Origin of the sequence: Streptococcus infantis (assembly GCF_047463275.1) — a bacterium.
Lineage (GTDB): Bacteria > Bacillota > Bacilli > Lactobacillales > Streptococcaceae > Streptococcus > Streptococcus infantis_AF.
Genome location: NZ_JASHEE010000002.1, coordinates 115,344 through 173,014, shown reverse-complemented (window position 1 = coordinate 173,014; position 57,671 = coordinate 115,344). Strand labels below are relative to the sequence as shown.

Sequence of the window (57,671 nt, the reverse complement as noted above, 5' to 3'; positions counted from 1 at the left end):
CTTGTCGTTTGCTCTATCAAAACAAGGATTTGTTGGTAAAATTCTGTCAAGGATTTCTCAATAAAGCACGAGAAAACTACCAGTCAAAAGGCGAAGAGTGGGATAAAGTGAGAGATGGACTTGCACAAGAGTTGGGACTCGAATTTCAGCCAGAGAAACTGCAAGAGTTAGCCTTCAATTTTTATCATTCAGCGATAAGAACCCCGCTATTCACTTGTAAATATGGTCATGCTGAGAATGAATATGTCTGCGATTTTGTTTTATCAGATATTGTCGGCTTGTGGGTTTCAGAGCTGGTAGGATTGACTGCAGAAGAAATTGAAGCTTTTGCTAGTATTTAAATGTAAAGAACTAGAATTTATTCCACTTAAAGTATTTCATGTTTTAATGTTAACAGAGATATTTTAAGGAGTTTTTATGAGTTCTTCAGCATTTTTACATCTGACCCATGATAGTTTTTTACCAAAACTTGTAGCTAAGAAGTTGGCTCGTCCAAGCGAATTGGTTTTACTTGAAGGTATTCTTGATTTTGAAATTGCAAATATTCTTCGTCATTGGGGAATTACTTTTGTTGTTAACTTAATAGGTGGTGGTTTCTTGATTGGATTACCATATGCCTTTTTAAATAAAAATGAAGAGACTTATGTAGATTAAAATTTATCAATAGAAGTGGGGAGAAATGCTAGGTTTCTCTCTTTTTATTTTAGTTAAAAAATATTAATTATAATAAATAGCTCTAGAATTTCAGGAATTGTTTTAGAGATATTTGAAGTGTAAAACATTAATACTACAAGGGTGTAAACGATTCCTATATTTTTAAAAAATATTAGTGATTGATTTAGGAAAGCCTTCCCATTATATCGATTTTATGTTATAATATTCACAAATAAAAGTTTTAGGAGTTTATATGGTCTCATCAGAATTTATTTCAAAAATCGAATTTGCTTGTAAGAAAAAGGAAAGTCTTTACAGTCAAAGTAAATTCAAGTATGCTATCCGTTCCATGTTTGCTGGTGCATTCTTAACATTTAGTACAGCAGCTGGTGCAGTTGGAGCTGACTTGATTAATAAGATTGCTCCTGGTAGTGGACGTTTCCTCTTCCCATTTGTTTTCGCTTGGGGACTAGCTTATAATGTCTTCTTGAATGCTGAGTTGGTAACATCAAACATGATGTTCTTAACAGCGGGTAGTTTTTTGAAAAAAATTAGCTGGAGAAAAACAGCTGAAATTCTTCTATATTGTACTTTCTTTAACTTAATTGGTGCGCTTATCGCTGGTTGGGGATTTGCTCATTCAGCAGCTTATGCTAATCTAACACATGATAGCTTTATTTCTGGAGTTGTAGAAATGAAGTTGGGACGCTCTAATGAACTAGTTTTACTTGAAGGTATTCTAGCGAATATCTTTGTAAACATCGCCATTCTTTCATTTGTTTTAGTTAAGGATGGTGGAGCAAAACTTTGGTTGGTTCTATCAGCCATTTACATGTTTGTATTCTTAACAAATGAGCACATCGCCGCAAACTTTGCTTCATTTGCTATTGTGAAGTTCAGTGTTGCTGCTGATTCAATCGCGAACTTCGGTATTGGAAATATTCTTCGTCACTGGGGTGTAACCTTTATTGGTAACTTTATCGGCGGTGGTCTACTGATGGGATTGCCTTATGCCTTCTTAAACAAAAACGAAGATACATACGTAGATTAAAAGTTGGATTATTCCAACTTTTTCTTTTTGTTTTTCCATGCTATAATGAATGTAGTAATGTTAAATACAGAGGAAAATCATGAACGAAATTAAATGTCCAAATTGTGGGGAAGTTTTTACAGTTAATGAAAGCCAATATGCAGAGCTGATTTCTCAAGTTCGAACTGTAGAGTTTGATAAGGAATTGCATGAACGCATGAAGCAAGAGCTGGCCTTGGCTGAGCAAAAAGCCATGAATGAACAGCAGACAAAACTAGCGCAAAAAGACCAAGAAATTGCCCAGCTTCAAAGTCAGATTCAGAACTTTGATACCGAAAAAGAATTGGCTAAAAAAGAGGTGGAGCAAAGTGCTAGTCAAAGTCTGCTAGAGAAAGAAAAAGAAGTTCAACAACTTGAGAACCAGCTGGCTACCTTACGTTTAGAGCATGAGAATCAACTGCAAAAGACACTGTCCGATCTAGAGAAAGAAAGAGACCAGATCAAAAATCAGCTCCTTTTACAAGAAAAAGAAAACGAGCTTTCTCTGACTTCAGTTAGGCAAAACTATGAAGCGCAACTTAAGGCAGCAAATGAGCAAGTTGAGTTCTACAAGAATTTCAAAGCCCAACAGTCAACCAAGGCTATTGGAGAAAGTTTGGAGCAGTATGCGGAGAGTGAGTTTAACAAGGTTCGTAGCTTTGCCTTCCCTAATGCCTATTTCGAAAAGGACAACAAGGTTTCTGCTCGTGGATCTAAAGGTGATTTTATCTTCCGTGACTTTGATGAAAATGGGCTAGAATTCATTTCCATCATGTTTGAGATGAAAAATGAAGCTGATGGGACAGAGAAAAAGCATAAGAATGCAGATTTCTACAAGGAGTTGGACAAGGATCGTCGTGAGAAGAACTGTGAGTATGCCGTATTAGTGACTATGCTTGAGGCTGATAATGACTACTTCAATACTGGAATTGTTGATGTCAGCCACGAGTATGAGAAGATGTATGTCGTGCGTCCTCAGTTCTTTATCCAGTTGATTGGTCTTTTACGCAATGCAGCTCTTAACTCTCTTAAATACAAGCAAGAATTAGCACTTATCCGAGAACAAAATATTGATATTACCCATTTCGAGGAAGACCTAGATGCTTTCAAAGTGGCCTTTGCCAAGAACTACAATTCAGCATCTGTTAACTTCGGTAAGGCTATTGACGAAATCGACAAGGCCATCAAACGCATGGAAGAGGTCAAGAAATTCTTGACCACATCAGAAAACCAACTCCGCCTCGCCAATAATAAGCTGGATGATGTTTCTGTTAAAAAATTGACTCGTAAAAATCCGACCATGAAAGCAAAGTTTGATGCTTTGAAGGGGGAAAGACCTTGACTATCAAAAAGACTCTAAAATTTACGGATGTATATATTGCCTATTTACCATTGGTTGTATTTTTGCTTAATTTTTTATACGGCTTTTTGAACTTAGAAGGCTCAACAGTTTCTAACGAAAGATCTAGATATGACTTGCTTTTTGGAGTAGTTGGGCTTCTACCAACTATTTTTGGCTATATTTTTAGCTTTCTTGCCAATCTTATTGTAGGTATAACTTATGTGATAAAGGCAAAAAATCGAACGAAGTGTCTGATTGCATTCCTATTGATTGGCAATGTTTTTTTAGCAATATTTCTCATGTTTTTATTAAAGTTTAAGATGATAGTTTCCTTTGACTTTATAAAAGATCTGGATCTTTGGAGTTTCATTTTTTCTTTATTTTTATTTCCGTATATAGATTGGATTTATCAAAAGTATGAGTACGATCAAAAAGTGAGTAGAATGGTACTCATTATAATTTTAGCGGGAATTTTTTCTCCATTTCTAGGTAGTGAAATTCAAACTTACTTGAGAAATAATGCCAAAGTACAACAATTACAAGAGTTTTATCATTCTAGGGGCTTGAACTACGAATTAATACTTCAGTCCACATACTATGATAGTAATATTTCCGATGTTGGCGTCTTTAATGTTTTAGATAATGGAGTTACCATAAAAGTGGGTGCTAAGTACACGCGTCAAAAATTAAAATATGTTACTTTCATTGATCAAGACTACGGTCTAAAGGAATTTATAAAAAATGCTGTTACAAGTGATGAAGCTCAAATAGTTCTAAAAGATTTTAGGACTGTAGTAGAAGATGCTATTAAAAAGAAAGGCTATGATTTATCTGTATTTGATGCTGAGGAACAGCCATTGGCTAGCCCAGGTTTTCAAATATCACGTTCATTTAGAGTCACTTCTTTTATTAAAGAAAAAGCAGTTCAAAATCAAAAGTCATCTAGTCCAGAAAAACAAGCATTTGGAGGATATGCAGCAATTTCTCTTAAAGATTATATGAAAGAGGGAGCCATTCGTTTATGTTTAAGACTTAGTGAAAGTGACAAACTGAAGTTAGAAGACATTGATTTTTCAAGACTTTCCGACGGACACTACAAGATCAATAATGACTATTTTATCGTTAACAACGGAATGTATACAATAGTTGAAGATAAAGATGATTTTGAAAATTTTTTACTTAGAGAATCTAGTAAACCATTTTATTTGGAGGATTTTTATAAAATTGAAAAGCTTGATTAAATTATTAGCAAGTAAAGATGAAACATTTGTTTATAATATTTGTATTCGATTATCTTCATATTTAGTAGTTGTTGCACTTTATATAGCAATTTTGGGTTTGTTTTTATTGTATAAACAAAATATTATTGCAGTACGTTATCTGTTATTTTTGTCGGTATTATTTATAGTTATTGGCATCTTTTTAAGTTTATTGACTTGGGAAGTTTTACTATATTGGAAAGTGGTTTTGATTGATTTTAAGAAATATCAATCTTACTTTGTATACAATGTTAGTCATTCCAATAAGTTTAATAAGAAATTTAATGAAGTAAGTTTTGAATTAATCACAGGAGAATTATCTTACCTCAGAGGAGATTTTTTATTATCACTTAGTCAATATTCAAATATCAATCTTTCTAATGTTTCTAAAAAAATAGAAGAATATTTGAATTGAAGAAATTATATTATGAATTTCTATCTTCTATTCATCTTAAAGATACGCAAAATATTGATTTCTTTGAGGAACAGTTGTCCAAGGCGCCAGATTCGAAAGATGGTAAGGCTAAATTCGTTGCTCAAGCCCAAGCCATAAAAGATATTGTGTTCAATCAAGAAGTGAACGACTACTTCGATACCACTGAACCAGAAAATAATCTAGCTCGAATCATGTTTTCTTATTACTGCGCTCTCAATGCTCAGCTAAAAGGAGACGAAGATCGTGCTCGTAGTTTGTTTGAGAGCATATCCCATGAAAATCCAGAGCTTTTCTATGTACAGGAAGCGCAGAAATATTTAGGAAGTAATAATGTTTCCTAGTACCTTTCGTTTAAATTTAATATAAGAGAGTAGCCAGGTCAAACAAGTCTACGAAACAGTTAAGACGACCACTGAAACAGGGGCGAGAAGGGTGGATCATCTCACTCAAACTTTTAATACAACTGGTGAGGTAGTTGGTAGTGCTTTTAATTGGGTTGTAGAGCATCCAGTTGAATCGATTGGGCTTTCTATTGTGACAGTTGGGACGATTCTTGCTTTTTCTACTGAGATTGGTGAGGTAGCTACTGCAGTAGTTGCATTATTTGTAGGAATTACTGCGTTTTTTAATAGCTAGGTATGGAGTGTTATATGAAAAGAGCTATAGAAATTATTAGAACATGGTCAGCTGATAAAATAGAATTAATTTTTCTTAAAATTATATTTAAATATTTGCTGTATTTTTTAGTGTTTTCAACAGTAATTGTGTATATATATTTTTTTAACCATTCATCGACCACTTACACAAAGGTATTAACAATACTTCTTGTCCTTCTTATATTGTTTATTCTTCTATCTAAAATATTACTAGATAAGACTTTAATTGATATTTTATTTGAAGATATCAATTTAACAAAGTATCAGGATATAGTTGCTAAAGCTGATGCAAATTCTTTAAATAGAAATGTTCAAGTTCTTCCAAAATATTTGGCAAATGCAAGATTATCCTTTTATAGAGGACACTTCCAAGATAGTTTAGAATTGCTGAATAAAATTAAAAATAGTAATCTAAAAAAATCCAAAAATCTGTACTATGTATTTAATATCAAGTATTATAGCATCCTAAACTCGGTTCATTTGAATGATTGTTTAGAATTGAGAGAATTGATGATAGAAATTGAAGTACTAACAAGCAATGTTCAATCGCAAATTTTAAAATATCAGGAAGAAATTTTGAGTTTAAAGGCTATTGTTGATATCTATTGTAATAAAATATCAAACGACTACTTCGACACTGCTGAACCAGAAAATAAGCTAACTCGAATCATGTTCTCTTATTACTGCGCTCTCAATGCTAAGCTAAAAGGAGATGAAGCTCGTGCTCGTAGTTTGTTTGAAAGCATCGTCCATGAAAATCCAGAACTCTTTTATGTTCAGGAAGCGAAGAAATATTTAGAAGGAGAAAACTGATGTCAAAACGTATGGCTCTACCTATGTAAAAGAACATAATCAGGTAAAACAAGACAACGCGACAGTTAAAACAACCACTGAAACAGGTGTAAGAACGGTGAATCATGGAGAACAGGTACTGAAAGCGGGGAAAGTAGTAGTTGCTACTGTTTTTGATATGGGTGCTTTAATTTATGGTGTTGCAGTTAGTGCATCTACATTTGGCTTTGGAGTCTCGATAGCGATTCCAGTAATAACAAGCGCTTTCTTATATTTCAGTTCTACGATTGAGGATGATGATGAAAAGAATAGTCAATAATTATATTTTAAAAATTTCTAAATTTGAAATTCCTAAGTTATATAAACATACCAAAAAAGTTTACGGTTACTTAATTCCTATAGTTTGTTTATCATTTATAGGCATGCTTCTAGAATTATTTAAGGGTGGAGATCTGGACTTTATAAAATTCCTTTTCTGGACCATTATATGTTTTACTTTTGAAACATTAATCTTACTAAATAATAAATTAGTTCAAAAAGCTGTAGCTAATTTCATCTTAAACGATATTAACTTTGAGAAATATGTAAATTATTATAAATATATCGCTGATCGCTCTTTAAAGGGACAACAACTGTTTAATAATGCAAATTATTTACTAGCTATTGCACAATCGTTATACTACCAAGGAAAATTTGAAGAAACACTTGATAATTTGGAACGAATAAATTTTGAGGATAAAAATTTTAATAAGCAATTTGAGATTCAATTATCCACAACTTACTTTAAGATTCCTTCTCTAATCCATGCTGATAAAACAGAAGAAATTTCGAACCAAATCGATATGTTAGCTACATTAAAAGTTCGAACAAATTCTCAGGTTACTAGGCAGACGAAGGCAATAAACATAATACAAGCTATAGAGGATATTGTTTTAAATAAAATTTCAAACGACTATTTCGACACCACTGAACCAGAAAATAAGCTAACTCAAATCATGTTCTCTTATTATGGAGCACTCAATGCTCAGCTAAAAGGAGACGAAGATCGTGCTCGTAGTTTGTTTGAGAGCATATCCCATGAAAATCCAGAGCTTTTCTATGTACAGGAAGCGCAGAAATATTTAGGAGTCGAGAAATAAGAGAGTAACATATGAAATTAGTAAAAAAAATAGTAAGTCGGGCGACAGAAAACACTCTGTTACAAATAGAGACTGTTATTCTAATTAGTTCAGTTGTAGCAATAGCTATTGGAGCAATAGGAGTTTTTTTAGTATACCAACCTGATACCAAAATTTTTGGGGTGATATTTGCTTCACTGATGTGGATTCTAATCATCTGGATCTTATACCTACGTTTTGTCCTAAACAAGGTTATTTATCTAATGTTAAACGATGCTATTAATCTTAAGCTCTATGTAGACATGTTCAGAGTACAATCAGAAAAATCTATTAAGCCTTTTAGGGCAACATATCGTGAGTATTACCAATTTATCCAAGGTCAAGTAGCTTATCTAAAAGGAGATTTTCAATCTGCCAAGGAAAATATGTCCAAGTATAATTTGAAAAAAATTTGGGGTAGATTAAGAGACTATACATTTTTAATATCAACCTATGAACTATTAAAAGTTTCCATCCATCTTCAAGATGAGCGAGACATTGCTTTCTTTGAGGAACAATTGTCCAAGGCGCCAGATTCGAAAGATGGGAAAGCTAAACTAATCGCCCAAACTCAAGCCATAAAAGATATTGTGTTCAATAAAGAAGTGAACGACTACTTTGACACTGCTGAACCAGAAAATAAGCTGGCTCGAATCATGTTCTCTTATTACGGAGCCCTCAATGCTCAGTTAAAAGGATACGAAGATCGTGCCCGTAGTTTGTTTGAGAGCATATCCCATGAAAATCCAGAGCTTTTCTATGTACAGGAAGCGCAGAAATATTTAGGAGTCGAGTAATAAGAGAGTAACATATGAAATTAGTAAAAAAAATAGTAAGTCGGGCGACAGAAAACACTCTGTTACAAATAGAGACTATTAGTCAACTTACTTCAATTATAGGATTAGTTTTAGGAGTGTTAGCATTATGCTTAAATACTAAAAATGATACAAAAATGTGGGCGATAATATTTATATCATTAATGTGGGTTGCTCTTATTTTAGTCTTATATTTACGATTTATTTCCAATAGAGTAATCTATTTAATGTTACATGAAGCTATCAATCTTGAACTGTATGAGACTATGTTCCAGGTTGAAGCAGAGAAATCTATCAAACCCTATAAAGCAACGTACCAAGAAAATTTCCATTTTGTTAAGGGTCAAGTCAGTTTCCTAAAAGGAGATTTTCAGTCAGCAAAAGAAAATCTAGCAAAGATTAATTTTAAAAAAATTTGGAAGAGATTCAGGGGGGACTTATTTCTAAGAACAAGCTCCAATCAATTGCTAGTTTCCATCCATCTTCAAGATGCGCAAGATATTGCTTTCTTTGAGGAACAGTTGTCCAAGGCACCGGATTCGAAAGGTGGTAAGGCTAAACTCGTTGCTCAAGCCCAAGCCATAAAAGATATTGTATTTAATCAAGAAGTGAACGACTACTTCGACACCACTGAACCCGAAAATAAATTAGCTCGAATCATGTTCTCATATTACGGCGCTCTCAATGCCCAATTAAAAGAAGACGAAGCTCGTGCTCGTAGTTTGTTTGAAAGCATAGCCCATGAAAATCCAGAGCTTTTCTATGTACAGGAAGCGAAGAAATATTTAGAAGGAAAAAGTTTAGGGGAGTAATATATGAAATTAGTTGAAAAAATAGTAAGTAGGGAGACAGAAAACACTCTTCTACAACTTGATAGGGCTATTCTAATTTGCTTATTTTTAGTCTTGGTTGTTGATGTGATGGCAGTGTGTTTAGTATTGCAAAGTAATATGGAAATATTGGGACTCATATTATTAGTTATTGCCTTTTTAACTCTCGTCTTTGTATTTTATTTAAGATTTGTATCTAGCAAAGTTATTTATCTAATGTTAAACGATGCTATTAATCTTAAGCTCTATGTGGACATGTTCAGAGTTCAATCAGAAAAATCGATTAAGATTTATAGAGCAACGTACCAAGAAAATTTCCATTTTGTTAAGGGTCAAGTCAGTTTCCTAAAAGGAGATTTCCAATCTGCGAAAGAAAATTTTGAAAAAATTAATTTAAAAAAAGTTTGGAAGAGATTTACTACATACATATTCCTAAGGTTAACTTATGGTCAATTGCTAGTTTCCATCTATCTTCAAGATGCGCAAGATATTGCTTTCTTTGAGGAACAATTGTCCAAGGCGCCAGATTTTAAAGGAGACAAAGCTAAACTAGTCGCCCAAACTCAAGCCATAAAAGATATTGTATTTAATCAAGAAGTGAACGACTACTTCGATACCACAGAACCAGAAAATAAGCTAGCCCGAATCATGTTCTCTTATTACGGAGCCCTCAACGCTCAATTAAAAGGAGATGAAGCTCGTGCCCTTAGTTTGTTTGAAAGCATAGCTCATGAAAATCCAGAACTCTTTTATGTTCAGGAAGCTCAGAAATATTTAGAAGGAGAAAAGTGATGTCAGAACGTACTGCTTTACCGATTGGGAGTGTTGTTCGAGTGAGAGAAGGTGTGGAACCTGTCATGATTGTTAATCATTGTCCAGTTACTGAAAAAGCAGAGGAAAAAATGAAACTAGGACCATTTGGATTAGGCTTATCAATAGGGTGGTAAAACATGGAAATACAATTACAATTACGTGGAAACTCAGAAGGATTTATCCTTGAGTCAAAATTACCTGATGATGAACTTTGGACTGAAAGAATTGAAATCGTTCAAGAAGATGAAGGTTATCGTCTCTATGCAAAAGATGTAGAAATTCTTGTCTTGAAAGAATCAGAATATATTTCTAAAAGAAAAAGAATAGTCGCAAGAGGGTTAAATAAGGATTTGATTTATTATGAGGAAAAAAGATTTGAACATTTATGGGAACAAGCATACTGGCATGGAGTTTTTCAATTTAATTTAAATAACTATGAAATGAAGTGTGTAGGTTCAGGTAGTAAAGGAGATATTTCACCTGTCACAAAAGATGGCATTCCGATTGCCGTTTATGCTGAAAGTAATATTGCAATTGCTGGAAAGAGAAACTTTTCTCTCTATACTGAAAATATTGACGAAATTGACAATTTACTGATGTTTTACGTAATTGATTATATTAGGGGATATGACTTTTTAGATATTGATTCTTTATCTGCAAGATATCGTTTCTTTTATCAATTCACTAATCGCTCAGCTCTAACGAAGGAACATTTAGATATGCTTCCAGAGGCTAGAAGACCATCTAAGTTAGAGGCGTTTATCATTTATTTTTTATCAGCCTTCTTTGTTGTGGGTATCAGTTTGGTATCATTACGCCCTTTGTTCGCATTTTTAGTAGCAATACTGATACATTTTATTTATACTATCATAAAGAATTGGAGAGATAGAGGTGAATAGTAGATTATTTACCTATTGATTTATTATTGTTACTACATTAAAAGAAATATTAAAAAGATGCTAACACCCTAATTAAAGGCATGAGAGGATGGTTTAAATGATACTGGAACGCATTAAAAAACTGTATTATTCACATGATGAGAAAGCGAAATTAGAAAGCAAAAAATGAACGGTATTATAAACTTAAAAAAAGAAGCAGGGATGACCTCGCATGATGCGGTTTTTAAATTGCGTAAGATTTTAGGGACTAAGAAGATTGGTCATGGTGGGACCTTGGATCCTGATGTGGTGGGTGTTTTACCCATTGCTGTAGGGAAGGCGACTCGCATGGTTGAGTTCATGCAGGATGAGGGCAAGGTCTACGAGGGGGAAATCACTCTGGGATATTCAACAACGACCGAGGATGCTAGTGGGGAACTTGTCGCAGAGACTCCTGTTTTGTCTCCACTGGATGAAAAGCTTGTCGATGAAGCCATTGCTAGTCTGACTGGACCTATCATTCAGATACCACCTATGTATTCGGCTGTCAAGGTCAATGGTCGCAAGCTCTATGAGTATGCGCGTGCTGGTCAGGAAGTCGAGCGTCCAGAACGTCAGGTAACCATTTATAGTTTTGAAAGAACCAGTCCGATTTGCTACGAGGATAAACTTGCGCATTTTACCTTCCGAGTAAAATGTAGCAAGGGAACTTATATCCGTACCTTATCAGTTGACTTGGGAGAAAAACTTGGTTATGCGGCTCATATGTCGCATTTGATGCGGACTAGTGCTGCAGGTTTAATGCTAGAAGATTCCTTGACCTTGGAAGAAATTGCAGAAAAAGTAGAGGCTGGACAACTGGACTTTCTCCATCCACTCGAGATTGGGACAGGGAATTTAGTTAAGGTTTATCTTACTCCGGAACAGGCAGAGGAAGTCCGATTTGGCCGCTTTATTGAGTTAGAGCATACAGTAAAAGAAGTAGCTGCTTTTGAAGGGGAACGACTTCTTGCTATTCTCGAAAAACGTGAACATCTCTACAAACCAAGAAAGGTTTTCTCTTAAAATTTTACTGATTACACGATTTTTTTTTTTAGTAGAAAGATGAGATGTTCTCATCTTTTTAAAATAGTAGCCGATAAATAGTTTTTACATTTTATGTCTTAAAAAACCTTTGAAAATACAGTGTTATTTGACAGTTTTGATTACTTATGATAAGATTAAATTTAAGAAAAGCTAGAGAAAAATAGAGGATATTATGAGTATTGAAATGACTGTCAGTGAGATTGCTGAGGTCTTGGGACTATCCCGACAAGCAATCAATAATCGTGTCAAAGAATTACCAGAAGAAGATATTACAAAAAACGACAAGGGTGTTACTGTTGTTACTCGCAGTGGATTGATCAAACTTGAAGAAATCTACAAAAAGACTATCTTTGAAGATGAACCAGTTAGTGATGAAGTTAAGCAACGAGAGCTCATGGAAATTCTTGTTGATGAAAAGAACGCTGAAATTATCCGTCTTTATGAGCAATTGAAAGCTAAAGATAAGCAACTGTCTGAAAAAGATGAACAGATACGTGTAAAAGACCGTCAAATCGCTGAAAAAGATAAGCAATTGGATCAACAACAACAGTTAACCCTTCAAGCTATGAAGGATCAAGAAACACTTCAGTTGGAGTTGGATCAAGCTAAGCAAGAAGTTCAGGCATCGAAGAAAGGCTTCTTTGCTCGCTTATTTGGAAAATAAGAAAAAACTGCTTGGTTTCTAGGACTAGACCAGGTAGTTTCTTTTTACAAATCAATAAGGATTGATAAGATGGAAACATTAAGAGAATATATTTCATTTGATTTAGAATTCAATAAACACCAGGATAAGACTCATTTGATTCAAGTATCAGCAGTGCATTTTAAAGAAGGTGAAGAAGTAGGGACATTCGACTCTTATGTCTACACTGATGTTCCTTTGAAGAGTTTTATTAATGGTTTGACGGGGATTACTTCAGAGACATTGAAAGGCGCACCAAAGGTAGAAGAAGTCCTGCAAAATTTTCAAGATTTTGTTGGTGATTTACCCCTTGTTGGTTATAATGCAGCAAAAAGTGATTTACCAATTCTACTAGAGCATGGATTTGACTATAGTCAGCAATATCTAGTTGATGTCTATAATGAATCACTGGAGCGACGTAGTTCTGATCTTCATGGAATTGCTAATCTAAAATTACAAACTGTGGCTAATTTTCTAGGTTTTAAAGGACAATCTCATAATAGTTTAGAGGATGCTCGTATGACTGCTCGAGTGTATGAAGCTTTTCTGGAGTCAGATGAGAGTAGACTCTTACTCAATTCTCAAACTAGTCTCAATTCGAATCCATTTGGTGCTTTGGATTTATCACAACTTTTTGATTAGGAGTTTTTATGAAACCTGAAAAACCGAAAAAATTGGGTTTTAAAAAGATTTACCTTAATCTAGATAAAATCCTCTTTCTATTCTTTCTAATCTTTATGTTGGTTGACTATATCTGGTTGCCACTAAACTCAGTGATAGCTGGATTTTTACTAAGTCAGACTGGATATTTGTTTATTTCCTACAACAATATTTTTGAGATAATAAAAAATGCTCCCATTGTCAGTCTTGGCTTCGTAATCTTAATAGCCATCAATCTACTAGTAGCCTATTTTCAACTTAGTATTCTCTTTATTGGAGCTCGCCACCTCCTATATCACGAAAAAAGGACTCTTATAGAATATAGTCGAAAAGTATTTCGTGAAAGCCTTGCTTTTATGAAAAAGATGACTATTTCAAAAGCTTTGTTTATCTTTTTATTTGTAGCAATGCTATTTCCTTTTATCAGGAAGATATTTAAGATTTATTATTTCAATAAAATCGTTATACCAGAGTTTATTCAAACCTACATGGAAGATAAGTACTGGATGTGGTGGATAGCCATTATTATCTTATCACTCTTATTCTTCTATGTTTCTGTTCGCTTGATGTTCACTCTACCTAAGGTCTTTTATGAAAAGATGACGGTCAAGGAAGCGATCATTTATAGTTTGGATAAAACTAGAAATTATTTTTGGTTTTATGCCTGGCATTTATTCTTAATTATTGTAAAAACCAATCTATTCTTCTATCTTCCTCTCATCCCTTTACTATCAATCCAGTATATAGTGGATAGCCTTACTCAGAGAGAGTCTTTACTCCTTGCTATTTGCAATTTTGTTCTTATCAAAAATTTCCACTATATGGCACTGACCTATTTCCTTGTCAAATTCACATCTTTCTTAACGGGAGAAGAACTTGATATTATGCCAAGACTTGAGAAGGACCATATCATGAGATGGGGGGTCATGGTGTGTGCAAGTATTTTCTTTGCGATTGAAGGATATAATTATCTAGAAGCTCCTGTAGTCAATCCACCGCTTGTGATTTCACACCGTGGTGTATCAAATGGTAATGGTGTACAAAATACCATTCAATCCCTAGAAAAAACATCTCAATTAAAACCAGATTTAATCGAGATGGATATTCAGGAGACTAAAGATGGTCAATTTGTTATGATGCATGATGCTAATCTTAAAGGCCTAGCTGGTATTAATAAAACACCACAGGATTTGACCTTAGAAGAGTTAAAGAAGATTGACATTCATGAGAATGGTTATGAGACAAAGATTTCAAGTTTCGATGATTATCTGACTCGTGCAAATGAATTACATCAGAAACTTCTCATTGAAATTAAGACCAGCCACAAAGATAGCCCGCAGATGATGGAACATTTTCTAGACAAATACGGTGCAAAAATTAAGGTTTATGGTCATCAAATGCAATCATTAGATTATAAGGTTGTTGAAAAAGTGAGAGAGTATGACAAGGATATTCCTGTCTACTTTATTCTTCCCTATAATTCTGTTTTTCCTAGAACGGTTGCTACAGGCTACACAATGGAGTATTCTACTTTAGATGAATACTTTGTGACGAAACTATGGAATACTGAGCAAAAACTCTATGTATGGACAATCAATAGTTCGGAATCATTTAATAAGTCTTTTCACCTAGGTGTTGACGGAATGATTACGGACGACTTGGAAAACATAAAAGAAGAACTAGTAACGGCTCAGGAAGACCCAGAATATAGTGACTTATTGCTAAATAAAGCAACTGAGTTCTTTGCTTATTAACATAATTTAAAAGAGGCTGTAAACCAGCCTCTTTTTGAGAATATAATTAAAATGGTAACTTACCAGCAAATGCTCCAAGTTTCTTTTTAGTAGTTTCATCAATTTGTTCAAGAGCAGCATTGAGTGCTTGGACAGTCATATCTGAAAGTGTTTCAATATCCTCGGCATCTACAACTGCAGGATCAAAATCAATTTTTACAACTTTTTTATCACCTGTCAAGGTAGCAGTTACAAGGTTTTGAGCAGAAGTCCCAACAAATTCTGTAGCAGCTAGTTCAGCTTGGCTTTGCTCCATTTGTTTTTGAAGTTTTTGAGCTTGACGCATCATGTTTTGCATATTCATCATGGCGGTAGTTAGCTTCCTTTTCTTTTATTTTCCATTTTATTTTAACAATTTTAACTAGAAAAGTCTAATTTAAATCTCAGGATAGATATGTCAACAGTTTAAGGTTTCTTTAAGCTTTCTATATTATTCTGAAGAACTCTATATTAACCGAGAGTTAAGAATACAAGGATTCATTTCTTAAATACTCTAAGCATAAAGTGCTCGCATCATTAGTTTTTAACTAGAGAGAACTAGTATTTGCTTCATGATAGTGCAAGATTATGATATAATGGTAGAGAATGAGTTTTTAGAATAAACCAAAGGAGTATCAAAATGATTTACGCTGGAATTTTAGCAGGTGGAACCGGCACGCGCATGGGTATTAGTAACTTACCCAAACAATTTCTTGAGTTGGGAGACCGCCCAATCCTAATCCATACAATTGAAAAATTTGTCTTAGAGCCAACTATTGAAAAGATTGTAGTTGGAGTTCACGGAGACTGGGTGACACACGCAGAGGATTTAGTTGAAAAATTCCTTCCGCTCCATAAGGAGCGTATCATTATCACAAAAGGTGGTGCTGATCGAAATTCTAGTATTGAAAAGATCATCGAAGCTATTGATGCATACCGTCCAATCACAGAAGATGATATCGTGGTCACTCATGACTCAGTTCGTCCCTTTATCACACTTCGAATGATTCAAGACAATATCGCTCTTGCACAAAATCATGATGCTGTTGATACTGTAGTTGAAGCTGTGGATACCATTGTTGAAAGTACAAATGGTCAGTTTATCACAGACATTCCAAATCGTGCGCATCTCTATCAAGGCCAAACTCCACAAACCTTCCGTTGTAAGGACTTTATTGACCTCTATGGTTCTTTATCAGCAGAAGAAAAAGAAATTTTGACAGATGCATGTAAAATCTTTGTCATTAAGGGTAAAGATGTAGCATTAGCAAAAGGTGAATACTCAAACCTTAAAATTACAACAGTTACAGACTTGAAGATTGCTAAAAGCATGATTGAGAAAGACTAGAGACATGATTAATCAAATTTATCAACTGACAAAACCAAAATTTATTAATATTAAATATCAGGAAGAAGAAATTGATCAAGAGAATCATATCCTCATCCGACCAAATTACATGGCAGTTTGTCACGCGGATCAACGTTACTACCAAGGTAAACGCGATCCAAAAATTTTAGCGAAAAAACTACCAATGGCTATGATTCACGAGTCTTGTGGTACGGTCATTTCTGATCCAACAGGTACCTACAAAATTGGTCAGAAAGTTGTTATGATTCCAAATCAACCACCTATGCAAAGTGATGAGGAATTCTATGAAAATTACATGACTGGAACATATTTCCTTTCAAGTGGTTATGATGGATTCATGCGAGAATTCGTTTCTCTGCCTAAGGATCGTGTGGTCGCTTACGAAGATATCGAAGATACAGTTGCTGCCATTACAGAGTTTGTCAGTGTTGGCATGCATGCTATGAATCGTTTCATGACGGTATCTCACAGCAGACGTCAACGCATCGCTGTCATTGGTGATGGAAGTTTAGCTTTTGTCATGGCCAATATTATCAATTACACTTTGCCTGAAGCAGAGATTATTGTTATCGGACGTCACTGGGAGAAATTAGAACTCTTTTCGTTTGCTAAAGAGCTATACATTACTGATAATATTCCAGAGGATCTTAGTTTTGACCATGGTTTCGAATGCTGTGGTGGTGATGGATGTGGACCTGCTATTAATGACTTGATTCGCTATATTAAACCACAAGGTATCATTATGATGATGGGTGTTAGTGAGTATAAGGTCAATATCAACACTCGTGATTCATTGGAAAAAGGCTTGTTATTAGTTGGATCTTCTCGTTCTGGAAGAGTTGACTTTGAAAATGCTATCCAAATGATGGAGATTAAGAAGTTTGCCAATCGTTTGAAAAATATTATTTATCTAGAAGAACCAGTAAGAGAGATTAAAGATATTCATCGAGTTTTTGCAACAGACCTTAATACTGCCTTCAAGACAGTATTTAAGTGGGAAGTCTAATGAGGGGAAGATTATGAAGGAAATCGTTAAAGAAAAGATTGCCTCTATATTATCAGGTGATGAAGAAATTCAGAGCGTTGAACAGTTGGGTGGAATGACCAATCAAAACTACTTGGTTCAAACATCCTCAAATCGATATATCGTTAAGTTTTTCGGTAAAGGTACAGAAAAATTAATCGACCGCAAGAATGAAAAGTTCAATCTTGAATTGTTGAAAGATTTGAAATTAGATGTAGAGAATTATCTTTTTGATATTGAAGCTGGTATCAAAGTTAATCAATACATTGAAAATGCTGAGACACTTGATTCAGCTACCATTAAAACCAAATTTGAAAAGATTGCTCCCATTCTACAAACGATCCATGCTTCTGGTAAAGAATTAAAAGGAGAGTTTGCTCCTTTTGATGAAATCAAAAAATATGAATCCTTGATTCAAGGAGAGATTTACTATCCAAACTATGAAGCTGTCAGAAAATCAGTATTTTCTCTGAAAGAAGAGCTTGAACAAATCGGAATTGAGAAGAAATCATGTCATATTGATTTGGTTCCTGAAAATTTTATTGAAGCACCAGATGGGCATCTTTATCTGATTGATTGGGAATATTCTTCCATGAACGACCCAATGTGGGACCTTGCAGCTCTCTTTTTAGAGTCTGAATTTACTCCAGAGGAAGAGGAAGACTTCCTAGCTCATTACGAGAGTGAAAAGACGCCTGTTTCTCGTGAGAAGATCCGTATTTATAAAATATTGCAAGATATTATTTGGAGTCTCTGGACTATCTACAAAGAAGAAAATGGTGCAGATTTTGGAGATTATGGAATCACTCGTTATAATAGAGCTGTAAAAGAATTGCAGTCTCAGGGAGGTATTGATGAAGACTAAAAATGGAGTTTCCTTTGGACTTATATCAGGTATTTTTTGGGGATTAGGGCTAACCATTAGTGCTTATATCTTCTCTATATTTACTGACTTGTCACCTTTTGTAGTAGCAGCAGCGCACGACTTTCTTAGTATTTTTATCTTGCTAGGATATCTTCTAGTTAAAGAAGGGAAGGTACGTTTTTCAATCTTCTTGAACATTCGAAATGTCAGTGTTATTATCGGAGCACTATTGGCTGGGCCAATTGGAATGCAAGCCAATCTCTATGCGGTCAAGTATATTGGTAGTTCTTTGGCCTCCTCGGTTTCAGCTATTTATCCTGCGGTTTCTGTCCTTCTTGCCTTCTTTATTCTTAAGCATAAGGTTTCGAAGAATACAGTATTTGGAATTTTATTAATCATTGCAGGAATTATTGCTCAGACCTACAAGGTTGAACAGGTCAATTCATTCTATATTGGTATCCTCTGTGCCTTGATCTGTGCCCTTGCTTGGGGAAGTGAAAGTGTTCTCAGCTCATTTGCTATGGAAAGTGAACTCAGTGAACTCGAAGCACTCTTGATACGACAAGTCACATCTTTCTTGTCCTATCTTGTTATTGTTCTCTTCTCGCATCATTCATTTGCGGAAGTGGCAAATGGACAATTATTTGGACTTTTGATTATCTTTGCAGCATGTAACATGATTTCTTACCTTGCCTACTACATTGCTATCAATCGATTGCAGCCAGCAAAAGCAACAGGTTTAAATGTGAGTTATGTAGTATGGACTGTTTTATTTGCAGCAATTTTCTTGGGTTCGCCCCTTAATTTGCTGACCATCATTACTTCCCTTATCGTAATGGCTGGTGTTTATATTATTATTAAAGAATAAAGGAGAAAACGCGTGAAAGCGATTATCTTAGCAGCGGGATTGGGAACTCGTTTGAGACCCATGACAGAAAATACTCCCAAAGCCTTGGTCAAGGTTAATGAAAAACCTTTGGTTGAATATCAAATTGAATTTTTAAAGGAACGTGGAATTGATGACATTATCATCGTTGTAGGTTATTTAAAAGAACAATTCGACTACCTTAAAGAAAAATACGGTGTTCGTTTGGTCTTCAACGATAAGTTTGCTGATTACAATAACTTCTATTCTCTTTACTTGGTAAAAGAAGAATTGGCTAACAGCTACGTTATTGATGCGGATAACTATCTTTTCAAAAATATGTTCCGTAATGATATCGAACGTTCAACTTATTTCAGTGTTTATCGTGAAGATTGTGATAATGAGTGGTTCCTAGTTTACGGAGATGATTACAAAGTTCAAGATATTATTGTCGATAGCAAAAATGGACGCATCTTGAGTGGTGTATCATTCTGGGATGCTCCCACAGCTGACAAAATTGTTGGATTTATTGACAAGGCATATGCAAGTGGCGAGTTTGTTGACCTCTATTGGGACAACATGGTCAAAGATAACATCAAAGAATTGGATGTTTACGTAGAGGAATTGGAAGAAAATTCTATCTATGAAATTGACAGTGTTAAAGATTATCAAAAATTAGAAAAGATTCTTTCTTCACAAAAATAAGCAACTTTTATGAACTGATACCTTACCTATTTTTACTTGACTTTTTAGGTTTGATACAGTATACTAGTAAAAATTTAACCTTTAAGGGTAGTCCAGAGAGACTCACAAGGTGTCAGAGAAAAGAAGCTACAATGGAAACAAGTAAGCAAGTGCTTATTTGCTACTTTTGTGTAAATATCTTAACTGAAACCTTGCAAGCGCAAGGTTTTTCTTTATCTGATCCCCTTAAAATTTAAGGAGGAAAAGTTATGAATCCAAATTGTAAAAAACGAATGGGTGCCATTCGCTTGGAAGTTATGAGAGTAGTATCTCAGGAGGAAATCGCGCCAGCAATCTTTGAGTTAGTACTTGAAGGAGAGATGGTCGAAGCTATGAAAGCGGGCCAATTTCTTCATTTGCGTGTACCTGATGATGCCCATCTCTTACGTCGTCCAATTTCGATTTCATCAATTGATAAGGCGACTAAGCAATGCAGACTTATCTATCGAGTTGAAGGAGCAGGGACAGCAATCTTTTCAAGCTTAAAAACAGGTGATAACTTAGATGTTATGGGACCTCAAGGAAATGGCTTTGATTTATCTAATTTAGACAAGCAGAATCGTGTTCTTATAGTTGGTGGTGGAATAGGAGTGCCGCCCTTACTCGAAGTAGCTAAACAACTACATGAGAGAGGTGTTGAAATAATAACTGTTTTAGGATTCGCTACTAAAGATGCTGTTATTTTGGAAGATGAATTATCCAGATTTAGTCAGGTCTTTGTAACGACTGATGATGGATCTTATGGTATTAAAGGAAACGTATCGGTAGTGATTAACGAATTTGACACTGAATTTGATGCCATCTACTCTTGCGGTGCACCTGGTATGATGAAATATATCAATCAAACCTTCCATGACCATCCAAGAGCTTATCTATCTCTAGAATCTCGTATGGCCTGTGGCATGGGGGCTTGCTACGCTTGCGTATTGAAAGTACCAGATAGTGAAACAGTTAGTCAACGTGTGTGTGAAGATGGGCCTGTATTTAAAACAGGAACTGTTGTTTTATAAGGAGAGTGTCATGACTACAAATCGATTACAAGTCTCTCTACCAGGCTTAGAACTAAAGAATCCTATCATTCCTGCTTCAGGCTGTTTTGGTTTCGGACAAGAGTATGCCAAATACTATGATTTGGACCTTTTAGGATCTATCATGATTAAGGCTACAACCCTCGAACCACGTTTTGGTAATCCTACTCCACGAGTGGCAGAAACACCTGCAGGCATGCTCAATGCCATTGGTCTACAAAATCCAGGACTAGATGCCGTTCTCTCTGAAAAATTACCTTGGTTGCAAAGGGAATATCCCAATCTTCCAATAATCGCAAATGTTGCTGGATTTTCAAAGCAAGAATACGCAGCCGTTTCTAGTGGTATTTCCAAGGCACCTAACGTGAAAGCCATTGAGCTCAATATTTCTTGTCCAAACGTCGATCATGGGAATCACGGACTTTTGATTGGGCAAGACCCAGATTTGGCTTATGATGTGGTAAAAGCAGCCGTAGAGGCTTCATCAGTGCCAGTTTACGTTAAATTGACACCAAGTGTAACTGATATCGTGACCATTGCAAAAGCAGTAGAGGATGCAGGTGCTAGTGGTCTCACTATGATCAACACCCTTGTTGGTATGCGCTTTGATCTCAAAACTAGAAAACCAATCATCGCCAATGGTACTGGTGGAATGTCTGGGCCTGCAGTCTTTCCGGTAGCTCTTAAACTAATCCGTCAAGTAGCTCAAACAACTAATCTTCCAATCATTGGTATGGGAGGAGTTGATTCAGCTGAAGCTGCAATTGAAATGTATTTGGCGGGTGCCTCAGCAATAGGAGTCGGTACAGCAAACTTTACCAATCCTTATGCCTGTCCTGATATCATTGATAACCTACCAAAAGTCATGGACAAATATAATATCGAAACTCTGGAGCAATTGAGAAAAGAAGTAAAAAGTAGCTTATAGTTTTTTAAATTCGTAATATTTTGAATGCCTTCTTCTTTCTGGTATAATATGACTATGATTGTAACAATACCTATAAAAACTGAAAAAGACATTGCAACACCAGGTCCAACCGTCCTTGTATTAGGATATTTTGATGGTATTCATCTAGGACATCAAAAATTATTTAGTATTGCTGGTGAAATTGCTGCTAAGAAGAGATTAAGCGTTGCTTTAATTACCTTTCATGAATCACCAAAATTAACCTTAAAACCCTATTCACCAGAAAATTTACTTCATATCCTGAATGCAGAAGAACGTGAACGTAAGTTTAAACGTGCTGGTGTTGAAAATCTTTATTTAATGGACTTCTCAAGTCGTATCGCTAATATGACTGCCCAAGAGTTCGTAGATACTTTTGTCAAAGAAGTTAAAGCAGATACCATTGTAGTTGGATTTGACTATAGTTTAGGTTCAGATAGAAAATCAGCAGAAGATTTAAAAGAAATCTTTGATGGAGAAGTAGTTGTAGTTCCTGCTGTAGAAGATGAAAAAGGAAAGATTAGCTCTACTCGTATTCGACAAGCGATCCTTGAAGGGAATGTGAAAGAAGCAGGTCAGCTGCTTGGAAGTCCACTTCCCACAAGAGGAATAGTCGTACATGGTAATGCTCGTGGTCGAACAATCGGTTATCCAACTGCCAATCTCGTGCTCTTGGATCGTACTTATATGCCGGCAGATGGTGTCTATACCGTTGATATCGAAATCAAGAGAAAACTCTATCGAGGAATGGCCAGTGTCGGGAAGAACGTTACTTTTGATGGAGAGGAAGAGCGTTTTGAAGTGAATATCTTTGATTTTGATGAAGATATTTATGGTGAAACAGTGACCGTCTATTGGTTAGATCGTATCCGAGATATGGTAAAATTTGATAGTGTTGAACAACTGGTTGACCAACTTGAAAGTGATGAGAAAATAGCTAGAAAATAAAGTTTATAGAAGTTTGGGATTTATCTCAAACTTTTTTATTACCGACGCTTGAATTAAAAAATATACATAGTGCTATAGTTATAATGATTTTAGAGTGAAAGTTGAAAAAATACTTTTTGTTTGATATAATTTAAATATCAAACAAAAGGAGACGATTATGTTTAGGGAAAAACGAAATAAGGGTTTTGTTTCTGGACTTGTTCTTTCACTAGTATTTTTTATAGTAGCTGGTGTAATGGGCTTCATGTGGTATCTTCATCAACATCCAATGAATTCATTTGGAGAGGATACTCGTTCAGGTAAAGAAGCAAAGATGACTATCTATGATATGTATCCAGAAGTTGTAGGTGATGTAGATGGTGGAAGTGTCATTTACCTGGTACAATATAGCAAGGAGGGAGACGGACAGTTTGCTGTTGTTGAGGCTAAAGAAGATGATGAAGCTATTAAAAAAATCATTGATCAAGCCAAAGCAGGTACTCTGGAAGAGAACCCAGGAACCCTCATTGGTACTCAGTTGCAACCTCTTGGTACAAATGTTAATAAATCACGTAATAATAGAATTGTAGACTTATCTGCTTTTATTGATTCTATTTTGGATCATAATTCTACTGTGTATCTTAACATGAATACAAGTATATATCTTAGCTTGACTGAACATTCACGTGATGGTTGGTATTATATCATTGGAGCAGCAATTTTTGGAGGAATTGGCTTAGTCACATTAGTGAGTGCCTTTCTTCTTCGTAAAAAATCTATCGCAGCTTTTGAAGAGCTTTATCAAGCCTATCCTGAATTGCAAGGAAATGTTGAAAATCTAGCTGGTTTGGCAGAATTTTATGATGAGAGTCTAAAGGTAATCCTTTATAAAAATCATCTCATCACTTATTTTAAAGGGACTCAAGCAATCAATCTAAATAATGTTCAACAGCTTTATCTGGTCTCAACAACATACCAACGTAATCTCATCAGAAATAAAATTTATCAATTGTGCTATATTGTCAAGGATAGCAAAAAGAAACATTACTTAACTATTAAAACTACTAAGACAGTTCAAGAACAATTGGATGAACTCTGGGATCTTATCATTGAGAAATTCCCAGATATTCATATCGGAGTTTAAAACCAAGCATCGTTTATCGATGCTTTTTTTTGGAAAAAAGTAAAAATCAGATTTATCAGTTGACATCTTAAATTTAAGGTGGTAGAATGTTTACTAGTTAATTAAATGGTTAAATACTAGTTAAGGAGTTCTAGTGAAAAAGAAAATACTAATATGTTTGCTATCTTCTATATTTATTTTATTTTTGGGAGCTTGTAGTCAAGATAAGCAAAAAGATGTCAATGAATCTCATGGAATGAAGATTGTGACTAGTTTTTATCCTGTCTATGCCATGGTCAAAGAAATTTCGGGTGACCTAAATGATGTTCGGATGATTCAGTCGAGTTCTGGTATTCATTCCTTTGAACCTTCGGCAAATGATATTGCAGCCATCTATGATGCGGATGTATTTGTTTATCATTCTCATACCTTAGAGTCTTGGGCGGGTAGTCTAGATGCAAGCCTGCAAAAGTCTAAGGTAAAGGTCTTAGAAGCATCAGAAGGTATGACCTTGGAGCGCGTGCCTGGCTTAGAAGATATGCAGGCAGGAGATGGGATTGATGAGAAAACCTTGTATGATCCTCACACTTGGTTGGATCCTGAAAAAGTTGCCGAAGAAGCACAGATTATCGCTGATAAGTTATCCGAACTGGACAGTGCTAACAAAGACACCTATCAGAAAAATGCACAGAATTTTAGTGCCAAGGCTCACGATTTGACTAAGAAATACCAACCCATCTTTGAAAAGGCTAATCAAAAGACATTTGTGACCCAACACACAGCCTTTTCATATTTGGCAAAACGATTTGGACTAAATCAGCTTGGGATTGCAGGAATATCTCCTGATCAAGAACCAAGCCCAAGACAACTGACTGAAATCCAAGAATTTGTTAAGACCTATAAAGTTAAAACTATTTTTACAGAGAGCAATGCTTCGTCTAAAGTAGCTGAAACGCTTATCAAGTCAACAGGTGTGAGTCTTAAAACTCTCAATCCTTTAGAGGCAGACCCACAAAATGATAAGTCTTATTTAGATAATTTAGAAGAGGATATTGCAATACTAGCAGAAGAATTGAAATGAGGAAATTATGAATAAAACAAAGAAATACTTAGCTGGATCAGCAGTAGTTATTGCGCTTAGTGTTTGTGCTTATGTTTTAAATCAGCACCAAGAAGCAGAGAAGAAGGAAGATAATCGTGTATCTTATGTTGATGGGAAAGAGTCTGATGCTAAAAAGAATGAAAATCTGACACCTGATCAAGTTAACCAAAAAGAAGGAATAGAAGCTGAACAGATTGTTACTAAGATTACAGATCAAGGCTATGTGACTTCCCACGGTGACCATTTCCATTTCTACAATGGTAAGGTGCCTTTTGATGCCATCTTTAGTGAAGAATTGGTCATGAAGGATCCAAACTATAAACTAAGTGATGGAGATATTGTCAATGAGATTAAAGGTGGCTATATCATCAAGGTGGATGGTAAATATTATGTCTATCTGAAGGATGCTAGTCACGCAGATAATATTCGTACCAAAGACCAAATCGAGAAACAAAAACAAGAACACACATCAGATAGTAGCAGTACAAGTAATGAAGTTATTGCTGCCAGAGCACAAGGTCGATATACAACTGATGACGGTTACGTCTTTAATGCTGCAGATATTATTGAAGATACAGGTGATGCTTATATCGTTCCTCATGGTGGCCATTATCATTACGTTCCTAAGAGTGCCTTATCCTCAACTGAACTGGCTGCTGCTCAAGCTTATCTTGCTGGAAGAGGAAGTCAACAAAGTTCAACAGACTACAAACCGATTCCAAGTGTTGAACCAAGTCATCAAGTAGAGAAACCAGCTACAAGCAATCCAGTACAAGAAGAAAATAATCTTCAAAAACTTCTAGACCAACTTTACGCTTTACCAGTTAGTCAACGCTATAAAGAATCTGATGGTTTGGTATTTGACCCGGCTAAAATTACCAGTCGTACGCCTAATGGAGTTGCTATCCCTCATGGAAATCATTACCATTTCATCCCTTATACTAGTTTATCTGCTTTGGAGCAAAAGATTGCACGCTTGATACCACTTTCAGGTCTAGTAACACCATCAAATCCTATAGAAACTCCAAGTAAACCAAACGAAGACCATGACAACGACCATGGCCACGAAGATGTTGATCATCATCACGAAGAAGACCATGACCACGATCATGCTAATCATCATCACGATGAAGAAGAGCATGACCATGACTTCGCAGCTGATCGAGTGATTAGTGAGGACGACCAAGGTTTTGTAGTTTCACATGGAGACCACAATCATTATTTTTACAAGAAAGATTTGACGGCTCAACAGATTAGAGAAGCTCAGGAACACTTGAAAGGTAAAACCGAAGTTAAACCTAATCCATCAGATGAACACCATGATGAAGATGGGCATGATCAACACCATGGTGAAGACCACGATCACGGATTCGATGCTGACCGAGTGATAAGTGAAGATGAGCAAGGTTTTGTAGTTTCTCATGGGGATCACAATCATTATTTTTACAAGAAAGATTTGACGGCTCAACAGATTAAAGAAGCTCAGGAACACTTGAAAGGTAAAACTGAAGTTAAACCTAATCCATCAGATGATCACCATGATGAAGACGGGCATGATCACCACCATGGTGAAGACCACGATCACGGATTCGATGCTGACCGAGTGATAAGTGAAGATGAGCAAGGTTTTGTAGTTTCTCATGGAGACCATGCCCATTATTTCTTTAAGAAAGATTTGTCAGCAGAGCAGATTAAGGCAGCACAAGACCATCTTCATGGCCAACAGCAAACAGAACCTGTTAAACCTCTTGCCAAGACAGTTGAAAGTTTCTCTCGAGATGCCAGCGATGAAGAAAAAATAGCTTATATTTCTAAAACATATGGCGTTCCTATTGAGGCTATCAGAATTTCAAATGGATTCTTTGTATTTGGTAATCCAGACCAAGCTTATGATCCAACTCACATTCACCCTTACGCCGTTCGTAAGGAACACGTTCGTATTCCGCTTCAAACTAGAGATGCAGAGCTTGATTTCCTAAACGAACTCTATACAACTGCTCTACGTGATGGTGTCTCTCCTTATAGCTTGCAGGTTGAAAATGGTAGCTTTGTTATCCCTCATGGTGACCATAACCACTACATCAAGGTTCAAACTAAAGGTTATGAAGTCGCTTTGAAAAACAAAATTCCTGCATTACAGTCAACTTACCAACCTGGTGCTTTTGATGAAAAAGCAGTCCAGTATAAGATTGATCAACTTTTGGCAGAGAGTCGTGAAGTCTATAAAGATAAACCAATTTTACAAAGACAGATTGAACTTGCTTTGGGGCAATTTTCTGAGAATATGAAGAAGCTATCAACCAACTCTACTGCAGGTTATTTGGCAGCTTTGGATTTGTTTGATAAGCAGTATATTCACATTGACTCAAGTGTCAAACCAACAGAAATCAGTCCTTTAGACAAGAAATATCAAGCTTTAGTAGATAAGATTAATACCTTAGACACAGATGCTTATGGACTTCCTAAGAAGGATTTATTGACTCAACTTCAAGAAAATAAACTTGCCCAAGATGAAGCAGGTTTAGATGCAGTTGAAGCTAAGTTACTAGCTTTGCAAGATTTTAATGACCGTACTGGAGTTACAACAGTAGAATACATCAAGTATTTCTACCAACATCTATCTGACGGTCGCTTAAATGACACTCTTAGAAATAAAGTTGCCAACCTAACTTGGACACTTTATCAGTCACAATCCTTCCTTAAGGCAACTGACTTGAACAAACTCTTCCCAGAAATCTACCAAACAAAACTGGAAGTAGAAGAAGCACTGAAAAATGAGCCAGTTGCAAGCAAGACTTCTGAAACAATCTTAGATACAGAAAAAGTGGATGGTCATAGTGCTAAAACTGCAGTCTATGAGTTTTTGAAAGGTTTGTATGATGATCTCAAACCTGAGGAACAAAGTAATCATGTCTTAAAAGGACAGGTAGAAGGTCTTGTAGCAAAAGCTGATGAATTGGTAGCTCAAGTCAAAGAAGAAGGAGTGAAAGCTTCACTTGCTGACGAAGTGAAAAATCTAAATGCAGCATTGGAGAAAGAAGACGCGGACCTTGATGAATTAAATACACAGGTTCAAGATCTTTTGAAACGTATTTCACTAACAATCCAAAATGAACGTGATAATTCGAAACAAGACCCAGAGGTTTTAGTTCTTTACCAAAAACTCTATAACGGTATCATTGCTCTCCATACTTATTTGGAAATGAATAATGGTTCTGATGCGGACTTTGATAAAGTAGATGCCCTGTTTGATAAACTAAGTGCAGCAAGCAAAGATAAGCAAGCTCTTCTAGCTCTTGCGCAAGAAATTGTTTTATTAAACCAAGAGTTTCAATCTAAGGTCAAGCCTGCCGAAACTAGCACTGAACAAACAAGTGAAGAATCAAGTTCACATTCAACAACTACAAGTCCTGAAACAAGTGACAAAGAAGTAAATTAAAAAGAAGTAGCATTGCTACTTCTTTTTTAGTCTTTGTAAGATACGATACCAATGATGGTATCAACTGCACGTTCCATGGTTTGAAGGCTGACATATTCAAAACGGCCATGCATATTTTCACCACCAGCGAAGATATTCGGCGTTGGAATTCCCATAAAGGAAATCTTAGAACCATCTGTTCCTCCACGGATAGGCTCGATAATAGGTGTGATATCAAGGTCTTCCATAACCGCTTTGGCAATGGTTACTGGTGTCATATCCTTTTCGATGACTTCTTTCATGTTGTAGTACTGGTCAGTCAATGTTAAAGTGACACGATCGCTACCAAGTTCTTGGTTCATCTTATCAGCGATAGCTTGCATAGCAGCTTTACGCGCTTCAAAGTTTTCTTTTTTGAAGTCACGAATGATATAGCTAGCACGCGCTTCCTCAACAGTGCCAAATACATCCATGAGATGGAAGAACCCTTGGTAACCCTCAGTCAATTCAGGTCGGTCACCAGCTGGAAGTTGGTTGTGGAAGTCAATTGCCAACTGAAGAGCGTTAACCATTTGTCCCTTAGCAGTTCCAGGGTGTACATTACGACCTTGGAAGTGAAGTTCGGCACCTGCCGCGGAGAAGGTTTCGTATTGAAGTTCACCAAGAGGACCACCGTCAACTGTATAAGCAAAGTCGACATCGAAATCTTCTGCATCAAATTTATTGGCACCAACACCAATCTCTTCATCAGGTCCAAAGCCGACACGAATTTCGCAGTGCTTAATTTCAGGATGAGCAGTCAAGTATTCGATAGCTGTCATAATCTCAGCGATACCAGATTTGTCATCAGCACCTAGAAGGGTAGTCCCATCAGTTGTAACCAAGGTTTGCCCTAGATATTTCTCTAAGCTCTTGAAATCCGCTGGATCAAGCTTGAAACCAGAGTTCCCAAGCTCGATAACTCCGCCATTATAGTTTTCAATAACTTGCGGGTTAACACCTTCAGCATTAAAATCTGCTGTATCCATGTGTGAGATAAAACCAATCTTACGAGTCAAACTAGGATCGTTAGCTGGAAGAGTACCGATAGCAAAACCGTTTGGCAAATAATAGACATTTTGCAAACCGACACGTTTCATTTCTGGGATGATGATGTTAGTCGCAAAGTCTACTTGACTCTGAGTGCTTGGTGTAGTAGTAGAATTTTCGTCTGAACGTGTGTTAACCTTAACATAAGTTAAAAAACGCTCTAGTAATGTTGGATATTTCATCATAACACCTTTTTTCCTTCTTTTAAAACCATTGTATCATAGAAAGAAGAGAAAAACAAAAGTCGGAAGGGAGATAAAATCCTTATGTTAGCGTTTACTTATGGCTTCTTTAGTGATACAATAAGAAAGATAAAAATATCACAAGGATGCAGAGATGAAAAAAGCAATTTTAATGATGACATTTGGTTCACCAGAAGAGATTACCTTTGAAGGAGTAGCCGACTTTTTTACCAACATTCGTCGAGGAGTAAGACCTCAAGACCACGAAATTCAAACCCTTTATGATAATTATGTTCGAATTGGAGGAACTCCACTTCAAAAAATTACCCGTGAAGAAGTCGCCTTGGTTGAAGCTAGGTTAGGAAATGAATATAGTGTCTATTTTGCCAATAAATTTTCAACCCCTTTTATTACAGATGTAATTCGGCAAATGGAAGCAGATGGAATTGAAAAGTGTATTTGCTTGATTTTGGAGCCACACTATTCCTTTTACTCTGTCATGGGGTACGAAAAGTTTCTGGAAAGCAAACAAATTCAGTTTTTAGTTATTAAGGACTGGTATCAAGAAGAAGCACTATTAAACTATTGGACAGCTGAAATTGCTAAAATTTTAAAAGAAAAGGTGAAACAGGATAGCTTTAAAGTCATCTTTTCTGCCCACAGTGTGCCCATTTTTGCCTTGGATTTTGGTGATCCCTATATCGATCAGATTTTCGAAAATAGCAAGTTAATTGCTGAGAAATTAGGCTTGAAACCAGAGCAATATACCAACACTTGGCAGAGCGAAAGTGATATTGGTATTCCTTGGATAAAACCAGATGTATTGGAGTATCTTAGAGAACAGGAACAACATCCAAAGCATTATATTTTTGTGCCTATTAGTTTTATCAGTGAGCATATTGAAGTCTTGTTTGACAACGATGTGGAATGTCATGACTTGTGTCAGGAATTGGAAGTGAACTACCATCGTCCACCAATGCCAAATACAGATTCTCGTTTGATTGATGCCTTGGTCAATATTATCCGAGCTAATGAATATAAAGAATTTAGAGAATTCCTCCCAGAAGAAGAAACCTTTGATGAATTAGTCCCTTCGGAGGAAACTAAGAATATTTTAGATGAATCACAAGACTTACAAATGCCAGAATTTGTTAAAAAATTAATTGAGAAAAAAGGTCGTGAAAATGTCAAGATGCCTTATTTAATCAAAAAAATGCTTGAAAAAGCTGGCAAATTACCTAAAGACTAAGTGAAAATAGAAAAGAACTGGTAATACTCTTCGAAAATCAAATTCAAACTGCGTCAACGTCGCCTTGGCGTACTCAAGTACAGCCTGCGGCTAGTTTCCTAGTTTGCTCTTTAATTTTCATTGAGTATAAGGTTTGTTTCAGATTTCTGCTAAGGCAGGATATAACTTAGAAGGTGAAAGAAAAGGCGGTGGGACAGAAATCGATAGACAAAGTCTTGATTTCGTAGTCTCAGCCCCGCGAGGATGATTAGGAGCTTTTTGGAGTCTAAAAGACGAACAAAAAGTTCAATCAGCTACCGCGTCAAATTATGATTGATAATAAAAAGTGAGGTCGGGCTCTTTTTGTCCCAACCTCTTTTTAGGTGACTAGCGTTTTTTGGCCTAGTTTTTATGTTATTTACCCAGACAGAATTGACTAAACAACTGTGTAATGAGTTCATCAGGAGCGGCATCACCAGTTATCTCGCCAAGAATTTCCCAGGTACGTGTCAAATCAACTTGAAGCAAATCAACAGGCATTCCTAGTTCGAGGCCTTCGTTAACAGCTTGTAGGCTTTCAACTGCCTTTTCAATTAATGAAATATGACGGGCGTTGGATAGATAAGTAGCATCTTGTTCGACCAAGCCAGCATTTTCAAAGAATAGATTATTGATTCGATCTTCAATCTTATCAATGTTTTGATTTTTGAGAACCGAAATGCGGATGATATCTTCAGGAAGTTCCTTTGTTTCAATAGCTTCTGGCAGGTCAGTTTTGTTGAGAAGAATGATTCGATTAGTATCTTGACTAATTTCAAGAAGTTGTCGGTCTTGGGTAGTTAAGGGTTCGCTAGCGTTTAGGACTAGTAGAACTAAGTCAGCTTCCTTGAGAGCTTTCTTGGAGCGTTCAACCCCGATCTGTTCCACGACATCATCTGTTTCACGAATACCAGCAGTATCAATCAACTTCAGTGGAACACCGTTGATATTGACGTATTCTTCAATGACATCTCGAGTAGTCCCTGCAATATCTGTTACAATGGCCTTATCTTCACGCAGGAGGTTATTAAGAAGGCTAGACTTCCCAACGTTGGGACGACCAATGATAGCCGTTGAAATACCTTCACGGAGAATCTTCCCACGACGTGCCGTTTTTAAGAGAATGGTTAATAATTGTTCAAATTCTAAAGTTTTTTCACGGACAACAGCAGTAGTAGCTTCTTCCACATCGTCATACTCAGGGTAGTCGATATTGACTTCGACTTGTGCCAGAGTATTGAGAATCTCTTGGCGCGTATTGTTAATGAGGTCTGATAGTGAACCATCTAGTTGTTTAACTGCAATGTTCATGGCTTTATCAGTCTTGGCGCGAATAATATCCATGACAGCTTCAGCCTGAGTTAAGTCCACACGACCGTTAAGGAAGGCACGCTTGGTAAATTCACCAGGCTCTGCCATGCGAGCACCTTCACGGATAGCTAGCTGGAGAATTTCATTAGTTACGGCGATTCCACCGTGGGTATTAATTTCAATAATATCCTCCCTAGTGAAGGTCTTTGGAGACTTCATAGCCCCAACCATGACCTCGTCCATAACCTTACCAGTCAAAGGGTCAATAATGTGGCCGTAGTTCAGTGTGTGGCTAGCAACCTTACTCAAGTCTTTGCCTTTAAAAATCTTTTGCACAATGGCAAAACTGTCTGTTCCGCTCAAGCGGACAATACCAATGGCTCCTTCACCAAGCGGTGTCGAGATTGCTGCAATGGTATCAAATTCACGTGTAATCATGTTAATTCCTTTTTAAAAATTGAAGCTTTTTATTTACTAATATCTCTTAAAATTGTAACAAAATAAAGTTTTTTATTCAACGAATGCCACTTATAAAGAAAAGCCTAAGCGTATTGCTTAAGCTCTCTTACTTAGTGCGCATTTCCCCTTGCGGGAAGTAAGTTCCTTCAGGCATATCGTTGATGATGACATGAACAGCAGATTGTGGTGCACCAGTGTTACGAACCACAGCTTCAGTTACTTCCTTTGCTAGGGCTTTCTTTTGCTCGAGCGTGCGCCCTTCAAATAAATCGATGCGTACAAATGGCATAATAGCTTCCTCCACTAGTTTTTGATTTCTTCTATTTTACCACATTTTGCCGTTTAAAGCTTTTGGAAAATATGATATACTAGAATGTAGCAGAAAATTAGAAATGGACGTGAAATAGAAACATGGCACAGTTGTATTATCGTTATGGGACCATGAATTCAGGAAAGACCATCGAGATTCTCAAGGTAGCCTATAACTATGAGGAGCAAGGAAAGGGAGTTGTTATCATGACTTCGGCTCTGGATACAAGAGACGGTATAGGCTATGTGTCGAGTCGGATTGGCATGAAGCGACCAGCCATTGCTATCGATGATACTACGGATATTTTTGGGTTTATTCGAGACTTACCTGAAAAGCCCTACTGTGTTCTTGTCGATGAGGCCCAGTTTCTGAAGCGTCATCATGTTTATGATTTAGCTCGTGTCGTCGATGAGTTGGATATACCCGTTATGGCCTTTGGTTTGAAGAATGACTTTCGCAATGAGCTGTTCGAAGGATCTAAACATCTATTGTTATTAGCAGATAAAATTGATGAGATCAAAACCATTTGTCAGTATTGTAAGAAAAAGGCGACCATGGTGTTGCGCACGCAGGACGGACTGCCTGTTTATGATGGTGAGCAAATCCAGATAGGTGGTAATGAAACCTATATCTCGGTATGTCGTAAACATTATTTTGCCCCTGAAATCAATAAGGAGAATCAATAAAAATGAATATCTATGATCAACTACAAGCTGTAGAAGACCGTTATGAAGAATTAGGAGAATTGCTCAGTGACCCTGATGTGGTCTCTGACACCAAGCGTTTCATGGAGCTTTCAAAAGAGGAAGCTTCTACTCGTGATACGGTAACTGCCTACCGTGAATACAAACAAGTCCTTCAAAATATTATCGATGCCGAAGAGATGATTAAAGAATCAGGCGGAGATGCTGACTTGGAAGAAATGGCTAAGCAAGAACTCAAAGATGCTAAGGCTGAAAAAGAAGAGTACGAAGAAAAATTGAAAATCTTGCTCCTTCCTAAAGATCCAAACGATGACAAGAATATCATCCTTGAAATCCGTGGAGCTGCTGGTGGAGATGAGGCAGCACTTTTTGCTGGTGACCTTCTAACAATGTACCAGAAGTATGCTGAAGCCCAAGGTTGGCGCTTTGAAGTTATGGAAGCTTCTATGAACGGTGTCGGTGGTTTCAAAGAAGTGGTTGCCATGGTTTCTGGTCAGTCAGTTTATTCTAAACTCAAGTATGAGTCTGGTGCTCACCGTGTGCAACGTGTCCCTGTGACAGAAAGTCAAGGCCGTGTTCATACCTCAACAGCAACAGTTCTTGTCATGCCTGAGGTAGAAGAAGTAGAATACGATATTGATCCAAAAGACCTTCGTGTGGATATCTACCATGCATCTGGTGCTGGTGGACAGAACGTCAACAAGGTTGCGACTGCCGTTCGTATCGTTCACTTGCCAACCAATATCAAGGTGGAGATGCAGGAAGAACGTACCCAGCAGAAAAACCGTGAGAAGGCTATGAAGATCATTCGTGCGCGTGTGGCTGACCACTTTGCTCAGATTGCTCAAGATGAGCAAGATGCTGAGCGTAAGTCTACAATCGGTACTGGTGATCGTTCAGAGCGTATCCGTACTTATAACTTCCCACAAAACCGTGTAACAGACCATCGTATCGGGTTGACTCTACAAAAACTTGATACAATTCTAGCTGGTAAATTGGATGAAGTTGTAGATGCCTTGGTTCTTTATGACCAAACACAAAAATTGGAAGAATTAAACAAATAATGAAATTAGCTCAAATTTTTAAAGATTTTGAGGAAAAGTTGATAGCACAAGGAGAGGAAGCAGAAAGCCTCTCCTTTGTCTATCGTAGCCTAAAAAATCTATCTTTTACAGATTTCGTCTTTGCCCTCCAGCAAAAAGTAACAGAGGAAGAAGAAGAGTTTGTAGAGGAAATTTACACGAAACTGGCAAATCATATACCTGCCCAGTACATTATCGGTCATGCTGAATTCTTTGGGTTGCAGTTAAAGGTAGATGAGCGGGTCTTAATTCCTCGCCCAGAGACAGAAGAGCTAGTAGACCTCATCTTGACTGAAAATCCTGAGAAAAATCTCAAAGTTCTGGATATTGGGACAGGAAGCGGAGCCATTGCCCTTGCTTTAGCTAAAAATAGACTAGATTGGTTGGTCACAGCTGCGGATATTTCACAGGATGCTTTAGACTTATCGTTGGAGAATGCTAGCGTTCAAAATCTAAATCTCTCTTTTATCAAATCTGACTGTTTCTCTGAAATTTCTTCAAAATATGATATAATTGTATCCAATCCACCATACATTTCTCGTGAAGATCAAGAAGAAGTTGACTTGAATGTTTTGCATTCAGAACCACATTTGGCACTCTTTGCTGACGAGGATGGCCTAGCTATCTATCGTAGAATCGCGGAAGGCTCTAAGGACTATCTAAATGATGGTGGTAAGATTTATCTTGAAATTGGCTACAAACAAGGTCAAAGCGTACCGGATCTCTTCAGAAAAAATTTTCCCGGGAAGCAAGTTAGAACGCTCAAAGACCAATTTGGCCAAGATAGGATGGTAGTCATTGATGATGGAGAAAATTAAGCAAGAGTTGGAAAAAGGTGGAGCTGTAGTTTTGCCGACCGAAACAGTTTATGGTCTCTTTGCAAAAGCATTGGATAAAAAGGCTGTTGACCATGTCTACCAGCTTAAACGTCGTCCAAGAGATAAGGCTCTCAATCTCAATGTTGCTAGTTTAGATGATATCTTGAACTTTTCAAAGAATCAGCCACTTTATTTACAAAAACTTGTTGATTGTTTTCTTCCTGGTCCATTGACCATTATCCTAGAAGCTAATGACAAGGTCCCTTACTGGGTCAATTCAGACTTAACGACTGTTGGATTTCGGATGCCGAGTCATCCCGTCACTCTAGAATTGATTCGTGAGTTTGGTCCCTTAATCGGCCCGTCTGCAAATATTTCAGGACATACAAGCGGTGTTAGCTTTAAAGAGATTCTAAAAGACTTGGACAAAAAGGTTCTTGGTTTAGAAGATGATGCTTTTTTAACAGGACAAGATTCGACTATTTTAGACTTATCTAGCGACAAGGTTAAGATTCTACGCCAAGGTTCGATAACTCGAGAAGATATCCTTGCCAAGATGCCTGAAATTCCTTTTGAGGAGGTATGATATGCTACGTGATTTGAAAGCAACAGATGTTGCATCGATTCATGAGATTAACAAAGATGCTTTAGGTTATGATTTCAGCCCTGAGGAAACGGCTAGTCAACTAGCAAAATTATCCCAAGACTCACATCATTTCCTACTGGGGTTTGAGGAACCGACCAGCCATGACATACTTGGGTATGTACATGCTGAGGTTTATGAATCCCTTTATTCTAATGCCGGATTTAATATTTTGGCTTTAGCAGTGGTACCCCAAATGCAAGGTAAGGGCATCGGGAAAGTTTTGCTCCAAGGATTGGAACAGGAAGCAGAAAAACGTGGCTATAACTTTATCCGCTTAAACTCTGCAGATCATCGTATAGGTGCGCATGCTTTTTACGAAAAAGTTGGTTATACCTGTGATAAAATGCAGAAACGGTTTATTAAATTACTAAAAGGAGAAGACCTATGATTTTTGACAAAGATGATTTTAAAACATATGATGCTGATCTTTGGAATGCCATTGCCAAAGAAGAGGAACGTCAACAAAACAATATTGAATTAATCGCTTCAGAGAACGTTGTATCTAAGGCTGTTATGGCAGCTCAAGGGTCAATCTTAACCAATAAATATGCTGAAGGATATCCTGGACGTCGTTACTACGGTGGGACAGATGTTGTAGACGTCGTTGAAAGCTTGGCGATTGAACGAGCAAAGGAAATCTTTGGTGCTAAATTTGCCAATGTCCAACCTCACTCAGGAAGTCAAGCTAACTGTGCAGCATACATGGCTTTGATCGAACCAGGTGATACGGTTATGGGGATGGATTTAGCTGCAGGTGGGCACTTGACTCACGGAGCTCCTGTTAGCTTCTCAGGTCAAACCTATAACTTCGTTTCATATAGCGTTGATCCGGAGACAGAGCTATTGGACTTTGACGCCATCTTGAAACAAGCTCAAGAAGTGCAACCAAAACTTATCGTTGCTGGTGCCTCAGCCTATTCTCACATTATTGATTTCTCTAAATTCCGTGAAATTGCGGATGCTGTAGGCGCAAAACTCATGGTCGACATGGCCCACATTGCTGGCTTGGTTGCAGCTGGTCTTCACCCAAATCCAGTTCCATACGCACATATCACAACGACAACGACTCACAAAACTCTTCGTGGGCCACGTGGTGGGTTGATTTTGACTAACGACGAAGACCTTGCTAAGAAAATTAATTCCGCTATTTTCCCAGGTATCCAAGGTGGACCATTAGAGCATGTTGTTGCTGCTAAGGCTGTAGCCTTTAAAGAAGTATTGGATCCGGCCTTTAAAGAATATGCTGCTAATGTCATCAAGAACAGCAAGGCTATGGCTGAAGTATTCCTGCAAGATCCTGATTTCCGCATTATCTCTGGCGGTACTGAAAACCACCTCTTCTTAGTGGATGTCACAAAGGTTGTAGAAAGTGGAAAAGTAGCCCAAAACTTATTGGATGAGGTCAACATTACCCTTAACAAAAACTCAATCCCTTACGAAACATTGTCACCATTCAAGACAAGTGGTATTCGTATCGGAGCGGCAGCAATTACTGCTCGTGGTTTTGGTGAAAAAGAAAGCCGTCAAGTTGCTGAACTTATTATTAAAGCCCTTAAGAATGCAGAAAACGAAGCTGTCTTAGAAGAAGTGAGAAGTGCAGTCAAATCCTTGACAGATGCCTTCCCATTATACGAGGACTAATATTTTATGGATATTTATATCAAGAAAGCTATCATCCATCAGTTCAGTCCTGATGACACAGAGTTGTTCTTGGCGGATAAGTTTCTCAATATCACTCCTAAAATCGAGGAATACTTACGTAAAAAAGTGGAGCGTGTGTATTCGGATGATGCCAAAACTGGTATTTTTGAAGAGGATAATCCATTTTTCAATCACATCACAGAAGATTTAATGGAAACATCTGTTACAATTGCTAATCTCTGGAAAGAGGAATTCTCTGTATCTGAAAACCAAAAGACTAATGACTTGGTTTTTGTCCAGTTTTCAAAAGAGGGAGTAGACCACTTTGCCTTTCTACGAATTGCATTGCGTGAAACCTTGACACACTTGGGTGGCGAGGTTGACAATCCAATCAAACTAACTCAAAATAACTTACCTGGGTTTGGAACTGGAGCAGATGAAGCCCTGGTTGTTAATCTTCAAAGTCGCAAGTATCACTTGATTGAAAAACGCATCAAGTATAATGGAGCCTTTTTAAACTATTTTTCTGAGAATCTTATTCAAGCACAACCAAAGATTTCACCTAAGAAATCCATTAAGGAACTAGAAAAAACGGCGCAAAAGATTGCCGAAACCTTTAACACAGATGATTTTCAATTTCAATCCAAGGTAAAATCAGCAATTTTCAATAATCTTGAAGAGAATAATGAGCTCTCTCCAGAAAAATTAGCCAATGATCTTTTTGACAATAATCTTACTGCTCGACTTAGCTTCATTGACCAGGTCAAAGAAGCAGTACCAGAGCCAGTACAGTTTGATGAGATTGATGCCAGTCGTCAGTTAAAGAGATTTGAGAATCAGAAACTTTCCTTGTCAAACGGAATTGAACTCATCGTACCAAACAATGTCTATCAAGATGCGGAATCAGTTGAGTTTATTCAAAACGATAATGGAACCTATTCTATCTTAATCAAAAACATCGAGGATATACAAAATAAATAATGTTTAAACTTATACGAAGAATGCTGGTACTAGCAGTCTTCCTTTTCGCTGGATATAAAGCTTATCTGATTCGTCAGGATGTCAAACAGGTCATGACCTACCAACCCATGGTTCGCGAAATCTTGAATGAAAGAGATACCCCAGCAAACGAAGAGCTTGTGCTCGCCATGATTTATACAGAAACTAAGGGTAAAGAAGGAGACGTGATGCAGTCAAGTGAATCTGCTAGTGGCTCTACTGATACCATAAACGATAATGCAAGTAGTATCCGTCAAGGTGTTCAAACCTTGACAGAAAATCTCTATCTAGCTCAAGAAAAAGGAGTGGATGTCTGGACAGCCATTCAAGCTTATAATTTTGGACCTGCTTATATCGATTTTATCGCCCAGAATGGGAAAAAGAATACTCTTGTACTAGCTAAGCAATACTCCAGAGATACAGTTGCGCCTATATTAGGAAATACAACAGGGAAAACCTATCGCTACATCAATCCCATTTCTATTTTTCAAGGTGGAGAACTTTATGTGGATGGGGGAAACTATTATTACTCTAGACAAGTTCAGCTAAATCTCTATATTATGAAAATTTTTAATCTATTTTAAGAGGCTGGGATAAAAGTCCTAGCCTCTCAATTGTCTTTGGATTATCGAGCAAGACGCAGTGGTTGAGTGGGCTCTACTACGCTGATTTCATCAGCTTTTACAGCCCTACTCAACTGTGCGGAGGTGGGACGACGAAATCGAATTCTAACGAATTACCGATTTCTGTCCCACTCTCTTTTATAAGTTTTCTTTAAGGATACTTTAATATGCTAGAGTAGAAAAGGAGGAACGTCTCATGCGAAAGAAATTCTTTCTGACTAGCGCTGCAGTACTTTTAGCAGTTGCAACACTGCAAAGCGCCCAGGCAGCTACTGATGTTCAAAAAGTCATTGATGAAACCTATGTTCAACCTGAGTACGTCTTAGGTTCTTCATTAACGGAAGATCAAAAAAATCAAACACTTAAAAAACTTGGCTATGATGCCTCAAAAGATACTAAAGATTTGAAGACTATGACACCAGATGTCTACTCAAAAATTATGAATGTCGCAAACGATTCAAGTCTTCAACTTTATTCATCAGCAAAAATTCAAAAATTAGGAGAAAAATCTCCACTTGAGGTCAAGATTGAAACACCTGAAAACATTACCAAAGTGACGCAAGATATGTACCGTAATGCGGCTGTTACCTTGGGTGTGGAGCACGCGCGTATCACCGTTGCGGCACCAATTCCAGTTACTGGTGAAAGTGCCCTAGCAGGTATTTACTATTCCCTTGAGTCAAATGGTGTAAAATTACCTCAGGAAAATAAAGACTTGGCTCAGGAAGAGCTCAAGGCCTTGTCAGATATTAACGATGAAAACAAGGACAAATCAGGCTTTGATGCCAATAAACTGAACGTAGCCCTTGCCGATATCAAGGCTGCAGTCGCTAAAGCTAAAGAGTCTAAAGGTGAGCTCACAGAGGATGATGTTCGTAAGATTGTCGAAGACACATTAAAAAATTATAAACTAGATCAGGTTATAACAGGAAATCAGATCAATGTCATCATTAACTTTGCCTTCAATCTTTCAAAGAGCGATATTCTTAATAACGAAGACTTTACTAAGACGCTAAAAGATCTGAAACAAAGTATCGTTGCACAAGCAGGTGATAGTTTCAACAATATCGACCTAAACTTTGATGCCAACAAAGCTATACAAGACGGTGGAAACATCCTTAGCTCAATTTGGCAAGCTATCCTTGATTTCTTCAAGAGTTTTGGTGCTTAGGTCAATTCATGGTATAATAGATGGTAACAGAATTGTTGCCGTCTTTTTTTGTCGGCTTATAGAAAGTGAAAATTATGTTAAAGAAAAATGATATTGTAGAAGTTGAGATTGTCGATTTGACTCATGAAGGAGCAGGTGTTGCCAAGGTAGATGGCTTGGTCTTTTTTGTAGAGAATGCTCTACCGACTGAAAAAATCCTTATGCGAGTCCTTAAAGTCAACAAGAAGATTGGCTTTGGTAAAGTCGAGGAATATCTTACACAATCTCCACATCGTAATCAAGACTTAGATTTGGCTTACCTGCGTTCAGGCATTGCCGACTTGGGACACCTAGCTTATCCGGAGCAACTCAAGTTTAAAACCAAGCAAGTTAAAGACAGCCTTTATAAGATTGCTGGAATCACGGATGTAGAGGTTGCAGATACTATTGGCATGGAAAATCCTGTCAAGTATCGTAACAAGGCTCAGGTTCCTGTTCGTCGCGTTAATGGTGTTCTAGAGACTGGTTTCTTCCGTAAAAATTCTCATGACCTTATGCCATTGGAAGATTTTTATATTCAGGATCCAGTCATTGACCAAGTTATCCTTGCATTACGTGATTTACTTCGTCGTTATGACTTAAAACCCTATGATGAGAAGGAACAATCTGGCTTGATTCGTAACCTTGTTGTTCGTCGTGGCCATCATTCAGGTCAAATCATGGTTATTTTGGTGACCACTCGTCCTAAAATTTTCCGTGTGGAACAGTTGATTGAACAAGTCATCAAGCAGTTCCCAGAGATTGTGTCTGTCATGCAAAATATCAATGACCAGAATACCAATGCTATTTTTGGGAAAGAATGGCGAGTTCTCTATGGTCAAAATTACATTACGGACCAAATGTTGGGGAATAGCTTCCAAATCTCTGGACCAGCCTTTTACCAGGTCAATACTGAAATGGCAGAGAAGCTTTATCAGACAGCTATTGATTTTGCGGAGTTAAGTGAAGATGATGTGGTAATTGATGCCTACTCAGGAATCGGAACTATTGGATTATCTGTCGCTAAGCATGTTAAGGAAGTTTATGGTGTCGAAGTCATCCCAGAAGCAGTAGAAAATAGCCAGAAGAATGCAAGCTTAAATGGTATCGCCAATGCCCACTATGTCTGTGACACAGCTGAAAATGCTATGAAGAATTGGCTCAAGGAAGGGATCCAACCAACCACTATCCTTGTCGACCCACCCCGCAAGGGCTTGACTGACAGCTTCATCAAAGCAAGCGCGCAAACAGGGGCTGACCGCATTGTCTATATCTCATGTAACGTCGCAACCATGGCGCGTGATATCAAACTCTATCAAGAGTTGGGATACGAATTGAAGAAAGTCCAGCCAGTGGATCTTTTTCCTCAAACGCACCACGTTGAGTGTGTGGCATTGCTTGTGAAAGCGTAAAAACCTTGTAACGAAAAGGGATAAGAAAAGCCTTGATTGTAAGGCTTTTTCTCGTTTAGAGGGGAAGTATTAAAGTAAGCTCTCAGATTTTTTACTAGGTTTGATAACTTATTTGAGATGGTTTCTATTTCCATAAACACTGTAGGGATGTTTTTGTTACCAAAGATAAGAAGTTAATGGGAATAAATGTATCCCCCTATCACTAGTTTAATAAAATGGATCAGATAATGTGGACTAAAAGAATACATTATTTAACAGAAGTAAGTGAACATCTGATTCTAAGTGAAAAATCATTATTTTTCTGTCGATGGAAAAAGTCACTTGAAGTAATTTTTTTAAAATGATAATGTCAATAGAATGTAGTTACTTTATCTACTATATAGAAAACTAAAATCAAAAAAATTAATAATTTTTACAACTCAAAAAGGCGTAATAAAATTGACGCCTTTTTTGAATTGTGTTATTATAGATAAAGCAGAGAGGAGGTAATAAATATGGAAAGAGAATTTGAATTTAGAGAATGGTTAGCAAAAGAAAAAAAATATAGTCCTAGAGTTATTAAGGATATTGTATGTCGTTTTAAGAGAGCTGATAAAATTCTAAGTTATGATAATAAAAAACAAGATTATCTATTTAATTTAGATAGAGAACTTAATTTAAAAAAATTAAAGCCTAATGTGATATCTCAGCTCAAACATTCTATTAAATTATATAAAAGTTTTTTAGATATTGAAACGGTGAGTAATAAAGAATATTCTCCAAAACTTAAAGTAGCATCTATGTTTTCTAATATTGGTGTTGCTGAAGCTAATTTAGGAACAATTGGAGTTGATGTAGTTGTTGCTAATGAATTAGAAGAAAGAAGAGCAAAACTTTACTCTGCTATTTATCCAAATACTGATATGATTGTAGGTGATATTACTGATGAAAAAATCTTCAAGATTTTTTTAGATAAAGCATTACGTACAAATGTGGATGTGATAATGGCAACCCCTCCTTGTCAGGGAATGAGTACTGCTGGGAAAAAGGATGAAGCAGATGAAAGGAATCTGTTAATTCTACCTGTAATTAAAGCAGTTAAACTAATTGAGCCTCGATTTGTTTTTATTGAAAATGTTACTAGTCTTCTATCGACGAGTATTGAAGTAGATAAAAAAAAGTTTGAGATTATTAATTTAATAACTAGTGAACTTAGTTTTAAATATCATATTGAAGTAAATTCTATAGATGTAAGCGATTATGGTGTTCCACAGTCTCGTGAAAGAGCTATTATTCTTTTAACTCGTAAGGATTCTAATTTTATTTGGAGATTACCAGAAAAGAATAAGGAAAAAGTTACAATGAGAGATGCAATTGGTCACTTACCAATAGTTGATCCCTTTGTAAAAGATATTTCTAATGAAGAAAGAAAAATCATGTTTCCATTGTATGAAGAGAGAAGAAAAAAAGCTCTATCAATATCAAAATGGCATACCCCACCTCATCATATAAAGAGACAAATTATTGCGATGCAGCATACTGAGACTGGAAAATCAGCATTTGATAATTTAGTTTACTATCCTAAAAAGTCTGATGGAAAACCTGTTCGTGGTTATAGAAATACATATAAAAGGCAACATTGGGATAGACCAGCTTATACAGTTACTATGGATAATAGGAAAATATCGTCACAAAATAATGTACATCCTGGAAGACCATATACTGAGAATGGGGAGTTACTTTACTCAGACGCTAGAGCTTTAACACTATATGAAATAATGATAATTATGTCTCTACCTCAAAATTGGAATTTGCCTTCAAATGCTTCAGAAGCTTTTGTTAGAAGAATAATAGGAGAAGGTATACCACCGCTTTTCGTTGAAAAAGTATTTAAGAATTTGTTGTATGAAATGGAAGATAATAGAGATGGAAATGCTTAGAGGAACTTCGTTATTTTCAAATGTAGGTGTTGCGGAAGCCTATTTTAAAGATATTGGTATTAAAATCAAAGTTGCAAATGAAATTGATGAAAAACGAGCAGCTTTCTATTCACACTTGTATCCGGAAACTCATATGATTTGTGGAGATATAACTGATAATGAAATTAGAAGTAAGATTGTTGATTGTTCTATTGAGCATAAAGTAGATTTTATAATTGCTACTCCACCTTGTCAAGGAATGAGTGAAGCTGGATTAAGAAAAGAATTTGACGAACGGAATCAACTTATATTCTATGCCATAGATATAATAAAACGGGTAAATCCTAAATATGTTCTTTTAGAGAATGTACCAAAACAGTTAACTACTAAAATAGAGCATAATGGAGAGATTATGCTAATTCCAGACTATATAAAAAGTGAATTGGGTGCAAACTATAATTTTAATGAAGAAACTTTGATTAAGGCACGATATCAAGGGGTTCCCCAGTTAAGAGAAAGAAATATATTTTTGTTAGTTAGAAAAGATATTGATATTAAATGGGAATTTCCGAATGATATCGATGAAATTACTCTTGAAGAAGCTATAGGAAAATTACCAACATTGGATCCTTACCTTCGTGAGGGTATAGACTTTACTTTGGAAAAATTTCCTGATTTTGATAAAAAAAGAATTAAAGGTATGAAAGTATCTAAATGGCACTTTCCGCCAACTCATTCTTGGAGACAAGTACAATGGATGCAGCATACACCAACTGGTAAGTCAGCAATCTATAATAAGGAATATTATCCACAAAAGAGTGATGGTACAAGAATAAAAGCACATCATAATAACTATAGAAGGCAGAGATGGGACATGGCAGGAAGAACAATCACCCAGAATAATGGTGTAATATCTTCCTTAGCTTGCGTCCATCCTGGTAGGCCTATAGAAGGAACAGAATTATATTCTGATGCTAGAGTTTTTTCAATTTATGAATTACTTATTGTGATGAGTTTGCCACTTGACTGGGATATTCCTGAGTGGGCAAATGAACGTTTTATTAGAAAAGTGATAGGTGAAGGAATACCATCAAATATGGTTAAGAGAATTATGTTACAGTTATTGAATAATATAGACGGAGTAAAATAATTATGGAAAAAATAGTTATGCCTAAAAACAGTGCTTTGTTAGATGAAATCCAAGCAGTATTAAAAATATATTATGAAGCTGGTGATTGGCTTTCTAATGATATTTATAAAATACAACTTAAGGAATTGATTGGAGATGATCAATATTCTTCATCATATACAAAAAAATCTCAAATCACATCTTATTTTGGTTTCACTGAATGGCAAGATATTTCAAATGCACATTCATTAAGAAGAATTACTTTATCCGGTAAGAAAATGTATGAAGCCCTATTAGAAGGTAATGATGATAGTGTTCAAGAAATAATTATGGATGCATTGGAAAAAGTAATTTTTGGCCGTAATAATTATGGAGTTCCCTCAAGCAACTCCGATGTTGAACCACCATCACTGTTCATTAGAGCAATTTTAGATTTGGAATATTTAACTTATCAAGAATTTGCTTATTTATTATGGTCGATGGTTGATAATGGGAAATCATATACTGAAAGTATAAACTTTATTTTAAATAGTCGAAATTCTGTTGGAATTGAAGTTCCAACAGAAGCCCAAAAGTATGTGGATTGTAAACCAATAATGATGTTGGTACGTTGGAATTTTTTGAGTATTTCTGAAAAATATAGCAATGGTATTGTAGTTAAACCATCTGTATTAAAGAAATTTACTAATAGACTGAGAAAATTAAAGATATATAACGTTGACAAAGTAATATTGGATGAAGAACTAAATAGCGAAAATAATATTTCACAGCGCGTGACTGGTGGGACTAATATCCTACTTTACGGTGTTCCAGGATCTGGTAAAAGTCATAAAATTACTACAGAATATTGTAATGATGAATCTCGTATGGAACGATTGGTGTTTCACCCGGATTATATGAATACTGATTTTGTCGGACAAATTTTGCCTGTCGTAAAGGAAAATGGAGATATAACCTATAGTTTTGTTCCTGGACCTTTTACAAGAATATTAAAAAAAGCTATTGGTAATCCAACCGAGCATTTTTATCTGATAGTTGAAGAACTAAATAGAGGAAATGCACCAGGTATCTTTGGTGAAATTTTTCAATTACTTGATAGAGATAAAAATGGAACAAGTGTATATGGTATAAATAACTCAGTAATAGCAGAAGAGGTATATGGTGATAAGACAAAACAAATTCGTATTCCCTCTAATTTGTCTTTATTAGCTACCATGAACACTGCTGATCAAAACGTCTTTACACTTGATACTGCTTTTCAAAGAAGATGGACCATGGAAATGATAGAGAATGATGTAGAAGCATCAGATTATGCTGGTTATTTCATTGCTGATTCTCAGTACACGTGGAGTATTTTTAATTCTGTTGTAAACAATCAAATACTGGAAACTAGTAATCAAACTCTATCTTCTGAGGATAAGAGAATGGGAGCTTATTTTATCTCTTCAAAAATACTAAACAAAGAGTATATACAAGAATTACCATCTAATGTTGAACTATTAAATGAATTTAATGAAAAGAACAAAAGATTTGCAGAAAAAGTTCTAAAGTATCTTTGGGATGATGCGTTTAAATTTAATAGAGGTGCTCTCTTCAATGTTAATGAATTTGCTAGTTTAGAAGCAATTATTAAGCACTTTACAGATAACAAAAATTCTGGTAAACAGAGATTTGCAATTTTTATAAATGATATAATTGATAAATTTGATTTAAAGCTTCCAAAACAGCCGTGAGGTAGCAAAAAATGAGTCTGTATTTACCGAATAAATCTTTAGTTGATATGTGTAGGGTTGCTACTAATATTGAAGGCGACACATTTGTTGGAATAAAGGCAGAAATAATTAATGATATTCAGGAAGTGACGGTCAATTTCCCATTAGGTTATGATTTACCTAAAGATTCAGATACGGCCCGTAATGATATTATCTCTCTAATTTCTATTTTACAAAATTACAATGATAACAATTCTAGGTTAAAATCTGTTAATATTAATCAGGCACTAAAAACAGTGAATTTCCCTATGGAAGCTTATGCAATAGTTATTCATTATTTTTTGGATAAGGGAACTTATTATAAAGAGAATGAAGAGTATTATGTTCAATCTTTAGGTGGACGAGTAAATTGGGCAAGGACAATCAAGAAAGTTCAGCCTATTGCTCAATCAAACGGATTTAAATTTTTGAAAATGGAATCAAAAAGACAGAGTGATACTGAAATTACGTTATTAACTGAAATTAACAAGTATTGTGTCTATGAAGCTTTTTTAAATTTAGGCTGGCTTTATAAGTTACCGTTGCCAGAAAAACCTAGAATCGTATACAATAGACCACAATTTGAATCAATTATTAAAGAAAAGATAGCTGTTACCAATAATGATACTGAACGTCGATTATTTCAAAGTATGTTAGATATTTTAGATTATAAGGACCACAAAAAGGAACCAGATCAGTTTTATTTTGGAACTAATAATTTTCAATATATATGGGAGCGTTTGATTGATTTTACTTATGGAATCTCAAATAAACAAAACTATTTCCCTAGAACTCAATGGAACTTGTTATATGAGACAAAGGATGCTAAGGGATATGCATTAGAACCAGATACGATTATGACGAATGGAGATGATGTATTTGTTCTTGATTCCAAGTATTATAAATTTGGTCAAACGAATGCCACGAAAGATTTGCCAGCTTCAACAAGTATTAATAAGCAGATTACTTATGGAGAGTATATAGCCTTTCATGAAAAGTTTAAACAAATTCATGGAGATAACTTTAAAGTTTATAACGCATTCTTAATGCCTTTCTCAAAAAGTCATAAAATCTTTAAAAGTGATACTATGTATCAGTATATTGGAGAAGGTTTGGGAGAATGGAAAGGTCAGGACAAAACTTTTGAACGGGTGCAAGGAATATTAGTGGATGTAAAATCACTTATAAATAATAATTCACCTAAAAGAGTAGAATTTATTCGTGAACTTTCTGATTTGATTGCTGAAAAAGTTTCAGAAAATATGAAAAACAACTAATGAATTATGATTCATCAGTTGTTTTTTTTATATTTACTTCTATATCTTCTTTGAGAAGCAGCGTTCTTACAAGATTCACAACAATATTTTTTTAAACTATTTGACCGCTGAATGTAAAAAGGGATATTACAACCAATGTTTTCACATATTCTATACATACTTAATTCTAAATTTGAATAGAATAGTGAGAAATAGAATGCTGAAAGTAAATTAGGTAAAGACCAATCTGGTTGAAATGTTTTTGAATTTAGTTTTGGAGTAACATCTGATAAACCATTGTTAATCTCATAGACAAGAATTTCTTTTGATACATCTATTAGAAATTTCATTAGTTCTGGATGATTATTAAACGTTTCTAGTGATATATTTGGTATATTTGAATCGTATTCAGAAAAATCAAAAATCCCAATATTTTTGTAGAATAAATATAAAAAATCTATAATTCGAATAGTTAAATCAGTAAAATTAGAGTTTTTATTTACATATAGGTAAATAGTATCCCTAAAACTTTGGGGATAATTTTGATTATCAATAATGTCTTCGTAATCAATAATGTTTAAGTCAGAAGTGCTACCTAATTCTATATAATAATTTTGAATATTAAGAAAAGTACTAATTGTTCCATTATCATTTTTAACTTGGTTACATAAATTATCAATATTTTTAGCGGGTAAAGAATTTCTAAGATCTCTATATGGATAAACAGATTTTATCTTTAATTCAGTTTCGCCCAGTGATAATGTTCTATCACTCTGTGATATATATTTAAAAAATGTAGTTAAAAGTTTATTGGAATCAGTTTGTCCGTGAACATTGTTAAACAGATCAATTAGTAGTTTAAATTTATTCTGAAGACTAAATACATCATCTATAGAAATGCTATCATAAAGTTCTTTGCTTTTCCAATCAAATAGAAAACCATATTTATCAAAATAACTTACTAGGTTTGTTTCAGTCAATGCAATAAACTCACCTAGTGGGTTGTTTTTCTTATCTTCAGTATTTTTTGCTACTAAGCCTGATAGACTATCAAAATAGAATTCTATCTCTCTATGTTCTTCTAAGTGTGAACAAAATAATTTTTTTTCCTCAGCACCTATATTAGGATTAAATGTATTACTAATAGAATAATTTTCTATAGAATTCTTAAATGTAAATGAATATTGCATTATAAGGTTACTTTCTTGGTTATTTTTAATAAATTATAATCTATTATTTTCAAAAAATCAATAACGAATAATATAAATAATCTAGTTTATTGTTAACTTCCGATAGTCATTAACTTAAGTTACAATATAACTATAGAAGTAATCTTCTATATTACTAAACTAACTTTAAAACTGAGTCATGACGATGACCATAATTTCAGAAGTGGAGAAGTTAGGGAACTATTTCAGCTTGTGAAATTGGCTGACCGATACATAGAGGAAAGTACTATGCGGTCAATAATATATTTAATGCATATTGAGTTGTCAAAACTGCTTTCGGTATTAACAGAAAGTCAGTCAAACAATGACAATTCAAGAAAACAAACGTCAATCAAAGTATAGTCCATCAAGTTATGCAAAAGAAAAGCCATATAACGATGTACCTTGTAAAGCAAATCAAGTTCTCGCTCCTTTCGTCATTAGAGATAAAGAGATGAGACAGAGCAAAGATATCAACCCTAAAAATTTAAAAACATTTAAGTTTTATGGGAAAGCTGTACTTGTAGGTTTTGTACCAGTTAATATTGAGAACTTTGACAATGTCATTAAAATCTTCAATATGGATGTAAACGAGTATCTCAATCGTTATACGAAAGGTAATGACTTATCTTTAGATGAGATGTTGGATAAAATGTCTAGTAACGAAGAAGTGGGTTTCGATCCAACTGGTGTAGACTCTCACGAAGAGATTATTATGATGTTAGAAACAATTCGTGAACTGATTGAAGAAGTAGAACGTCGAAATAAGAAATATGGTCAAATTCTAAGACTTATTTATGAGAATATGGATATCGCAAAACAAGATATTATTTCTACAATAGGAATGAAAAAAACTCAAGGTTATGAAGCTATTAAGAAAGCACAAGCAATGGCTAAAGAAGTCTACAGAGAATTAAACCAATAATAAAAGAAGTCCGCTATCCCATCAAGGATGCGGATTTTCTTTAGTCTTTTTGATAGAAGTAGCATTCATACCCTTCGGCTCGTAGATTGATATCTCCCATCCAGTTTGGAGAATTAGACATTTGATTAGATATTTCATCCAGTTTTTGTGTTGGTAAGCACTCGATGATAAGCTCATCGTGAATATGGCCAACGATTTTCTTGTCTTTTAGTTGTTCCATTGAATAAGCTAAGATATCTCGACTAATTCCTTGAACGATGTTTTCTACAAACTTTGGACCATAACTTTCTAATCTTTCCCATCGTTTTGCAGAACCGGTTCCCTCATAAGTTACTGATTCCCCTCCAAATTGATTTTCTCCAATTCTTGGTTTCACATAAGCTAATCTTCGTCCAGATGGGAGAGTAATAAATAACATTCCTTTTTCAACACTGAATAGAATTCCATGACTTTCCGTTTCGGTTTGTTCCTTGATAGCAGTTTTGACGGCCTTATCGATCTCCCACCACAGAAGGACAATATTAGGATTGGCTGTTCGCCATGAATCAACAAGAGGTAGTAGTTCTTCTTCAGCTAATCCCATTTCAATAGCTCCCATTGCTTTAAGAGCACCTACAGAACCACCATAGCCTAGTGCTAGCTCTGCAATTTTTCCCTTTTGACGTAAGTGTGCATTAACTCCATGTTTCTGTACTGGAACGTGGAACATTTTACTGGCACTGGCGCAGTAAATATCCTCTCCTTTATTAAAAACATTAGTTCTCCACGTTTCATCCGCTAGATGGGATAGGACTCGAGCTTCAATAGCGGAAAAGTCGCAAACAATAAATTTCTTATCTTTACTAGGAATAAAAGATGTTCGAATAAGCTGTGACAGTGTATCTTGAACATCGTAGAGAAGTTCTACAGTATCACTATCACCAGTCTGAAAGAGTATTCTCGCTTCATTTAAATCTTTTAAGTGGTTTTGGGGTAGATTTTGAAGTTGCACTAATCGTCCAGCCCATCTCCCAGTACGATTTGCTCCATAGAATTGGAACATTCCTCTTACTCGTCCATCTTTACAAATACAATTCATCATTGCTTGATATTTTGATACACTTGATTTTGCTGCTTGCTGACGTAATTTTAGAACCCTTGCAGTTTTTTCATCAACTTTTTGTAAAATGTTATTTACGGTCTTTTTATCGAGTGAATCTGTTTCAATATTGTGCTCACGTAACCAACCAATCATCTGTAGAACGGAGTTGGGATTTTCAAGATTTGTTAAAGCTTTCAATTCTTCTTGGATTTTTGCTTTACTCTCTGCATCAATTTTGATAGCTGACTGGACAAAGTCAATATCAACTCCAATACCGCAGTCATTGATATTCTGATCAAGGTGGTACTCATCCCATACAAAGTCAGGAACTGGGAAGTTTTGCAACCTTTTTTTGATTGCTAGTTCAACTTCTACATCTCGTTTATTATATTCGATGAAATTTTTCCATTTCTCTGGCGCGTGATTTTCATAATTACGTGTTCGCCCACCATTTACTTTTGTAGGTTTACAAGGAAGGCAGAAGTAGCGGATTAATTCACTCCCAACTTTTAGTTTTTGTTCACTAAGTTTCAGAATCGTACCCACACCTTCAAGTGACAAGGGCAATCCCAAGTAAGCAGACCAAATCATGCTACATCGCCAAGAGTTTGGGGGTAAAAAGTTCTCATTAAGTAAGGTAGGGTAATGTTTTTTAATCCAATTAGACAGGCAAATGCGCTCAAATGTTGCGTTAAAAGCCCATTTAATGACTGTATCATCAAGCAAGGCTTGTAGGATTAGATTTGGAAGTTCATTCTTAGTCAGATCATAAACAATTACAGGAGCATTATTGATAGATACTGCTAGAAGAAGGATTTCAAAAGATTCATCTTCCGCATATCGATAGACTCCAGTTTTTCGTAGGTCTACATCACAATAAGTTTCTATGTCTACTGATAGTTCTTTAATTTGCATAATTCATCCTTTCATAAAAAGGTGGCAGGAAGAACTGCCACCATGTTTTAGTGTTTATTTCTGCGACTAAAGAATCGTTCTCTCTCATATCTGATGTCATTGCGAATACTAACATATAAAAGATGGCTGAGTAAAGCGATTGTGAGACAAGATGCAACAGTCCATAGAAATTCAATTATTGTCATTTGTATTCACCATTTTTTGTTTTCTCTCTTTTTCTGATCGGATATCATCTCGAATTGTCATAAATGCAGCATATAGTCCAGTAAACAGCCAAACTGCCATTAAAATAGTCATAAAAATTGAAAAAATCATCTATCATATCTCCTTTCTTAGTTTAAGAAATCATCATCGTCTGTAGCGAAGTCATCTTCAGCACTTGTACGACCTCCCAGAGGCTCACCATCTCGCAATTTTTGGAGGTTATTAAGACCGCAAGCAATTCCCTTATTTCCGTTTGAATTGAAAGCGTAGAAGGAGATACTGGCACGTCCATAGATACCGGAATATAACTCTGAAGTATCAATAATTTCTTGACGATTAGCATCAACAATACCAGGTTTATGTGGAGAGTTCGCATTAACGAAGTAGGCATTGCGATAAGCTTCATCATCAGGACGTTCCAAGTCCCCATCTCGTAGTGGTGTTTTCAATACTTCTATTGATGGAACGGATTTTCCGTTCCCTTTTAGTTTAGATTCACCTTCTTTATAGGCTTGTTCAATTGCTGCTTTAATTTTATCAATAGTTTGAACATCATCTTTTGAAATGATGAGTGACACGCTATACTTTGGTTTACCACCATTAATAGCTTTAGGTTCATTAGCGTTTAAATAACTAAAACGTGTATCTTTTCCTGTAATAACTTTTGTTGTCATAAGTTTAGTCCTCTATAAAATCTGTTTTTGCTAGGTTCATTTCTTGACGATTATCATCAATTGGAACGAGTGTAGGTTTTCCATTTGGCTTTATAATTAGATTACCAAGAAGCTCATTAAAGGCTTGTTTTCCAAGCAGTTTAGTCATCCCAGTAATGTTCAGTAGTTTCTTTTCGTAGGGGTCAAATCCTGCAGCAGTTACTGTTTGAATTACTTTATTTTCATCTGAGAATTTTCGAATAGAACGTCCTTCAACTAGCTTGTAACCTGGGATTGTATGGCCATTTGTAGCTAGATTTAAAGCATGATTTCTAACATCGTTAGCCCATGTTATCAATAGTTCAATTTTTGGTAAAATCTCCGATATATCTTTATTACTAAGAGTAGCAGGATCAGCAAATTTCATCTTGGCAAGTTCTAGATTATCTTCTGCACGTTTGCGACAGATGCTTTTTATTTTGCAGAACTGGCAGTGTTTTCCTGATTTCATTTCTCCTTCACCTCTGAAAGCCAGTTCAGCTTTAGGAGATAGTTCAGTTTCAGCCCAGTGAAGTAGTTTTTCTTTGTCCATTTCAAATGTTGAGACATTATTCTTTCGTGGTTGGAAAATAGTCATTGTCACTTTATCAAAACTGTATAAGCCTTCAAACATTTCTAAAGCACCTAGAGCATAGCACATCATTTGGGGGTTATGGTCAGCATCAACCAGTACACCGAGACCATGCTTATAGTCGATAATTTGTAGTAAACCATCAGCCACAATAATACAGTCTCCTGTACCAAAACCTTCTGGAACCCATCTTGAGAAATCTAGTCTCTGTTCAATAAGAACGGTTGGATCTTTTGAATATGATTTAGCAATTTCTATCTGTTCGACTACATAGTTTCGATATTCTTCTGCGCAATGCTGCATTTCCTCGCTATAGAAAGTTAAATGTTCAGTAGGATCACGCGCCTTGCGTCCAAGTGCAGTTTCAACTAAATAGGCACACAATTCATGGGCATCTGTTCCTTCCAAAGCATACGTTGATACCTTATCTTCTAGTTTTTCGGTTAATCTTACTGATGGTGGACAATTTAGCCATCGATGAGAAGCAGAAGCGGATAATACAGCATGATTAGTCAATACCAATACCTCCAGCCTCTTCCATTAAAGCAGAGTAGTTTTTAGGATCCAATTTTGAAAGTGAATCAGCACCATAAGATTTTAACAAAGCTCGAATCTCATCTTTAAATCCTTCACTAGCTTTTGTAGCAAGTACACCACGTAGTTCTTCAAGAGTAACATGTCTTGGTTCTTTCATAATTTTTTCGTTATTTGAAGTAGTGTTGTCCTCAGACAGTAGTTCTTGAAACTCCTCTATAAATCTTAATTGGCATTTTGCTGATTCCTTCATTTCATTTAATAACTCATTCAGTTGTTTCATTTTGCTCATATTGTTCGTCCTCCTTGATTTTTTTAGCTAGTTGTTTTGAGATAACACTGATGGCAGTTAGTGTATCTACTAATTGTTCATCGTGTTCAATCAATTGTTCTTTTGTCATTTCACATCCTCCTATCTTTATAGGTAAGAATCACTTTAGAATTTCCGGATTTCAAAAATATTTTTCTATTCGATTTCTAATTCTTACACCTGTATAGGTAAAATGAGATGATTGAATTCCGGTTTTTTAAAAAATTAATAAAAAATTTAAAACAAAGAAAACTCTCCCTTTGACATATAAAGGAAGAGTAATTTTTTTTTGAAATAAATTTCTACTGAACCGGAAAATATCAGGCAAATTTTACCTATAAAGATATAGAGAAATAGAATCTCGATTTTTTAGCAGATTAAGGAGGAGTTAAGGATGCAATTTTCGTTATGTCATTCTGGAAAGACAGGTATCCAAACAAGTACTGTATATCCCAATAAAGTCAGAATAACAGATGACAAATCATTATTGAATGTAGTTCAATACGATCATGTAGGTGCAGAGTTTACCAATCATACTCGCTCAAACTCAAATTTTATAAAATCAGATGTTATTGTCATGGATATTGATAATGATAAGACAAATAATCCTAACGAGTGGATTACAGAAGAGAACATTAAAGAAATCTTTATTGATTATAACTTTGCTTTGGTTACTAGCCGAAATCATATGTTGTCTAAGGGTGCAATGATAGCACGTCCAAAGTTTCATATTTATTTCCCAATTAAAGAAACAAACGATAGGGAAGCTTATGTAGCTATGAAAGAAGAGCTCACGAATAGGTATCAATTTTTTGATGATAATGCAAAAGATGCAGCAAGGTTCTTCTTTGGCAATCCGAATGCAAAAGTTATATGGAATGATTCATGGATGACTATCGACGAAGATTTACTTCAACTTAATTCTACAGAAGTAGAAGAAGATTTTGATGCTGACTTTTATAGACCGCCTAAAGGACCTATAGCTGAGGGAAGTCGAAATTCAACCATGTCAGTTTTTGCGGCTAAAATTCTTAAAAGATTAGGAGTTACACAAGAAGCAAGAAGTGGTTTTGATGAGCAGGCATCTAGATGTGAACCGCCATTAGAAAAATCTGAACTAGATACAATCTGGGGAAGTGCGGTTCGATTTTACAATAAGACAATTAAATCTTCAGATGATTATATTTCACCAGATAGTTTCAATAGGCCTTCTTTAAAACCGGATGATTTTTCTGATATCGGAGAAGCTGGAGTATTAGCTAGAGAGTATGGCGATGTTTTAGCTTATACAAATGCAACAGACTATTTAACTTTTAATGGTCAGTATTGGAAAGAAGATAAACAATTGGCCATAGGAAAGGTTCTTGAGTTTATGGACTTTCAACTAGCAGATGCTCTTGAACAATACGAAAATTCCGTTATAGAGTTAGTCAACTCCGGAATTGATGAATCAGTAGTTCGTGAAGGTGGTAAAGCTCTTGCTAAAGTGATTGAAACACCGATTCAACAAAAACTTCATTCTATTTATCTTTCCTCAAAAGCTTATTATCAGTTTGTTATGAAGCGAAGAGATTATCGCTATATTACTGCAACTCATAATACTGCGAAACCAATGCTAGCCATTGATTTATCAGAACTTGATAAGGACGATATGTTACTTAATACGCCTAATGCTACCTACAACTTAAGAAATGGACTTAGAGATTATCATGAACATGACCCAAAAGACTACATAACTAAAATGACCACTGTCTCTCCAAGCTATGAAGGCTTGGGATTATGGAAGGAAACTTTGGCTACTTTTTTCTGTAATGACCAGGAGCTGATTGATTATGTACAGGAAATCATCGGTATGACAGCAATCGGAAAAGTCTATCAAGAACATATGATTATCGCTTATGGCGGAGGAGCAAATGGGAAATCAACCTTTTGGAATACAATCGCTAGAGTACTTGGAAGCTATTCTGGCAAATTATCTGCAGATGCTTTAACAATGAATAATAAACGAAATGTGAGTCCAGAACTGGCTGAGTTAAAAGGGAAACGACTTGTAATTGCTTCTGAAATGGCAGAAGGAATGAGATTGAATACAGCAGTTGTGAAGCAGATTACCTCAACTGACGAAATTCAAGCAGAAAAGAAGTATAAGGATCCATTTCATTTTGTTCCATCTCATACGCTAGTACTTTATACGAATCATTTACCAAAAGTTGGAGCGAACGATGATGGAACTTGGCGACGTTTGGTTGTTATACCATTTAATGCCAAAATTACTGGTCGTTCAGATATTAAGAATTTTGCGGATTATCTGTACGATAACGCTGGGCCAGCAATTTTATCGTGGATTATTGAAGGAGCGGAAAAAGCCATCAAAGCAAATTTTAAAACATCAGTTCCAAAAGCAGTAACAAACTCTGTCAAATCCTATCGTGAAGCTAATGACTGGTTGGGACATTTCATCAATGAAAGTTGTGTCGTGGGAGAAACATTAAGTGAGAAATCAGGAGAACTGTACAGCAAGTATCGTGCATATTGCCTTCAAAATTTAGAATACACACGAAGTACAACTGATTTCTATGCTGCACTTAATCAAGCTGGTTATGAACGAAAACGGACTAATAAAGGGAATTTTATTATGGGGTTATCATTAAAAGCTGACGACGATGATTTTCTAAACTAATGACTTACACAAGTGAGGCTGTATCTCCACTAGATTTTAAATCAAGTATTTTTGGAGTGTAAGTCGTTGAAGTATTTAGTGAAAAATATTTTTTGAAGTATGGCGAAAAGTTTATGGATTAAGTTCCACGACTTCCATTTCTTTGTTTAGTGTAAGTCAATGATGGTCTTTTCTAAAACTATCTCTATAGGAAATTTAACTAAGAAAAACTATATAAGGAAAGTTTAGGAAATGACCTCATTAGACCTCCACTATTTAAATCTGATGAGAGGACAAGTATGAGAGAGAAAGTGGTTGAACAAAAGTTAGTAAGCGAGGTTAAAAAGCGTGGTGGAATCAGTCCAAAGTGGGTATCACCTTCCTTTTCAGGAGTACCTGACAGATTGGTATTCTTACCCAACGGCAAGTTTGGTTTAGTGGAAGTAAAAGCACTGGGTGAAGAACCACGAAAG

Annotated in this window: 59 protein-coding genes and 1 pseudogene (2 of these 60 cut by a window edge); 49 read left to right on the top strand and 11 right to left on the bottom strand. The window is 35.9% G+C overall.

Annotated features, from left to right (window positions below; genetic code table 11):
• The 20 genes and pseudogenes from QM923_RS03585 to QM923_RS03490 all read left to right on the top strand — a co-directional run.
• Positions 1-341, top strand: partial view of a hypothetical protein gene (locus tag QM923_RS03585; RefSeq protein ID WP_414290908.1) — the 3' portion only. 292 nt of this gene lie to the left of the window's left edge; the window shows 341 of its 633 coding nt (coding positions 293-633); its start codon lies off the left edge, out of view; its stop codon occupies positions 339-341.
• A 73-nt stretch (positions 342-414) separates the two neighbouring features.
• Positions 415-654: pseudogene (locus QM923_RS03580) on the top strand (formate/nitrite transporter family protein); the annotation flags it as partial.
• 253 nt (positions 655-907) lie between these two features.
• A complete protein-coding gene (locus tag QM923_RS03575) occupies positions 908-1,705 on the top strand; it encodes a formate/nitrite transporter family protein (protein ID WP_414290907.1) in 798 nt (265 codons plus the stop codon).
• 79 nt (positions 1,706-1,784) lie between these two features.
• Positions 1,785-3,065, top strand: a complete 1,281-nt coding sequence (locus tag QM923_RS03570; protein WP_414290906.1) for a DUF2130 domain-containing protein — start codon at positions 1,785-1,787, stop codon at positions 3,063-3,065.
• On the top strand, positions 3,062-4,306 hold the full coding sequence (locus tag QM923_RS03565) for a glutamyl-tRNA amidotransferase (protein WP_414290905.1): 1,245 nt from the start codon (positions 3,062-3,064) through the stop codon (positions 4,304-4,306). Before QM923_RS03570 ends, QM923_RS03565 begins: the two co-directional genes overlap by 4 nt.
• Positions 4,290-4,739, top strand: a complete 450-nt coding sequence (locus QM923_RS03560) for a hypothetical protein (protein WP_414290904.1) — start codon at positions 4,290-4,292, stop codon at positions 4,737-4,739. Before QM923_RS03565 ends, QM923_RS03560 begins: the two co-directional genes overlap by 17 nt.
• Positions 4,736-5,101 (top strand): hypothetical protein, encoded by a 366-nt coding sequence (locus tag QM923_RS03555; protein ID WP_414290903.1) that lies wholly within the window; start codon positions 4,736-4,738, stop codon positions 5,099-5,101. Before QM923_RS03560 ends, QM923_RS03555 begins: the two co-directional genes overlap by 4 nt.
• A 91-nt stretch (positions 5,102-5,192) precedes the next feature.
• Positions 5,193-5,396: a hypothetical protein gene (locus tag QM923_RS03550; RefSeq protein ID WP_414290902.1), complete on the top strand. Its 204-nt coding sequence runs from the start codon at positions 5,193-5,195 to the stop codon at positions 5,394-5,396.
• Between the two features lie 14 nt (positions 5,397-5,410).
• On the top strand, positions 5,411-6,229 hold the full coding sequence (locus QM923_RS03545; protein ID WP_414290901.1) for a hypothetical protein: 819 nt from the start codon (positions 5,411-5,413) through the stop codon (positions 6,227-6,229).
• A gap of 97 nt (positions 6,230-6,326) precedes the next feature.
• Positions 6,327-6,527 carry a hypothetical protein gene (locus QM923_RS03540; protein ID WP_414290900.1) on the top strand — a complete coding sequence of 67 codons (201 nt, stop codon included), beginning with the start codon at positions 6,327-6,329 and terminating at the stop codon, positions 6,525-6,527.
• Complete coding sequence (locus tag QM923_RS03535) at positions 6,505-7,347, top strand: hypothetical protein (RefSeq protein ID WP_414290899.1); 843 nt, start codon at positions 6,505-6,507, stop codon at positions 7,345-7,347. Before QM923_RS03540 ends, QM923_RS03535 begins: the two co-directional genes overlap by 23 nt.
• Before the next feature lie 11 nt (positions 7,348-7,358).
• Positions 7,359-8,162, top strand: a complete 804-nt coding sequence (locus tag QM923_RS03530) for a hypothetical protein (protein WP_414290898.1) — start codon at positions 7,359-7,361, stop codon at positions 8,160-8,162.
• A gap of 14 nt (positions 8,163-8,176) precedes the next feature.
• Positions 8,177-8,992, top strand: a complete 816-nt coding sequence (locus QM923_RS03525) for a hypothetical protein (protein WP_414290897.1) — start codon at positions 8,177-8,179, stop codon at positions 8,990-8,992.
• 3 nt (positions 8,993-8,995) lie between these two features.
• Positions 8,996-9,802 carry a hypothetical protein gene (locus QM923_RS03520; protein ID WP_414290896.1) on the top strand — a complete coding sequence of 269 codons (807 nt, stop codon included), beginning with the start codon at positions 8,996-8,998 and terminating at the stop codon, positions 9,800-9,802.
• Positions 9,802-9,957 (top strand): DUF4176 domain-containing protein, encoded by a 156-nt coding sequence (locus QM923_RS03515; protein WP_414290895.1) that lies wholly within the window; start codon positions 9,802-9,804, stop codon positions 9,955-9,957. Before QM923_RS03520 ends, QM923_RS03515 begins: the two co-directional genes overlap by 1 nt.
• Positions 9,958-9,960: 3 nt before the next feature.
• On the top strand, positions 9,961-10,722 hold the full coding sequence (locus QM923_RS03510) for a hypothetical protein (protein WP_414290894.1): 762 nt from the start codon (positions 9,961-9,963) through the stop codon (positions 10,720-10,722).
• 165 nt (positions 10,723-10,887) lie between these two features.
• Positions 10,888-11,766 carry a tRNA pseudouridine(55) synthase TruB gene (truB, locus tag QM923_RS03505; RefSeq protein WP_414290893.1) on the top strand — a complete coding sequence of 293 codons (879 nt, stop codon included), beginning with the start codon at positions 10,888-10,890 and terminating at the stop codon, positions 11,764-11,766.
• A 193-nt stretch (positions 11,767-11,959) separates the two neighbouring features.
• On the top strand, positions 11,960-12,451 hold the full coding sequence (locus QM923_RS03500) for a DUF536 domain-containing protein (protein WP_414290892.1): 492 nt from the start codon (positions 11,960-11,962) through the stop codon (positions 12,449-12,451).
• A gap of 69 nt (positions 12,452-12,520) precedes the next feature.
• Positions 12,521-13,111: a 3'-5' exonuclease gene (locus tag QM923_RS03495; RefSeq protein ID WP_414290891.1), complete on the top strand. Its 591-nt coding sequence runs from the start codon at positions 12,521-12,523 to the stop codon at positions 13,109-13,111.
• Positions 13,112-13,119: 8 nt separating this feature from the next.
• A complete protein-coding gene (locus tag QM923_RS03490) occupies positions 13,120-14,883 on the top strand; it encodes a glycerophosphoryl diester phosphodiesterase membrane domain-containing protein (RefSeq protein ID WP_414290890.1) in 1,764 nt (587 codons plus the stop codon).
• 46 nt (positions 14,884-14,929) lie between these two features.
• Here the strand turns inward: QM923_RS03490 and QM923_RS03485 are convergent, their stop codons facing one another.
• On the bottom strand, positions 14,930-15,229 hold the full coding sequence (locus QM923_RS03485; protein ID WP_142557396.1) for a YbaB/EbfC family nucleoid-associated protein: 300 nt from the start codon (positions 15,227-15,229) through the stop codon (positions 14,930-14,932).
• Positions 15,230-15,541: 312 nt separating this feature from the next.
• Here QM923_RS03485 and QM923_RS03480 point away from each other — a divergent pair, with 312 nt between their 5' ends.
• The 11 genes from QM923_RS03480 (at position 15,542) to QM923_RS03430 (ending at position 28,333) form a co-directional block, all read left to right on the top strand.
• Positions 15,542-16,249, top strand: coding sequence for an IspD/TarI family cytidylyltransferase (locus QM923_RS03480; RefSeq protein WP_414290889.1), 708 nt, complete (start codon positions 15,542-15,544; stop codon positions 16,247-16,249).
• A gap of 4 nt (positions 16,250-16,253) precedes the next feature.
• Complete coding sequence (locus tag QM923_RS03475; protein ID WP_414290888.1) at positions 16,254-17,276, top strand: ribitol-5-phosphate dehydrogenase; 1,023 nt, start codon at positions 16,254-16,256, stop codon at positions 17,274-17,276.
• A gap of 13 nt (positions 17,277-17,289) precedes the next feature.
• Positions 17,290-18,159, top strand: a complete 870-nt coding sequence (locus QM923_RS03470; protein WP_414290887.1) for a phosphotransferase — start codon at positions 17,290-17,292, stop codon at positions 18,157-18,159.
• A complete protein-coding gene (locus QM923_RS03465; protein ID WP_414287193.1) occupies positions 18,149-19,027 on the top strand; it encodes a DMT family transporter in 879 nt (292 codons plus the stop codon). Before QM923_RS03470 ends, QM923_RS03465 begins: the two co-directional genes overlap by 11 nt.
• A gap of 12 nt (positions 19,028-19,039) precedes the next feature.
• Positions 19,040-19,729, top strand: coding sequence for a sugar phosphate nucleotidyltransferase (locus tag QM923_RS03460; protein WP_414290886.1), 690 nt, complete (start codon positions 19,040-19,042; stop codon positions 19,727-19,729).
• Positions 19,730-19,977: 248 nt separating this feature from the next.
• A complete protein-coding gene (locus QM923_RS03455) occupies positions 19,978-20,778 on the top strand; it encodes a dihydroorotate dehydrogenase electron transfer subunit (RefSeq protein ID WP_414290885.1) in 801 nt (266 codons plus the stop codon).
• Positions 20,741-21,724 (top strand): dihydroorotate dehydrogenase, encoded by a 984-nt coding sequence (locus QM923_RS03450; protein WP_414290884.1) that lies wholly within the window; start codon positions 20,741-20,743, stop codon positions 21,722-21,724. Before QM923_RS03455 ends, QM923_RS03450 begins: the two co-directional genes overlap by 38 nt.
• 54 nt (positions 21,725-21,778) lie before the next feature.
• Entirely contained in the window at positions 21,779-22,690 is a 912-nt protein-coding gene (locus tag QM923_RS03445; protein WP_414290883.1) for a bifunctional riboflavin kinase/FAD synthetase, read from the top strand.
• Between the two features lie 157 nt (positions 22,691-22,847).
• Positions 22,848-23,813, top strand: a complete 966-nt coding sequence (locus tag QM923_RS03440) for a hypothetical protein (RefSeq protein WP_414290882.1) — start codon at positions 22,848-22,850, stop codon at positions 23,811-23,813.
• A gap of 133 nt (positions 23,814-23,946) precedes the next feature.
• Positions 23,947-24,873: a metal ABC transporter solute-binding protein, Zn/Mn family gene (locus QM923_RS03435; protein ID WP_414290881.1), complete on the top strand. Its 927-nt coding sequence runs from the start codon at positions 23,947-23,949 to the stop codon at positions 24,871-24,873.
• A gap of 7 nt (positions 24,874-24,880) precedes the next feature.
• Positions 24,881-28,333, top strand: coding sequence for a pneumococcal-type histidine triad protein (locus QM923_RS03430; RefSeq protein WP_414290880.1), 3,453 nt, complete (start codon positions 24,881-24,883; stop codon positions 28,331-28,333).
• 26 nt (positions 28,334-28,359) lie between these two features.
• Here QM923_RS03430 and pepT read toward each other — a convergent pair whose 3' ends face one another.
• The gene (gene pepT / locus QM923_RS03425) at positions 28,360-29,583 is read right to left on the bottom strand and encodes a peptidase T (protein WP_414291047.1); all 1,224 of its coding nucleotides are present in this window, start codon (positions 29,581-29,583) and stop codon (positions 28,360-28,362) included.
• A 154-nt stretch (positions 29,584-29,737) separates the two neighbouring features.
• On the opposite strand from pepT, the gene hemH reads away from it, so the two are divergent.
• Positions 29,738-30,832 (top strand): ferrochelatase, encoded by a 1,095-nt coding sequence (hemH, locus tag QM923_RS03420; RefSeq protein WP_414290879.1) that lies wholly within the window; start codon positions 29,738-29,740, stop codon positions 30,830-30,832.
• A gap of 393 nt (positions 30,833-31,225) precedes the next feature.
• Here hemH and mnmE read toward each other — a convergent pair whose 3' ends face one another.
• Both mnmE and QM923_RS03410 read right to left on the bottom strand, forming a co-directional pair.
• Positions 31,226-32,599 carry a tRNA uridine-5-carboxymethylaminomethyl(34) synthesis GTPase MnmE gene (gene mnmE, locus QM923_RS03415; protein ID WP_414290878.1) on the bottom strand — a complete coding sequence of 458 codons (1,374 nt, stop codon included), beginning with the start codon at positions 32,597-32,599 and terminating at the stop codon, positions 31,226-31,228.
• Between the two features lie 127 nt (positions 32,600-32,726).
• Entirely contained in the window at positions 32,727-32,909 is a 183-nt protein-coding gene (locus QM923_RS03410) for a 4-oxalocrotonate tautomerase (protein WP_001117401.1), read from the bottom strand.
• A gap of 122 nt (positions 32,910-33,031) precedes the next feature.
• Between QM923_RS03410 and QM923_RS03405 the strand changes: the two genes are divergently transcribed.
• From QM923_RS03405 to QM923_RS03340, 14 genes are all read left to right on the top strand, one after another.
• Positions 33,032-33,616 (top strand): thymidine kinase, encoded by a 585-nt coding sequence (locus QM923_RS03405; protein WP_414290877.1) that lies wholly within the window; start codon positions 33,032-33,034, stop codon positions 33,614-33,616.
• A 2-nt stretch (positions 33,617-33,618) separates the two neighbouring features.
• Positions 33,619-34,698 (top strand): peptide chain release factor 1, encoded by a 1,080-nt coding sequence (gene prfA, locus QM923_RS03400; RefSeq protein ID WP_006153692.1) that lies wholly within the window; start codon positions 33,619-33,621, stop codon positions 34,696-34,698.
• Entirely contained in the window at positions 34,698-35,534 is an 837-nt protein-coding gene (gene prmC / locus QM923_RS03395; RefSeq protein ID WP_414290876.1) for a peptide chain release factor N(5)-glutamine methyltransferase, read from the top strand. The genes prfA and prmC overlap by 1 nt, the downstream gene beginning before the upstream one ends.
• Positions 35,518-36,120 (top strand): L-threonylcarbamoyladenylate synthase, encoded by a 603-nt coding sequence (locus QM923_RS03390; RefSeq protein ID WP_414290875.1) that lies wholly within the window; start codon positions 35,518-35,520, stop codon positions 36,118-36,120. Before prmC ends, QM923_RS03390 begins: the two co-directional genes overlap by 17 nt.
• Position 36,121: 1 nt before the next feature.
• Positions 36,122-36,568: a GNAT family N-acetyltransferase gene (locus QM923_RS03385; RefSeq protein ID WP_414290874.1), complete on the top strand. Its 447-nt coding sequence runs from the start codon at positions 36,122-36,124 to the stop codon at positions 36,566-36,568.
• A complete protein-coding gene (glyA, locus tag QM923_RS03380) occupies positions 36,565-37,821 on the top strand; it encodes a serine hydroxymethyltransferase (protein WP_414290873.1) in 1,257 nt (418 codons plus the stop codon). Before QM923_RS03385 ends, glyA begins: the two co-directional genes overlap by 4 nt.
• Positions 37,822-37,827: 6 nt before the next feature.
• Entirely contained in the window at positions 37,828-38,802 is a 975-nt protein-coding gene (locus QM923_RS03375; RefSeq protein WP_006148471.1) for a nucleoid-associated protein, read from the top strand.
• Entirely contained in the window at positions 38,802-39,404 is a 603-nt protein-coding gene (locus QM923_RS03370) for a lysozyme family protein (protein WP_025170346.1), read from the top strand. The genes QM923_RS03375 and QM923_RS03370 overlap by 1 nt, the downstream gene beginning before the upstream one ends.
• Positions 39,405-39,639: 235 nt before the next feature.
• The gene (locus tag QM923_RS03365) at positions 39,640-40,614 is read left to right on the top strand and encodes a DUF1002 domain-containing protein (RefSeq protein ID WP_414290872.1); all 975 of its coding nucleotides are present in this window, start codon (positions 39,640-39,642) and stop codon (positions 40,612-40,614) included.
• 74 nt (positions 40,615-40,688) lie between these two features.
• Positions 40,689-42,044, top strand: a complete 1,356-nt coding sequence (gene rlmD / locus QM923_RS03360; RefSeq protein ID WP_414290871.1) for a 23S rRNA (uracil(1939)-C(5))-methyltransferase RlmD — start codon at positions 40,689-40,691, stop codon at positions 42,042-42,044.
• 494 nt (positions 42,045-42,538) lie between these two features.
• Positions 42,539-43,963, top strand: a complete 1,425-nt coding sequence (locus QM923_RS03355; protein ID WP_414290870.1) for a DNA cytosine methyltransferase — start codon at positions 42,539-42,541, stop codon at positions 43,961-43,963.
• On the top strand, positions 43,929-45,092 hold the full coding sequence (locus QM923_RS03350; protein ID WP_414290869.1) for a DNA cytosine methyltransferase: 1,164 nt from the start codon (positions 43,929-43,931) through the stop codon (positions 45,090-45,092). The genes QM923_RS03355 and QM923_RS03350 overlap by 35 nt, the downstream gene beginning before the upstream one ends.
• 2 nt (positions 45,093-45,094) lie before the next feature.
• The gene (locus QM923_RS03345) at positions 45,095-46,804 is read left to right on the top strand and encodes an AAA family ATPase (protein WP_414290868.1); all 1,710 of its coding nucleotides are present in this window, start codon (positions 45,095-45,097) and stop codon (positions 46,802-46,804) included.
• An 11-nt stretch (positions 46,805-46,815) separates the two neighbouring features.
• Positions 46,816-48,099, top strand: coding sequence for an LlaJI family restriction endonuclease (locus tag QM923_RS03340; protein ID WP_414290867.1), 1,284 nt, complete (start codon positions 46,816-46,818; stop codon positions 48,097-48,099).
• A 14-nt stretch (positions 48,100-48,113) separates the two neighbouring features.
• On the opposite strand, the gene QM923_RS03335 is transcribed toward QM923_RS03340, so the two are convergent.
• A complete protein-coding gene (locus tag QM923_RS03335; protein WP_414290866.1) occupies positions 48,114-49,268 on the bottom strand; it encodes a hypothetical protein in 1,155 nt (384 codons plus the stop codon).
• Between the two features lie 343 nt (positions 49,269-49,611).
• Between QM923_RS03335 and QM923_RS03330 the strand changes: the two genes are divergently transcribed.
• Positions 49,612-50,211 carry a hypothetical protein gene (locus QM923_RS03330; RefSeq protein ID WP_216733141.1) on the top strand — a complete coding sequence of 200 codons (600 nt, stop codon included), beginning with the start codon at positions 49,612-49,614 and terminating at the stop codon, positions 50,209-50,211.
• A 40-nt stretch (positions 50,212-50,251) separates the two neighbouring features.
• Here QM923_RS03330 and QM923_RS03325 read toward each other — a convergent pair whose 3' ends face one another.
• From QM923_RS03325 to QM923_RS03300, 6 genes are all read right to left on the bottom strand, one after another.
• Positions 50,252-52,207, bottom strand: a complete 1,956-nt coding sequence (locus QM923_RS03325; protein WP_414290865.1) for a DNA polymerase — start codon at positions 52,205-52,207, stop codon at positions 50,252-50,254.
• Positions 52,208-52,378: 171 nt separating this feature from the next.
• Entirely contained in the window at positions 52,379-52,522 is a 144-nt protein-coding gene (locus QM923_RS03320) for a hypothetical protein (protein ID WP_162837936.1), read from the bottom strand.
• A 17-nt stretch (positions 52,523-52,539) separates the two neighbouring features.
• Positions 52,540-53,085 (bottom strand): DUF2815 family protein, encoded by a 546-nt coding sequence (locus QM923_RS03315; protein WP_414290864.1) that lies wholly within the window; start codon positions 53,083-53,085, stop codon positions 52,540-52,542.
• A gap of 4 nt (positions 53,086-53,089) precedes the next feature.
• On the bottom strand, positions 53,090-54,211 hold the full coding sequence (locus QM923_RS03310) for a DUF2800 domain-containing protein (RefSeq protein WP_414290863.1): 1,122 nt from the start codon (positions 54,209-54,211) through the stop codon (positions 53,090-53,092).
• Positions 54,204-54,521, bottom strand: coding sequence for a hypothetical protein (locus QM923_RS03305; protein WP_414290862.1), 318 nt, complete (start codon positions 54,519-54,521; stop codon positions 54,204-54,206). The genes QM923_RS03310 and QM923_RS03305 overlap by 8 nt, the downstream gene beginning before the upstream one ends.
• Positions 54,496-54,630 carry a hypothetical protein gene (locus tag QM923_RS03300; protein WP_257994450.1) on the bottom strand — a complete coding sequence of 45 codons (135 nt, stop codon included), beginning with the start codon at positions 54,628-54,630 and terminating at the stop codon, positions 54,496-54,498. Before QM923_RS03300 ends, QM923_RS03305 begins: the two co-directional genes overlap by 26 nt.
• Positions 54,631-54,933: 303 nt before the next feature.
• On the opposite strand from QM923_RS03300, the gene QM923_RS03295 reads away from it, so the two are divergent.
• Complete coding sequence (locus QM923_RS03295) at positions 54,934-57,219, top strand: phage/plasmid primase, P4 family (protein ID WP_414290861.1); 2,286 nt, start codon at positions 54,934-54,936, stop codon at positions 57,217-57,219.
• A gap of 278 nt (positions 57,220-57,497) precedes the next feature.
• Positions 57,498-57,671 carry the 5' portion of a VRR-NUC domain-containing protein gene (locus QM923_RS03290; RefSeq protein WP_414290860.1) on the top strand. It continues 108 nt past the right edge of the window, so 174 of the gene's 282 nt are visible here — the first part of the coding sequence; its start codon is at positions 57,498-57,500; the stop codon falls past the right edge of the window.

Bases quoted from the DNA above. Each gene is read 5' to 3' on its own strand.
- QM923_RS03340 (WP_414290867.1), top strand. From the start codon at position 46,816: ATGAGTCTGTATTTACCGAATAAATCTTTAGTTGATATGTGTAGGGTT.
- QM923_RS03490 (WP_414290890.1), top strand. From the start codon at position 13,120: ATGAAACCTGAAAAACCGAAAAAATTGGGTTTTAAAAAGATTTACCTT.
- QM923_RS03330 (WP_216733141.1), top strand. From the start codon at position 49,612: ATGACAATTCAAGAAAACAAACGTCAATCAAAGTATAGTCCATCAAGT.
- QM923_RS03365 (WP_414290872.1), top strand. From the start codon at position 39,640: ATGCGAAAGAAATTCTTTCTGACTAGCGCTGCAGTACTTTTAGCAGTT.
- QM923_RS03445 (WP_414290883.1), top strand. From the start codon at position 21,779: ATGATTGTAACAATACCTATAAAAACTGAAAAAGACATTGCAACACCA.
- QM923_RS03440 (WP_414290882.1), top strand. From the start codon at position 22,848: ATGTTTAGGGAAAAACGAAATAAGGGTTTTGTTTCTGGACTTGTTCTT.
- QM923_RS03480 (WP_414290889.1), top strand. From the start codon at position 15,542: ATGATTTACGCTGGAATTTTAGCAGGTGGAACCGGCACGCGCATGGGT.
- QM923_RS03510 (WP_414290894.1), top strand. From the start codon at position 9,961: ATGGAAATACAATTACAATTACGTGGAAACTCAGAAGGATTTATCCTT.
- QM923_RS03485 (WP_142557396.1), bottom strand. From the start codon at position 15,229: ATGATGAATATGCAAAACATGATGCGTCAAGCTCAAAAACTTCAAAAA.
- QM923_RS03355 (WP_414290870.1), top strand. From the start codon at position 42,539: ATGGAAAGAGAATTTGAATTTAGAGAATGGTTAGCAAAAGAAAAAAAA.
- QM923_RS03375 (WP_006148471.1), top strand. From the start codon at position 37,828: ATGGATATTTATATCAAGAAAGCTATCATCCATCAGTTCAGTCCTGAT.
- QM923_RS03325 (WP_414290865.1), bottom strand. From the start codon at position 52,207: ATGCAAATTAAAGAACTATCAGTAGACATAGAAACTTATTGTGATGTA.
- QM923_RS03390 (WP_414290875.1), top strand. From the start codon at position 35,518: ATGATGGAGAAAATTAAGCAAGAGTTGGAAAAAGGTGGAGCTGTAGTT.
- prmC (WP_414290876.1), top strand. From the start codon at position 34,698: ATGAAATTAGCTCAAATTTTTAAAGATTTTGAGGAAAAGTTGATAGCA.
- QM923_RS03475 (WP_414290888.1), top strand. From the start codon at position 16,254: ATGATTAATCAAATTTATCAACTGACAAAACCAAAATTTATTAATATT.
- pepT (WP_414291047.1), bottom strand. From the start codon at position 29,583: ATGAAATATCCAACATTACTAGAGCGTTTTTTAACTTATGTTAAGGTT.
- QM923_RS03575 (WP_414290907.1), top strand. From the start codon at position 908: ATGGTCTCATCAGAATTTATTTCAAAAATCGAATTTGCTTGTAAGAAA.
- truB (WP_414290893.1), top strand. From the start codon at position 10,888: ATGAACGGTATTATAAACTTAAAAAAAGAAGCAGGGATGACCTCGCAT.
- QM923_RS03350 (WP_414290869.1), top strand. From the start codon at position 43,929: ATGAAATGGAAGATAATAGAGATGGAAATGCTTAGAGGAACTTCGTTA.
- QM923_RS03500 (WP_414290892.1), top strand. From the start codon at position 11,960: ATGAGTATTGAAATGACTGTCAGTGAGATTGCTGAGGTCTTGGGACTA.
- prfA (WP_006153692.1), top strand. From the start codon at position 33,619: ATGAATATCTATGATCAACTACAAGCTGTAGAAGACCGTTATGAAGAA.
- QM923_RS03545 (WP_414290901.1), top strand. From the start codon at position 5,411: ATGAAAAGAGCTATAGAAATTATTAGAACATGGTCAGCTGATAAAATA.
- QM923_RS03570 (WP_414290906.1), top strand. From the start codon at position 1,785: ATGAACGAAATTAAATGTCCAAATTGTGGGGAAGTTTTTACAGTTAAT.
- QM923_RS03320 (WP_162837936.1), bottom strand. From the start codon at position 52,522: ATGATTTTTTCAATTTTTATGACTATTTTAATGGCAGTTTGGCTGTTT.
- QM923_RS03520 (WP_414290896.1), top strand. From the start codon at position 8,996: ATGAAATTAGTTGAAAAAATAGTAAGTAGGGAGACAGAAAACACTCTT.
- QM923_RS03455 (WP_414290885.1), top strand. From the start codon at position 19,978: ATGAATCCAAATTGTAAAAAACGAATGGGTGCCATTCGCTTGGAAGTT.
- QM923_RS03525 (WP_414290897.1), top strand. From the start codon at position 8,177: ATGAAATTAGTAAAAAAAATAGTAAGTCGGGCGACAGAAAACACTCTG.
- QM923_RS03515 (WP_414290895.1), top strand. From the start codon at position 9,802: ATGTCAGAACGTACTGCTTTACCGATTGGGAGTGTTGTTCGAGTGAGA.
- QM923_RS03495 (WP_414290891.1), top strand. From the start codon at position 12,521: ATGGAAACATTAAGAGAATATATTTCATTTGATTTAGAATTCAATAAA.
- QM923_RS03405 (WP_414290877.1), top strand. From the start codon at position 33,032: ATGGCACAGTTGTATTATCGTTATGGGACCATGAATTCAGGAAAGACC.
- glyA (WP_414290873.1), top strand. From the start codon at position 36,565: ATGATTTTTGACAAAGATGATTTTAAAACATATGATGCTGATCTTTGG.
- QM923_RS03345 (WP_414290868.1), top strand. From the start codon at position 45,095: ATGGAAAAAATAGTTATGCCTAAAAACAGTGCTTTGTTAGATGAAATC.
- QM923_RS03315 (WP_414290864.1), bottom strand. From the start codon at position 53,085: ATGACAACAAAAGTTATTACAGGAAAAGATACACGTTTTAGTTATTTA.
- rlmD (WP_414290871.1), top strand. From the start codon at position 40,689: ATGTTAAAGAAAAATGATATTGTAGAAGTTGAGATTGTCGATTTGACT.
- QM923_RS03470 (WP_414290887.1), top strand. From the start codon at position 17,290: ATGAAGGAAATCGTTAAAGAAAAGATTGCCTCTATATTATCAGGTGAT.
- QM923_RS03450 (WP_414290884.1), top strand. From the start codon at position 20,741: ATGGGCCTGTATTTAAAACAGGAACTGTTGTTTTATAAGGAGAGTGTC.
- QM923_RS03300 (WP_257994450.1), bottom strand. From the start codon at position 54,630: ATGACAAAAGAACAATTGATTGAACACGATGAACAATTAGTAGATACA.
- QM923_RS03535 (WP_414290899.1), top strand. From the start codon at position 6,505: ATGATGAAAAGAATAGTCAATAATTATATTTTAAAAATTTCTAAATTT.
- QM923_RS03295 (WP_414290861.1), top strand. From the start codon at position 54,934: ATGCAATTTTCGTTATGTCATTCTGGAAAGACAGGTATCCAAACAAGT.
- hemH (WP_414290879.1), top strand. From the start codon at position 29,738: ATGAAAAAAGCAATTTTAATGATGACATTTGGTTCACCAGAAGAGATT.
- QM923_RS03530 (WP_414290898.1), top strand. From the start codon at position 7,359: ATGAAATTAGTAAAAAAAATAGTAAGTCGGGCGACAGAAAACACTCTG.
- mnmE (WP_414290878.1), bottom strand. From the start codon at position 32,599: ATGATTACACGTGAATTTGATACCATTGCAGCAATCTCGACACCGCTT.
- QM923_RS03305 (WP_414290862.1), bottom strand. From the start codon at position 54,521: ATGAGCAAAATGAAACAACTGAATGAGTTATTAAATGAAATGAAGGAA.
- QM923_RS03385 (WP_414290874.1), top strand. From the start codon at position 36,122: ATGCTACGTGATTTGAAAGCAACAGATGTTGCATCGATTCATGAGATT.
- QM923_RS03465 (WP_414287193.1), top strand. From the start codon at position 18,149: ATGAAGACTAAAAATGGAGTTTCCTTTGGACTTATATCAGGTATTTTT.
- QM923_RS03370 (WP_025170346.1), top strand. From the start codon at position 38,802: ATGTTTAAACTTATACGAAGAATGCTGGTACTAGCAGTCTTCCTTTTC.
- QM923_RS03410 (WP_001117401.1), bottom strand. From the start codon at position 32,909: ATGCCATTTGTACGCATCGATTTATTTGAAGGGCGCACGCTCGAGCAA.
- QM923_RS03335 (WP_414290866.1), bottom strand. From the start codon at position 49,268: ATGCAATATTCATTTACATTTAAGAATTCTATAGAAAATTATTCTATT.
- QM923_RS03430 (WP_414290880.1), top strand. From the start codon at position 24,881: ATGAATAAAACAAAGAAATACTTAGCTGGATCAGCAGTAGTTATTGCG.